At 46.1% G+C, this 57,671-nt stretch carries 32 protein-coding genes (1 of these 32 cut by a window edge); 14 read left to right on the top strand and 18 right to left on the bottom strand.

Annotated features, from left to right (window positions below; all coding sequences use genetic code 11):
* Positions 1–6, top strand: partial view of a HEAT repeat domain-containing protein gene (locus QUA99_RS05730; protein WP_333237368.1) — the 3' end only. 3,036 nt of this gene lie to the left of the window's left edge; 6 of the gene's 3,042 nt are visible here — the last part of the coding sequence; its start codon lies off the left edge, out of view; the stop codon is at positions 4–6.
* A gap of 159 nt (positions 7–165) precedes the next feature.
* Positions 166–642 carry a cyclic nucleotide-binding domain-containing protein gene (locus tag QUA99_RS05725; RefSeq protein ID WP_333237370.1) on the top strand — a complete coding sequence of 159 codons (477 nt, stop codon included), beginning with the start codon at positions 166–168 and terminating at the stop codon, positions 640–642.
* A gap of 222 nt (positions 643–864) precedes the next feature.
* On the opposite strand, the gene QUA99_RS05720 is transcribed toward QUA99_RS05725, so the two are convergent.
* Positions 865–1,209 carry a DUF4870 domain-containing protein gene (locus QUA99_RS05720; protein ID WP_333237373.1) on the bottom strand — a complete coding sequence of 115 codons (345 nt, stop codon included), beginning with the start codon at positions 1,207–1,209 and terminating at the stop codon, positions 865–867.
* A gap of 102 nt (positions 1,210–1,311) precedes the next feature.
* Between QUA99_RS05720 and prfC the strand changes: the two genes are divergently transcribed.
* The 3 genes from prfC to QUA99_RS05705 all read left to right on the top strand — a co-directional run bounded on the left by prfC (position 1,312) and on the right by QUA99_RS05705 (position 3,843).
* Positions 1,312–2,940, top strand: coding sequence for a peptide chain release factor 3 (gene prfC / locus QUA99_RS05715; RefSeq protein WP_333237374.1), 1,629 nt, complete (start codon positions 1,312–1,314; stop codon positions 2,938–2,940).
* 223 nt (positions 2,941–3,163) lie between these two features.
* On the top strand, positions 3,164–3,352 hold the full coding sequence (locus QUA99_RS05710; protein WP_333237376.1) for a hypothetical protein: 189 nt from the start codon (positions 3,164–3,166) through the stop codon (positions 3,350–3,352).
* Between the two features lie 35 nt (positions 3,353–3,387).
* Positions 3,388–3,843, top strand: a complete 456-nt coding sequence (locus tag QUA99_RS05705) for a hypothetical protein (protein WP_333237378.1) — start codon at positions 3,388–3,390, stop codon at positions 3,841–3,843.
* 384 nt (positions 3,844–4,227) lie between these two features.
* On the opposite strand, the gene QUA99_RS05700 is transcribed toward QUA99_RS05705, so the two are convergent.
* Positions 4,228–7,140, bottom strand: coding sequence for a hypothetical protein (locus QUA99_RS05700; RefSeq protein ID WP_333237380.1), 2,913 nt, complete (start codon positions 7,138–7,140; stop codon positions 4,228–4,230).
* Between the two features lie 364 nt (positions 7,141–7,504).
* On the opposite strand from QUA99_RS05700, the gene QUA99_RS05695 reads away from it, so the two are divergent.
* Both QUA99_RS05695 and QUA99_RS05690 read left to right on the top strand, forming a co-directional pair.
* Complete coding sequence (locus tag QUA99_RS05695) at positions 7,505–10,003, top strand: zinc metalloprotease HtpX (protein ID WP_333237382.1); 2,499 nt, start codon at positions 7,505–7,507, stop codon at positions 10,001–10,003.
* A gap of 1,080 nt (positions 10,004–11,083) precedes the next feature.
* Positions 11,084–11,644, top strand: coding sequence for an RNA-binding protein (locus tag QUA99_RS05690; RefSeq protein WP_333237384.1), 561 nt, complete (start codon positions 11,084–11,086; stop codon positions 11,642–11,644).
* Positions 11,645–12,243: 599 nt separating this feature from the next.
* On the opposite strand, the gene QUA99_RS05685 is transcribed toward QUA99_RS05690, so the two are convergent.
* The 6 genes from QUA99_RS05685 to QUA99_RS05660 all read right to left on the bottom strand — a co-directional run bounded on the left by QUA99_RS05685 (position 12,244) and on the right by QUA99_RS05660 (position 25,696).
* Positions 12,244–13,251, bottom strand: coding sequence for a tellurite resistance TerB family protein (locus QUA99_RS05685; protein ID WP_333237386.1), 1,008 nt, complete (start codon positions 13,249–13,251; stop codon positions 12,244–12,246).
* Positions 13,252–13,564: 313 nt separating this feature from the next.
* Positions 13,565–20,317, bottom strand: coding sequence for a CHAT domain-containing protein (locus QUA99_RS05680; RefSeq protein ID WP_333237388.1), 6,753 nt, complete (start codon positions 20,315–20,317; stop codon positions 13,565–13,567).
* 348 nt (positions 20,318–20,665) lie between these two features.
* The gene (locus tag QUA99_RS05675) at positions 20,666–21,772 is read right to left on the bottom strand and encodes a hypothetical protein (RefSeq protein ID WP_333237391.1); all 1,107 of its coding nucleotides are present in this window, start codon (positions 21,770–21,772) and stop codon (positions 20,666–20,668) included.
* The gene (locus QUA99_RS05670; protein WP_333237393.1) at positions 21,769–23,709 is read right to left on the bottom strand and encodes a CHAT domain-containing protein; all 1,941 of its coding nucleotides are present in this window, start codon (positions 23,707–23,709) and stop codon (positions 21,769–21,771) included. Before QUA99_RS05670 ends, QUA99_RS05675 begins: the two co-directional genes overlap by 4 nt.
* A gap of 31 nt (positions 23,710–23,740) precedes the next feature.
* Positions 23,741–24,934 carry a DUF1822 family protein gene (locus QUA99_RS05665; RefSeq protein ID WP_333237395.1) on the bottom strand — a complete coding sequence of 398 codons (1,194 nt, stop codon included), beginning with the start codon at positions 24,932–24,934 and terminating at the stop codon, positions 23,741–23,743.
* Positions 24,935–24,952: 18 nt separating this feature from the next.
* Entirely contained in the window at positions 24,953–25,696 is a 744-nt protein-coding gene (locus QUA99_RS05660; RefSeq protein WP_333237397.1) for a hypothetical protein, read from the bottom strand.
* Between the two features lie 1,078 nt (positions 25,697–26,774).
* Here QUA99_RS05660 and QUA99_RS05655 point away from each other — a divergent pair.
* Entirely contained in the window at positions 26,775–34,217 is a 7,443-nt protein-coding gene (locus tag QUA99_RS05655) for a hypothetical protein (RefSeq protein WP_333460313.1), read from the top strand.
* A 263-nt stretch (positions 34,218–34,480) separates the two neighbouring features.
* Here the strand turns inward: QUA99_RS05655 and QUA99_RS05650 are convergent, their stop codons facing one another.
* The 3 genes from QUA99_RS05650 to QUA99_RS05640 all read right to left on the bottom strand — a co-directional run bounded on the left by QUA99_RS05650 (position 34,481) and on the right by QUA99_RS05640 (position 38,512).
* Positions 34,481–36,880 carry a hypothetical protein gene (locus tag QUA99_RS05650; RefSeq protein WP_333237404.1) on the bottom strand — a complete coding sequence of 800 codons (2,400 nt, stop codon included), beginning with the start codon at positions 36,878–36,880 and terminating at the stop codon, positions 34,481–34,483.
* Between the two features lie 429 nt (positions 36,881–37,309).
* Positions 37,310–37,888, bottom strand: coding sequence for a Uma2 family endonuclease (locus tag QUA99_RS05645; protein ID WP_333237406.1), 579 nt, complete (start codon positions 37,886–37,888; stop codon positions 37,310–37,312).
* Between the two features lie 441 nt (positions 37,889–38,329).
* Positions 38,330–38,512 carry a hypothetical protein gene (locus tag QUA99_RS05640; RefSeq protein WP_333237408.1) on the bottom strand — a complete coding sequence of 61 codons (183 nt, stop codon included), beginning with the start codon at positions 38,510–38,512 and terminating at the stop codon, positions 38,330–38,332.
* 324 nt (positions 38,513–38,836) lie between these two features.
* Between QUA99_RS05640 and QUA99_RS05635 the strand changes: the two genes are divergently transcribed.
* Entirely contained in the window at positions 38,837–39,946 is a 1,110-nt protein-coding gene (locus QUA99_RS05635) for a hypothetical protein (protein ID WP_333237410.1), read from the top strand.
* A gap of 204 nt (positions 39,947–40,150) precedes the next feature.
* Here QUA99_RS05635 and QUA99_RS05630 read toward each other — a convergent pair whose 3' ends face one another.
* Positions 40,151–40,924, bottom strand: a complete 774-nt coding sequence (locus tag QUA99_RS05630; RefSeq protein ID WP_333237411.1) for a hypothetical protein — start codon at positions 40,922–40,924, stop codon at positions 40,151–40,153.
* Positions 40,891–42,714, bottom strand: a complete 1,824-nt coding sequence (locus tag QUA99_RS05625) for a DEAD/DEAH box helicase family protein (protein ID WP_333237413.1) — start codon at positions 42,712–42,714, stop codon at positions 40,891–40,893. Before QUA99_RS05625 ends, QUA99_RS05630 begins: the two co-directional genes overlap by 34 nt.
* Positions 42,715–43,304: 590 nt before the next feature.
* Here QUA99_RS05625 and QUA99_RS05620 point away from each other — a divergent pair.
* The 3 genes from QUA99_RS05620 to QUA99_RS05610 are packed head-to-tail and all read left to right on the top strand — an operon-like array spanning position 43,305 to position 44,130.
* On the top strand, positions 43,305–43,481 hold the full coding sequence (locus tag QUA99_RS05620) for a hypothetical protein (protein WP_333343121.1): 177 nt from the start codon (positions 43,305–43,307) through the stop codon (positions 43,479–43,481).
* A gap of 50 nt (positions 43,482–43,531) precedes the next feature.
* The gene (locus QUA99_RS05615) at positions 43,532–43,738 is read left to right on the top strand and encodes a hypothetical protein (RefSeq protein ID WP_190663068.1); all 207 of its coding nucleotides are present in this window, start codon (positions 43,532–43,534) and stop codon (positions 43,736–43,738) included.
* Positions 43,735–44,130 carry a hypothetical protein gene (locus QUA99_RS05610; protein ID WP_333237417.1) on the top strand — a complete coding sequence of 132 codons (396 nt, stop codon included), beginning with the start codon at positions 43,735–43,737 and terminating at the stop codon, positions 44,128–44,130. The genes QUA99_RS05615 and QUA99_RS05610 overlap by 4 nt, the downstream gene beginning before the upstream one ends.
* 208 nt (positions 44,131–44,338) lie before the next feature.
* Here the strand turns inward: QUA99_RS05610 and QUA99_RS05605 are convergent, their stop codons facing one another.
* From QUA99_RS05605 to cobU, 3 genes are all read right to left on the bottom strand, one after another.
* Positions 44,339–46,408, bottom strand: a complete 2,070-nt coding sequence (locus QUA99_RS05605; RefSeq protein ID WP_333237419.1) for an AarF/ABC1/UbiB kinase family protein — start codon at positions 46,406–46,408, stop codon at positions 44,339–44,341.
* Between the two features lie 77 nt (positions 46,409–46,485).
* On the bottom strand, positions 46,486–46,908 hold the full coding sequence (locus tag QUA99_RS05600; RefSeq protein WP_333237421.1) for a hypothetical protein: 423 nt from the start codon (positions 46,906–46,908) through the stop codon (positions 46,486–46,488).
* Between the two features lie 277 nt (positions 46,909–47,185).
* The gene (gene cobU, locus QUA99_RS05595) at positions 47,186–47,758 is read right to left on the bottom strand and encodes a bifunctional adenosylcobinamide kinase/adenosylcobinamide-phosphate guanylyltransferase (RefSeq protein ID WP_333237423.1); all 573 of its coding nucleotides are present in this window, start codon (positions 47,756–47,758) and stop codon (positions 47,186–47,188) included.
* A 309-nt stretch (positions 47,759–48,067) separates the two neighbouring features.
* On the opposite strand from cobU, the gene QUA99_RS05590 reads away from it, so the two are divergent.
* Positions 48,068–49,039, top strand: coding sequence for a glycosyltransferase family 2 protein (locus QUA99_RS05590; RefSeq protein ID WP_333237425.1), 972 nt, complete (start codon positions 48,068–48,070; stop codon positions 49,037–49,039).
* Position 49,040: 1 nt separating this feature from the next.
* Here the strand turns inward: QUA99_RS05590 and QUA99_RS05585 are convergent, their stop codons facing one another.
* The gene (locus QUA99_RS05585; protein WP_333094623.1) at positions 49,041–49,253 is read right to left on the bottom strand and encodes a hypothetical protein; all 213 of its coding nucleotides are present in this window, start codon (positions 49,251–49,253) and stop codon (positions 49,041–49,043) included.
* Between QUA99_RS05585 and QUA99_RS05580 the strand changes: the two genes are divergently transcribed.
* The gene (locus QUA99_RS05580) at positions 49,162–50,097 is read left to right on the top strand and encodes a glycosyltransferase family 2 protein (protein WP_333343125.1); all 936 of its coding nucleotides are present in this window, start codon (positions 49,162–49,164) and stop codon (positions 50,095–50,097) included. The genes QUA99_RS05585 and QUA99_RS05580 overlap by 92 nt on opposite strands.
* Positions 50,098–50,219: 122 nt before the next feature.
* Here QUA99_RS05580 and QUA99_RS05575 read toward each other — a convergent pair whose 3' ends face one another.
* Positions 50,220–57,629: a hypothetical protein gene (locus QUA99_RS05575; RefSeq protein WP_333460311.1), complete on the bottom strand. Its 7,410-nt coding sequence runs from the start codon at positions 57,627–57,629 to the stop codon at positions 50,220–50,222.
* Positions 57,630–57,671: the final 42 nt, after the last annotated feature.

Genomic DNA, 57,671 nt, shown 5'->3' with positions numbered 1-57,671 from the left:
AGGTAAAGAAGGAAGAAGGAAGAAGGAAGAAGGAATAGGGAAAAGGAAGAAGGAACAAAAATAAACTATCCGCAATGCCCTGCGCCGGCCAATTCCCAATGCCCAATTCCCAATGCCCAATTCCTCTTCCTTTGTTTAAGTTTAAATTAATCACTGCATCGCATTATGTTAACCAGCGTCGAACGCCTATTGTTGGTCAGGGAGGTTCCGATTTTTAAGGAACTGCGGGATGATTTTCTCGTGCGTCTAGCATCGGTAATGGATGAACTTTCGTTTCCTGCCAAACACAGGATTTTTACGGAAGGACAAGAAGGTCGATCGCTCTATATTTTGGTATCGGGAACGGTGCGGGTTCATATAGGCGATCGGGATTTGGCACAGTTGAAAGGGGGAGCTTGTTTCGGGGAAATGTCGCTGTTTGATGCGGAACCTCGATCGGCTTCTATTTCTACTCTGGAACAATCGGAGTGTTTGATGCTGACTCAAATGCAGCTCTACGATGCTATTGATGAGACGCCGGGAATTGCTGTTAATATTATTCGCTTGCTGTCGCGCCGGATTCGCGAGTTGAATCAAAAGTTGAATGCTAAGGAGGCAATTATGCCGCCTACAGAGACTGCGAGAGTTGCTGAAATGCGATGAAATTTGGGAATTGGTTATTGTGTTTCAGGCGAGCTGTAATTCTGCAAAATTTATCTTCTCTAGGATGCCCAATGCGTACCTTAAGAATACGCAAAATTTCTATGGAGAGGGTGAGCGCAGCGCACATTACAATCACTTTTTGGTGAGTTATAAAACAATTAAAAACCCGGTTTCATTACGAAATCGGGTTTTTGTAATCGATGCTGAAGGGCGATTTATTGTCTAAACTATTCGGAAAATAAAAGGGTAGCGGTAAGGTGTGTTAGGCTCTTGCAAAACGTGGAGGATAGCCATTATTGTCAGTCCCCAGTGCAGCAGATAACCTATTGGCACTAGGATAAAGCCGGCCAGACCAAAAGTGACGACAGTTAACACCACAATCACGGTGCTGTACAGCCATACATTAAGGTGAAAATTGATCGCTTCTGTGGCGTTTTCTTTGACCACTGGGTCATCTGATACTAACAATACAGCGATCGGCGCTCCGATCGAGAACAGTAACGTACTGAAAAAAATCGCCCCGTGGCACACCAGTGATAGCAGCTTCCGTTTGTCGGAGTCGTACATATTACTTTTCTTCCTTGACTTTAGTGATAATTTTACCTTTAATAGCCACTCTAGCACAGGCTATAATGGCGATCGGGTGATGATTCCCCTACCTAATTTGTAATGACCACTGAACTCGAAACTGAACTGCTAACTGCTGTTGAGCGCCGGCGCAACTTTGCTATTATCTCGCACCCCGACGCGGGTAAAACTACTTTGACAGAAAAGCTGCTGCTTTACGGAGGTGCAATTCACGAAGCAGGTTCTGTGAAAGCGCGGCGGGCTCAGCGACACGCTACATCTGACTGGATGGCGATGGAACAGCAGCGGGGAATTTCTATTACTTCTACTGTTTTGCAGTTTGAGTATCAAAATTATCACATTAATCTGCTAGATACTCCCGGACACCAAGATTTTAGCGAAGATACTTATCGCACTCTGGCGGCGGCTGACAATGCGGTGATGCTGGAGGATGCTGCTAAGGGTTTGGAACCGCAAACTCGGAAGTTATTTGAAGTTTGTAAGCTGCGAAGTTTGCCTATTTTTACTTTCTTTAATAAGCTCGATCGCCCTAGCAGAGAACCTTTGGATTTGTTGGACGAAATTGAGAAAGAATTGGGGTTGCAGACTTATCCGGTAAATTGGCCGATAGGTACGGGCGATCGTTTTAAAGGTGTTTTCGATCGCAGAGGGCGCAAAATTCACTTATTCGAGCGCACTAAACACGGTTCTCGCGCTGCTGTTGATACCGTCATCGAATTGGGCGATCCGCGCATTGAAGAGTTGTTGGAACAAGACCTTTACTATCAGCTCAAAGAAGAGTTAGAACTGCTGGATGAGTTGGGAACTGAACTCGATTTAGACTTGGTTCGGGCTGGAAAAATGACGCCTGTTTTCTTTGGCAGCGCCATGAGCAATTTTGGGGTCGAACTGTTTTTAGATGCGTTTTTAGATTACGCTATGAAGCCGATCGCCCGCAAGAGCAGCGCCGGAGATTTGCCGCCAACTTATGAAGATTTTACCGGGTTTGTGTTTAAATTGCAAGCGAATATGGACCCGAGACACCGCGATCGGGTTGCCTTTATTCGGGTTTGTACGGGCAAATTTGAAAAGGACATGAACGTGACTCACGCTCGCACTGGTAAAACGGTGCGTTTGTCAAGGCCTCAAAAGTTATTTGCTCAGGATCGGGAGTCGATCGATGTTGCGTATCCGGGCGACGTGATCGGTTTGAACAATCCGGGGGTATTTGCGATCGGCGATACTATTTACACCGGTCAAAAACTGGAATATGAAGGGATTCCCTGTTTTTCTCCCGAACTTTTTGCTTTTTTGAGAAATCCCAATCCTTCTAAGTTTAAGCAGTTCCGGAAGGGCGTTTCTGAGTTGCAGGAAGAAGGCGCAGTGCAAATTATGTACTCGGTTGACGAGGCGAAACGCGAGCCAATTTTGGCGGCTGTCGGACAGTTGCAATTTGAGGTGGTGCAGTTCAGAATGCAGTCGGAATATAATGTCGAAACGACGATCGATATGTTGCCTTACAGTGTAGCTCGTTGGGTTGACGGCGGTTGGGATGCGCTGGAAAAAGTTGGGCGGCTGTTTAATACGGTGACGGTGAAAGATATTTGGGGAAGGCCGGTTTTGCTGTTTAGAAATGAGTGGAATTGCCGACAGGTGGAAGGGGAGCATCCTGTGTTGAAGTTAAATGCGATCGCCCCTGTGGTTTCTGGTTTGGCTGTTAGCGAGGAGTGACGGGGATAATTGGTTTGTAGGGAAAGGGCACGGTGGGGTGTCCTTTTTAGGGCTTACGCATTAACCAACAGTTAAAGGCTTGGAATAAAGAGGGTATGAAAGCCTGGTTTGTCTTATCATAAAATACATCAACTCTAAAGATGCGCCTTGACGCAGTGCCGCAAACACCGAGTCAAGACGACTTCTCCAATGTTGTAGAGCCAACACAGGAGCTATATCAATAATGACAAATAACGATCCAAATAGGTGGCTGCGCTACGATTCAGAGAAGGATATCTCCCGAAACAGCGCCACCAACCCGCAGAAATGCCGGGATATGCAAAAGAAGTATGGCTGGAAACTGATCGACATTGAGGAAATCGAAAATAAGTATATTTTTGAAGTTGATTGCGTTTTCAAAGGGAAAACATAATTTCCCAACTATCTCGAAGAAAAGGAGGAAGAGTGATGCACAAGTACATTATTTTTCAGGCTGAGTCAGGTGAGGATGAAGGCTGGAGACAGAGAAAACTACAACACAGCCAAGCTCTAACTTTTATCATTGCAGAAAACTGGGATTCTTCTGAGGAACCGATTCCTGAACCGGGATATCGCCCTGTAGAATTTGTGCGGGTGGAGTCAGAACACGATCCAAATGAACACGCACACAATACTCATTATCGGGTGAGTGATTGGGAAGTTGTGCGGGTGCAAACATATACGCCTGATATTCCAACTCCGATGAGCGACTATGACGTAATTGTGATGTGTTACTGTCGGTATAGCCCGATCGATGCTCCTCTGAAACCGATGCCGCAACGACAGGTATCGATCGATTCTTTTGGTGGCGATGAAGTGGCTTACAAGCAATACCTGGAATCGGAAAAGAACAAGAAATATGCGCCGTCAGGTATCAAGTCTTAGGGCTGACGCACGGGTGGCCAGAAACCGGGTTTTTTCCAGAATACTTGGTTGTGATTCGCAGATTCGGCCAAAAACCCGGTTTCTTTGAAGGCTGACGCACGGGTGGCCAGAAACCGGGTTTTTTCGATAATTCTTGGTTGTGATGCGTAGATTCGGCCAAAAACCCGGTTTCTTTGAAGGCTGACGGGCGAATGGCCAGAAACCGGGTTTTTCCCTTGAATACTTGGTTGTGATTCGCAGATTCGGCCAAAAACCCGGTTTCTTTGTCGGAGTGCGTAAATCCTGTGAACTTTCGGTGTAAGTTAACTGGACACGTCCTCCTCCTTAATGCCGGGTCTTTACTCATTTCGATCGAGCTAACTGCTGACAGTATCGTCACCCAAATTATCGAGAGATTCTTGCAGCGAGCGAATCGCGCCAATTGCGAACCCAATTGCGATTAGGGGCAATGGCTAAAGAGCGATCGAACATTTCCAGTGCCTCTTGCCAATTTTTGAGTGCTTCCTGTCTCTCAGATAATTTTTCTTGCAAATCACCCAGACATCGCAGCGCATTCCCTTTGTTGGTGAGAGCAGCGATATCATCCGGTGCAATAAGTAACACAGAATTATAGGCAGCCCTCGCCTCAAAGTAAGACTGTTTTGCAGCTTCAAATTCATTTAGCTGTGCTTGCAAATCACCCAGACATCGCAGCGCAATCCCTTTGTTGTTGAGAACACCGATATCATCCGGTGCAATAAGTAAAACAGAATTCAAGGCAGCGATTGCCTCAAAGTAAGACTGTTTTGCCCCATCAAATTCACTTAGCTTTGCTTGCAAATCACCCAGACTTAACAGCGCCTTCCCTTTGTTGTTGGGAGCACAGATATCATCCGGTGCAATAAGTAAAGAAGAATTACAGGCTGCGATCGCCTCAAAGTAAGAATGTTTTGCCGTCTCAAATTCACTTAGCTGTGCTTGCAATTCACCCAGACCTCGCAGCGCATTCCCTTTGTTGTTGAGAACACAGATAGCATCCGGTGCAATAAGTAAAGCAGAATTCAAGGCAGCAATCGCATCAAAGTAAGACTGTTTTGCAGCCTCAAATTCACTTAGCCGTGCTTGCCAATCACCCAGACCTCGCAGCGCATTACCTTTGTTGTTGAGAGCATTGATATAATCTGGTGCAATAAGTAAAGCAGAATTATAGGCTGCGATTGCCTCTGAGTAAGAAAGTTTTGCAGCCTCAAATTCACTTAGCTTTGCCTGTAAATTACCCAGACATTTCAGCGCGATCCCTTTGTTCTTGAAAACGTCGATATCATCTGGTACAATAAGTAAAGCAGAATTCAAGGCAACAATCGCATCAAAGTAAGACTGTTTTGCCGCCTCAAATTCACTTAACTTTGCTTGCAAATCACCCAGACTTTGTAGCGCATTCCCTTTGTTGTTGAGAGCATGGATATCATCCGGTGCAATAAGTAAAGCAGAATTATAGGCTGCAACTGCCTCTAAATATTCCTGTCTTGCCTCTACATATCGAGCCAACCAAGCATAGTAATTTCCCTCCGATCGCGAAACTCTACCAAGCCAATAATCACTTTTAATCCACAACTCATCTCTAACTTCCAGCAGCGCCTCGCATTCCTTATAGCGACTCTTTCTCAAAGCTTCATCAAACACCTCTTTCCATTCTTCTACACCCCGCTGCCAATCCAAGCGATTAGCATGAAAAATTGCCTCCGCCGCATTCCCCACTTCTCGATAATGCCCCTCTAAAACCTCATGAGCCCTGCGAGTTTTCGGATGATGCCGATCGGCATCCAAACGCCGCAATAAATCGTGAATCCGATACCAGTTATCCCCCCGCTTCTGCGATTTCCACACAAAGGAAAAACCCGTCAACATCTCAAAATTTGCACTGCTTGCCTGGAAGTGGCAACCAGATCCCAATTTTACGTACAAATCCTCATCAAAAGCGCGGCCAGCACTCAGCGAATGCACGGCCGATCGCACTTCGCGATCGACATAACTCAGCAACCGATCTGTTAATTCCGCAGTCTTGTTTTCCAACTTCGGAATCCGCGCAAAATCCGACGACAGCAACTCAATTCCCCGCCTTCTTTCTGCCAGCACCGCATCCGCGCACAAACCCAAATAAAACGGATGTACCTGCAAATTCTCCAAATTATCAGCGGGATTGACGCTGGCATATTTAATTACAGCATCTGCCAAATCTGCCTTGTCAATCTTCACTTTGTGCAAGTAATCCCTCGCATCATCCGGCGACAAATGCCACACCAATTGTGCATCTATATAATCTGCGGGAATCGGAAACCTTGACGCATTCGGCCACCGCAATTGCGTCACCGGACACTCTCGCCCCGCCACAACAACTACAATCCCCAATTTGTAATCCAATGCCCTCAACAACCGCCGAAACCACTCATCTTGATACCAAAAAGTTGCGCCTTGAGAATTGCGTTTTTCATCCCACATTTTCTCGTGAGTATCGAACAGCATCACGAGGCGATCGGGTTTATTTTTGCCAGCCATTGTCGCATTCAAATCCCCAGCAAACAATTTCGGAAAATAGTCGGTTAACTCAGTATCAATATCTAGACGGCGAATTTCCTCCGCCTTTTCATCGCTGACGCCCAAGCGATTTTGAATTAATTTCATCGCCCGCTTAATCCCGCCCAATTTATCTATCCCTTTGAGCACCGCTACAGCTTGCGCCACCACCGGAAAATCTGCAAAAGTTTCAATTATAGGTACCACCAATTCCGCCACATCATCGGGGAAAAGTTGGTTGAGAGTTGCCTGTGATTCGCCTTTGTTCAGCAAATACCAAAAGCAAGCAAAGTCATAATTGGGAAATTTAAATTTATATTTCTTAGTGGCTGCTGCAATATTGCGCCGCAGCATCAGCAAGCCGTAAAATCTATCTTGCGGTTTATCTTCTTTAATCGGTATCAATCCGAAATCGTGTCTGACTGCGGGTATGGGAGTGTAGGTCTTAGGTTCAGCATAGCGGACAAAATCAGCAACTTGGGCGGCTTGTGATTCTGGGATGTCGTGCAATTGTTTCCACACCTGCGGCGAAAATCTTTTGCAGCAGTGAAACTGCAAGTGTTGTAGCAGCAAAGACTTGCCGTTGCCTCCATCTCCGTAAAAATACAAAATTTGTTGGCGCGCGGGGTCTTCGTTTAAATAAAAGGCAAATCGGCGGGTAAATTCGTATCTATCGGTAAAAAGTTCCAGTTTGCGATCGCCGCTAATAGATTCGCTTTCAAAATCTTCGTCGTCAATTGGCATAAATGTAGGGGTGAGGTGTTAATTTAATTATAAGCAAAAATTAGATGGGTTCAGCAAGTGAAATCGCGTCTACACAAACTCTCGTTTCTCTCTAAGAGACTAAGAGATCGAGGAAATCTTTAACCCGGATTTAGCATAAATCTTCAGTCCTCATAGCGAAGACTTTAGCTTTGAGGGAGGGATTTCAACTCCTGCCCGATCGTTGCGATCGTCCGCTGGGAGTGGCCGAAAGTTTGACTGTTAAACGGTTTCAACCGCCGAAGAAACTGCAACAAATGGTGACAGAGAAATAGAGCTGTGTTAGAACAGCTATCGATCGACCAGCCAAGCTATCTTAATAAAGGACGCTAGCGAAAGCACAGTCATGGCACCTCCCACTAATCCAAATCCGGCGGATTCATCTGCAAAAAAGTCTCTAGAGGCTGGGCTGGCAGCTTTGAAACAGCAGGATTACCCCACCGCGATCGCCCTTTTAGAATCCGTTACCCAAACCGCTGCCAATGGGCCGTCGGGAATCCGCGCGCAGATGGGGTTGGTGGCTGCATACAAAGCAACCGGTAATGTGAAAGAGGCGATCGCCCTGTGCTCTTCCCTCGCCAAAAGTCCCAATTCTCAAGTCAAAACTTGGGCCGATCGCGCTTTAAGAGAATTAACCCCCCCTCGCCCCCCAAAACCACCGGAAAATAAACCAAAATCCGCAGAAACTCCCCCCGAAACAGGCTTTGTCGCCTTTGATGCCGGAATAAAATCGCCGAAAAAAACGATTGGGGGCGACCGACCGACCACCGATAAAAAAACAGGATTTTTACCTTTAGAGCAGGCTGTAGAGCCTGGAAACGCCAAATCGCAACCGATTTACCCGCCACCTCCACCCCCCACACCGCCGATTCGCTCGACATCAGAGGGCGGGCACGGGGGCACCGCCCCTACAGAAACCGTGCCAGATGCCGCAGAAATTAGCGGCGAAAATAGTTCCGCTTCCCCAACAGATATCCCCGGATTCGCCAGCCCAGATACTTACCAACTCACTTGGCGCGAAGCAGGGCGCGCCGCGAAAAGCCCGCGCCCGCTGAAACCGCTGAAGTTGCTGGGCTTTCGGGTAGAAGCCGTTGCAAGTGCGATCGCCCTATTTTTCCTAGCCCGGTTTGTCCTGCAATTCCTGCTGACAAACACTAATTCTCTGTTGGTTCAGCTTTACATATTCAGTAGGCTGCCTTTTTTCCGGCCGATTCAGCTTTTTTACCGCGATCCAACTCCTTTTGTTCAGATGGTTTTTGGATTGCTTTTGGCCTCGTCTCCCTGGCTGATAGACGCGCTGCTGAAACTGTTTTGCGGCATCGAAACCCTGCGCGGGTCGGTTTTATCGAAGCACAGCAAGGAAGCTAGTCGGGTGCTGCGAAGTTATTGTACCAAGCAAAATATGCCGGTGCCGGTGCTGCAACTCTTGCCGCTAAATGTTCCTGTAGCTTTCAGTTACGGCTGTTTGCCCCGTTTTGCTCGGATTGCGGTGAGTCGCGGGCTGTTGGAACAGTTGACGGATGATGAAATTGCCACTATTTTCGCGCGGGAGTTGGGCCATATTTCTCACTGGGATTTTGCGCCGATGTCGCTGGCGCTGCTGGTGATTCAGATTCCTTACTTGATTTATTGGCAGGTGGCGCACTGGGGTGAACGGTTGTGCGATTTAATGACGATCGAGTTTTTGCGTTCTGCTGTCAAAGTTGTGGCGGCTGCAATTTCTGCTACCAGTTACGGGATTTATAAGTTGTTCAGGTGGCCGATGTTGTGGGTGTCGCGCCGCAGAGTATATTTTAGCGATCGCACGGCTGCGGAAATTACGGGCAATCCTAACGGTTTGACGCGGGCACTGGCTAAAATTGCGATCGGCATTGCTGGTAATATCGAGCAGCAAAAACAAACTAGCTTTTTCTTGGAAAGTTTCGATCTATTGTTACCCGTAGGCGTCGGACAAGCTGTAACCCTTGGTTCTGCTGCATTACACGCGCCGCTGGAACAGATTTTGCTGTGGGATGTCAGCAATCGCGAGCGCAACTGGTTGACGGTTAACAGCGCGCATCCTTTGCTGGGAGAGCGTTTGAAGCTGTTGGCCCTTTACGCTCAATTCTGGAAACTGGAGACTGAGTTAGATTTGGTAAACGCGGGAGTGCCAGAACAACCCAGCAAAGGAAAATTGTCTCTGTTTAAGTCAATACTCGAATTTAAAGACTCAAAACTATTTTTACAGGGCGCGCCGTTTTTTGGAGTTCCGATGAGTTTGGGGATAGTCGGGGTGCTGTGGCTGATTGGGGGGATTTTTTCGAGGACGAGTATCTGGCAGTTGGATTGGCTTTGGGGCGATCGATCGATTATTTGGGGCTGTTTGCCGATCGGGTTTTCTATCGGTACTTTGATGCGGATCAATTATTTCTTCCCGGACATTATACCGCGAGAAACCGCTTCGCCGAGTTTGCCGGAAATTTTGTCAAATCCCGAGAGTTTGCCGCTGGATGCTGAACCGGTGCGACTGGAAGGGCAACTTTTGGGTCGATCGGGTATAGATAATTGGCTGGGACAAGATTTGATTTTGCAGACGGCGACGGGTTTGGTGAGGCTGCATTATGTTTCGAGGTTTGGCTACCTTGGCTGCTTGTGGCCCAAACCTACTCGCCCCAGCGATTTGATGGGAACATCTGTTGTGGCGACTGGTTGGCTGCGCCGCGGTGCTACTGTGGCGATCGATCTCGAAAGTCTCCGCAGTCAAGGAGGGAGGGTTAGTGACAGCGGACATCCGATTTGGTCGGCGGTTTTGGCTTTTGCTGCTGCTTTTTGGGGCGCATACATCATTATCCAGGGCCCAAGGTGAGACGATTTTGGATTTTAGATTTGGGATTTTAGATTGAAGAATGGGAAATGACTTACTGCATAAGGGTTTCGAGGTTGCCTGCAATTGCATTTTTTACAGGTATGAGGAATAGTTATCAGATTGCCGCACTCGATCGCGCACAACGCGCAGCCCCAGATGAGTTTTGAGTTAAACGGGGGATGGGCGATCGATCTTCTCGTTGCGCCGTGTACACCCTACCCGATTTTCTCGGTGCGCGGTCAGAACCCTACACTCTTGTTGCTTGTTCATTCGTAAAGAAAAGTTGCTTTTTTGCCCGCAGTCTGTTACATTAGTTTACATAAATTGGATTGAACCAAACAGCGCGATAACTTCAGTTGGCTAAAATCGCTAAGGCATTGCGTAAAAATTGTCAACCTCCCAACACAGCAAGTACAGTCAGCCGCTTGTCGGCTGTTTTTTTTCGATCGCTATTTTTGCTGTGCGGGATGAATTCTCAAAAGTGATTCAGATGTGGTTTCCGTTAAATTCAGACTGAAATCTTCCTAAATAACTAGCTCTGTTACCAAGGCTGTGATACCTTTAAAGAATGCTCGGACTCTGCCGGGCCGGATTTAAGGGATAGCGGGTAAGTGAGTAGTTCTCAGCATTAGGAGCGAGATTAGGAACGAGGTAAGATTACTGGCTGAAAAAATGTTAGCCATTTTATCCATCACTGTATTAAACTGAATACTGGCATTCCGATCGCTTGCAATTGACATCCTTGGACATAAATTTCTAGACGGCGCTGGCTATAAACATTCTGAATCAAAACCGGAAGCAAGTAATACAGAATAGCCAATAGCCTAAACATTTGAGTGATGACTAAAAGTTTACACAACAACCTGAGATTTAAAAGCTCTCTGCATCGGCGGTTAAGTTCCGGCCTTATCAGAGTAAATCATCTTTTTGTTCTAAAAGGTGGGGGGAGCTGTCAAGGTTGGTGGGAGGAATGCGCCAATTCTCGGGTTATGTGGTGTTTGCCTGAAGTCAATATTCAGTTGACTTCAGATAATTCTGTTCGAGCAAATTAATTAAAATCCAAGTCGGGAGGAATTTTTCATGTCTATTCGTCTTTATGTTGGCAATCTACCGAAAGAACTCGATCGCCAAGAATTGCAAGAAGTTTTTGCACCGGAGGGCGAATCTGTTACCACCAAGGTAATTACAGACCGCAAAACTGGAAAATGCAGAGGATTCGGTTTTGTGACGGTGCTAACCGACGAACAAGCCGACCAAGTTATTGAGAAATACAACGGCTTGATGTTCAAAGAAAACCCGCTGAAAATAGAGAAGGCACTGCCCCGATCTAAGGGTAAATCTGAGAAGGGCGAAGACGATCAGCAGCAGTCGTCGCCGCAGTCACCGCAGTTGGTTTCCGCGTCGTCGTCAGTGCCAGCACCTGTGCCGCAGCAACAGCAGCGCTCGGCTCCTCCTACCCAAGGTGGAGGCGGTTCCAGCAAAAGCAATCGCCGTCGGGGTGACAACAACAAGTCTCGCCGCAATCAGTCAGCAGCAACGGTGTCGAGCGCTGATTCCGGCTCGGTGCAGCCAGATCCGCGCTGGGCGAGTGCTCTGGAAGAACTCAAGCAAAGATTGGTGGAAGCTCAGACTACTAATTAGTCGTAAATGGCGGCTAATTGCTGCTGTCTCTCGACTGCGGTTGACTGAATGTATCTGGAAGTGCGATCGATCGCGGGTCAAAAAACCCTGTTGTCGATCGCACTCTTGTATGGTAAAAAACCTCTAATATCATGTCCGATCGAGTTACCGCGATTAAAAGGGCGGGTTTTTGAGATTGTCAATTATTGGCAGATATTTTTCGTGAGGGGAGCCCCTACCGTATTAGGGGTAATCGACCGGACATAAATATAATATCTAGCAGTGCGGTAAAATAACCGCGATCGGGGAAGTAATGAAAACTCCAGTCCTGACTACCAACGAGTTGGATTTTGGTCGATCGACCGGAAACGATATAATATCAATTCCGCTCTTCATCGGAATGATATAAACGGAGGACACGGCAGTGCCGTGTCCCTACCACGATCGATTGTAGGGACACGGCACTGCCGTGTCCTCGCCGATCATTCCGGTGCAGCCGGAAACGATATAATATCCTGAGAATTTTTGGCAAAAAAACCCGGTTTCTCTGAAAATATAGAGTTAAGCAGCGAAACAGTTAGAAAGAAACCCGGTTTTTAGCCCCCCTAAATAATTCCTGCTTATTCGATCGGCCCGAATTCGATTGTCTCAATAAACTCAAAAATCTTGTTCATAATTCCCTCAACTTCAGACTCCAGGGAACCCAATTCATTCCCCTCCTGATAAATTCGCTGACAGCTTACCGTGTAGCAAAAATCGTCAGCAATAAAAGCCATAAGTCCCCGGTAAGCATCCAACCGAGTCAGAGGGCCATCGTTTTCTTGCACGCTGATAGTTGCACCAGCAGGCAAATCTAAAACCACGAAATAAGCTTCTTCATCCTCTAAATATTCTGCGTGGAGTAACTTAGAATTGGCAACATTAGCAAGAATTGCCTGAGAAACAAAATTGTCGAGAAAAGACTTGAGATAAGCTTCCTCGCCAACCGACTCGATTGTTTCTTCCACTTCACCAGCAACAGGGAAATAATCAATTTTCAGCAAAACGCCAAAGTCGTCAGAAAATGCGACACAGCTTTCTTGCTCATCAATTTTACCGCCTCGTTGCTCGTCAACTGGAATGGGAACGCTAAAATTGCCTTCAGGAGATACGTACCATGCCGTATCGAAATCAGACTCTTCGCCCTCTACTTCCGAGTAAGCAGCAATTACATCCTCAATAATTTCCGCAGCTTCCTCGTCTTCCACACCTAATGCTTGCTGGAATTCCTGAAGAAAAGCCTCGTGCTTCTGAGATATTTCGCCATCTGCGACAAACATTGCTGTAGTTATTGCAAAAGTATCCAAAACTAACTCATCTGGCATAGATTCCCAAGCAGTATTAAATAATGCTCCTAAACCGTCTTGGGCGACAATACCGGCGAGTCTTTGAAACATTGCTGACATATCATCTTCCGAGTATTCAGCAAATATTTCTGATTCCCAAAGTATGCTTTCTAAGATATCAGCATTCGTGTCAGGGGAATTTGCCTCCGCTGCGACAAGTGCTATGGCTGCTACGGATTCTTCTAAAGTCAAGCTTGCTTCGGATTGGTCTTCTGAATTGAATATTTTATCAAACTTTGCCACAGGTTTTGCCCCGCTAGTGTTTAGTTTTGCTATTCATAGCAAATTTATGACATAAAAAGATAGTAGTCAATCGATTTTAGATTTTAGATTTTAGATTTTAGATTAAAGAATTGAAGCATTGACCCCACGGATAAATTCGGGGGATCCTTTATCGGATACAGGTTTTTTATTTCTGGACGGATGAATCCGGGGGCTTGTATCCTGGATGCTTTGGGTCAGGGATACTCTGGGCGCCGGACACGACGCCGTGCTGTTTCCCTACAGATATCGCACCCGACACGGCACTGTGCCGTTTCCCTGCCGATATCGCCTATTACCAAGGACTGCCAATTATTGTGAATCCGGCCCAAAACTTCGGGTGAGATAAATCTGCATTTGCTGCTTGTGTGGCTTGATTAATGTCGATCGCGCCTTGAGTTCCCCGCAATTGACCGTCTTTTACTACAATTTGTTTGCGGATCATTGCCAGTTGCGCTTTTCTGAGGGCTTCAGCTTTAATGTTTTCCGATCGCAAATTTCCATAAAACTCGGTCATTAACCCCAAAGTTCCAATATCATTAACTTTCCACAAACTAGCCAAAGCTGATTTTACACCGCTGCGGACGGCCAGTCCAGCAAATCCCATTTCTGCTGTATTGTCCCCGATCGCAGTTTGGCAGGCACTCAGCACTAATAACTCTACTTGTCGGGGATGGTACCACTTCGCCGACCTAAATTCATCCAGCGCCAAAGAACGGTTCCACAAATGAATCTCAGCTTCCTTGCGTCCGTTTTGATTTTGCGGAAAGCTAGCGTGAGTAGCAAAGTGAACAATGTCAAATGCCTGTTGCTGTCGCTGTTTGCTGAGATTTTCTAGGGTAAAGTTTTCGTTGAGAAAAGACCGTCCCCGCCACAACGGCAATTCGGCAGCAGCATTGAGAAAACTTTCATTTCTGCTGAATCCCGGTTGATTTTTCCTGTCGCTTCTGGTACCGGCGATCGCAGATAATTCGATCGGCACTGCCGGCAAAGCAGGTTTATCAGTGTGGGGAAATTTGGAAGCACCCATCGCTAAAACTTGAGCGTTTTGCAAACTTTGATAATTGGTGTTAGTCAAACTGACACTGGGAATTGAGCCGAGGCTGTACTTTTCTACTAAAAATTGCTTGCCGTCGTGCAAAGCGGATAGTGGCAGTTGGCGCAAACCTGCATCGAATGAAAAAATTAGCGTATCGATATTTAACGAATCCAATTCTTTAGATATTGGTGAAATCAACCATTGGTAAAGTTGCTGCGCGTTTTCCAAATATCCTGTATCTTCGGAATTTTGTGTTTGCGCCAAATGGCCCTGAAAAATATTGACAGTTTTTAGCAGTGTTTTGCTGTTAACTGGCGCTTGTTTGAGAATAGGAGGCCCGTCGGGAACTACTAACACTAGCGACACTTCTTTGAGCCGGACGATCGCGTAAACAATTACAGCTTGCTTCCCGGTTTCCTCCTTAATTTTTTTCAGGGTTTCTCTTAGATATTGAACGTTGATTTTTTTATCCGTGAAATTTTCCCCATAATAATTTTCGTAGTCTTGTTCAAAGAGTTGGTCAATTAGAGCGACAGCATCATTAGCATTGCCTTGGTCTAAAGTTTGTTCGACGAGCGATCGGCTAAATTCTGAGGGAAAAAGATTTGGGATATCTGCGGGTGCGGGATTTTCTGCGATCGGAGGGGGAGTGGGAGTTGGTGCGGTGGCTGGAGTTGGCGCGGGCGCTGGAGTTGGTGCCTGGGCGGGAGTTGGTGCGGGGGCTGGAGTTGGTGCGGGAATTGGTGCGGGCGCTGGAGTGGGTACTGGTGAATCTTGAACTTGCTCTGGATTTATTGCAGCTATTCGATTCCATATATCTGAAAGATTGACATCAAATGGTTCAGAATTAGCAATCGGTAAACTAGGAGTTTGAACAATTATTTCCGGCGGAGTTTCTGCCACTGAAACAGTTAAATTGTCAGTAGATGTCTGTGTAAAAATCTGCCTCTCTGCTTCGGCTCCGGCAATGGTGTTAACTGACGGGGTGTAAGGAAGTTCTAGGGAGATAATTGTTTCGTTGTTACGCTTCCAATCTAATTCGGTATTTCCCGTTTCAGGATTTTGCTCGAAAGAAGTTTCAGCACCCAATAAATCGCCAATTAAAAAAGCTAACTGCCGTTGGGGAGTTTGGCTTGGGCTGACAGCGGGCGCGGGTACGATCGCACTTGCAGGCGCGGGTACGATCGCACTTGCAGGCGCGGGTACGATCGAGCTTGCAGGTGCTGGCTGAATCTGAGTTACAGGCTGGGTTACAGAGGCAAGAGGGGTTGCGGGCGCGGGATTTGGCGCGTTTGAAGGTTGGGGGGCGATCGCAGGTTGAGAGGCGAGGGAGGAGGTGATTTGGGAAACCGAGGGAAGGGTAGGTGTCGAAGCTATGCGGGCAGCAGCGTTTGGGGTTGTGGGGGTCGAGGGCTGTGTGGGGCGCGCGCGGGGCGGCAGTACGAATGAACCGGGCAATTCAGGTAGTCGGATGTTGAGGGGAAAACCAGGTATCGGATCGGGTGTTGCCGAAGGTGCGATCGAAGTTTGGGGAATTGGGGCAGGTTCGATAAATATTTGGGGAATTGGCAAAGGTGCGATCGAGCTTTCGGGTGTTGCCGAAGGTGCGATCGAGCTTTCGGGAGTTGGGGATGGTGCGACGGGTAAACGCGGTGGGAGTTGCCGTGAGGGTGTGCTTGCGGGCGCTGGAGTCGTTGTTGGGGAAGGCGCGGGAGTCGCTGCGGGTGTGGGTGCGGGCGCGGGAGTCGCTGCGGGTGTCGGTGCAGGCGCGGGAGTCGCTGCGGGTGTCGGTGCAGGCGTTGGAGTCGCTGCGGGTGTCGGTGCGGGCGCGGGAGTAGCTGCTGGTGTCGGTGCGGGTGTTGGAGTAGCTGCAGGCGTGGGAGTAGCTGCTGGTGTGGGTGCAACTATTGGCGGCGGTACGGAAATAATTTGAATGCGATCGCGATTTTGCGCGAGATTGCGATCTTGTGTGTGAGTATGGGGATATTCGCGATCGGGCAAAATTGTTTGTATGGAATCGCTATTGCCCCTAGTAAGTGCACCCGCCGTTCCATTTGTCTCGGAATTGCCGACAATAAAAGGCGTGATTCCCTTGCCTCCGTGGCGGATAATTATTGTACCGCCGTTAGCATCTCCAGGACTTCCAGCCGTAGAAATGCTAGCATTGATGCCGTTTCTGTCTGTGAAGGAATTGAGCGATCGAAAAAAGCTTTCAGTCACAATCGAAACATTTCCGCCCGTACCTGTGTCCTGACTCTGAGCATCAATTTGACTGACAACAATATTGCCGGTCGTGCTGCGGTTAATCGCGGTAACATCGCCCGCATTCCCCTTAGCAGAAGAGTCAACTTTTCCAACAGTAATACTTCCGGTAGCGTCGAGCAAGATACTGCCACCATTACCAGCAGACGAGGTATTGATATCGCCCGCAGTAATATTAGTTCCAGCGCTCAAAGCGATATTACCGCCATTGTTAGGGGAAGTCGCATCGAGATTTTTTGTTGTGATTTCTCCGTTCTCACTAAACAAAGAAATTCCGGCGGGTGAGGTGATTTTGTGAGCTGTAATATTATTCGTAGTAATAATGTTAATTGCAGCGGAATTTTTGGGAATATCATCTTGAATACTGACGCTGTTGAGGGCAGTCCCTTTGCCAACAGCATCGCCAAAATCAACACTTCCGGCATCGGGTTGAACAGTCAGACTGTAAGGCCCGTCAACAGTAGACTTAAAAGTAATATCGCCTGTCTCTAAAATTTTGACCGACAGGTCATTACCTAATGTTACCGGAGCGTTAAAAGTAATGTTATTGCGGTTAGTTTCGATCTTGCCACTGGCAGTAATAGAGTCATTTGCCTTAACATCAATATTGCCGCCAGTCACAGTAATACTGGGAGCGAAAGTGCGGGAATTAATGTCCGAGGTCGAAATAGTTCCTTGAGCGTTTATGGTGATATCTCCGCCTTTACCATTCGCTGCGGCGGTAATAATTGGGCCTGCTGTTGTGTTGATATTACCGCCACTTTTAATGCTAAGATTGCCGCTATTGGCATTGAATCCGCTTAATAATAGGGCGCTACCAATTCCTGCCGTACTGATGTTGGTTCCAGCTTCGAGGGAAATATTGCCGCCGCTGTTACCGCCGATCGCATTTATGATTCCGCCAGTAGTATCGATCGCCCCGCCGCTTTTAAACGTGATTGAGCCGCCGTCTTGATTGCCGATCGCCTGGATGTCGCTGGTAGTAATATTTCCCCCAGCATTTAGATTAACATTGCCGCCTATATTAGTTTTAAGATCGGGAGATGAACCGTCATAGCTTGTCAATAGCTGACCTGTAGTAATATTTCCATTGCTGTTAGTAAATTTAAGATTTCCGCCCTGTATTCCCGATACTAATACATCGCCTATATTAATGTCACCGTTAGTAGTAGATAAATTAATATTGCTACCGTTGCCCTTCTCAGAAAGACCTGTAATTGTAATTCCTACAGTCGATGTTTTGATGCCGCTTTCAGCTTGAAGCGTGACATTTCCAGCAGTGCGATCGCCCCTGACATCGATCGCTCCGACATCTATAGTACCGCCACTCGTAAGTGCGATCGGACCGCCATCTAAACTCGCTAGTGCATTGAGATTGCCAGTCGTAATATTGCTGCCAGCATTTAAAGTAATTGAGCCACCATTTTCCGGGCGAAAAATATCCGCTCCAGACTGAAGAGTGCTACTTGAATTTAAGTTGCCTGTAGTGATACTGCCATTAGTGCTAGTAAAGTTAATTATCCCCCCCTGTCCGCCCCGCAATGTGCCGTAGTTAGACACGTTACCTGTTGTAATATCCCCCTTAGCAGACATGAGGATATTGCCACCTCTATTACCGCTTTCAGACGTAGCATTTAGCTCCCTAATATTAATAGTGCCATTTACGCTCGTAATATTTATACTTGCACCATCTGCTGTAGATTCATCTAGACTATCTGCACCTATATAACCTACGTTAACGTTACCATTTGCCTGTAACGTTACAGAACCAGGACTACTCGATAAAGCGCTATTTCCAGTAGTTATATGTACTCCGCTTGGAGGAAAAATAATAGCTCCCTGTTCGCTGATGATGGTAACATTACCACTACTGCCAGTAGGTACTGTATTAGGAACTCCTCCTGCAAAACTCTCTATGCAAAAACTAGGGGAGGTACAGTCTAAAGTGATATCGTTTTTTGCTTGGAGAGTAATATCACCCGATCCACTGGACGCGAAAGAAGCTATACTTTCTGTAAGAGTAAAGCTGCCACCTGCATTAACAGTAATATCACCGCCCTTGCCATTCACAGCGGTGGCTATAGCACGAAGTGCTCCTGTTGAAATATTTCCTCCTGCAGTCAAAGATATAGAACCAGCATCGCCCCCAAAATTATCTGCGTTAATGTTTCCTGTTTGAATGCTGCCTGCCGCTTGCAAAGTTATAGGGCCAGTTTTACCAGTTCTTGGGAACAAATTCGGATCGGGAAACGTATCAATTTTTCCTACTACTTGAATGTCACCGCCCGATCGCAAAATTACCGATCGCGAACTGCCTAATATAAATTCATCACCCGTAGTAGCACCACCATAATTTGCATCTGGACTCGTAATTATGATATCTCCATTAAAAGTAATATTTCCAGTACCCGAAGTCGTATCTACCTTAATAGATGCACCCGTGTAACCCCCAGAAGTATAATCACCAGATTGTTCAAATGGAGGATCGTACAGACTCATAAAATTCGCAGGCTGACCGGATAAATCAACAATCGATGTGTTATTTCCGCTCTTAAAGTGAGCATCTGTAGATATGATGCCATCACTCACTAACGTCAGATTCCCACCGCTTACAAAAGGCGTTTGCGAAAGATGATTCAGCGCCAAAATATCGATACTTTGATTTCCCTGGATGTAGAGATTTCCGCCAGCATTAGCCACAAACGGATTTGCCACACTGTCGCGCACCCGCACTGTATTGTTAGCCAGCAAATTAAAATCGCCCGTTGTACGCAATTGACTTTCAACTAATGTCAAATTGCGATTAGCTGACAGCGTTGCAGTGTCCGCATTTACACCTTTAGCAGCGACATCTCCATTCTCTACCTGCAAACCAGAACCCGTTAATTCTATTTGCCCTCCAGCGTTGACTGTCACCCCCGTGGCACTTCCCCCGCCACCCGCCAACAACTGTGGCAAAGATGCAACTGGCAACACCCAATTTTGAGGCAAACTCCCCGCGACAGATTGCGGCTGAATCTCCAAACTCAACAGATTTCCCGGTTGACTAATTCTGACTAAACTCTCGCCGGGAACCGCCGCAACAATAATATTTCCTCCCGGTGCAGAAAGTTGTCCCGTACTCAAAACCGTGCCGCCCAATAAAGTTAAATTTTGCCCTTGTCCCACCGCCAAATTGCCTAAATTGACAATTCCTCCCGGTTGCGTATTTGTAAAAGCAAAACTATTAGGATTTCCGCCTAATAAAGCATAATTATTCGTACCAGCCGCACTAAACCAATTATTGCCAAAACCGATGCCCGTCGCAGTAGTCGCAGTGAAAGCAGCAGGCACGTTCAAACTAGAATTTGCACCGAAAACAATCCCCGCCGGATTCATTAAAAATAAGTTGGAATTGCCGCCAGTTATTTGAATTAATCCGTTAATTAGCGAAGCATCGCCGCCGACAACTCGCCCTAAAATATTGCGGATATTGGGATTTGATATAAAATTAGCAATTTGTCCTTGAGTTAAACCAAATTCTTGGAAACTGTGAAATAGATTTGCACCGTCGCCGGATTGTTGGCCGCCTTGGATGTTGAATTGGTTGCCGCTGGGACTAATTTGAGTATTCGTGCCGTCGGTTGCGGGGGTGATTTGGGCTGTGGCTGTTTGGGATGGGGCGAAAAGTCCTATTTCCCAAATTGCTAAGGTGGTGAATGAGAGGAAGGTGAGGAAAAAGCGAGTTTTTGTGTGTGTTGATTTCATGTTTTTTTTAGTAGATGATATATCGTACATTCTGATAATTGCGAAAGTCCGCCAGCGCCCTCTGACAGTCCCAAAGTCCGCCAGGGAATGAATTCCCTGGCTAATAGCGAAAGTCCTCTGAAGAGGACTGTAGAAAGAAAAAAGTTTGATACAGTCTTGGACGCATGGTAACGGTGTGGCAAAGGTCTGAGATTCTTCGTTTCACTCAGAATGACAGAATTACGTTGCAGTGTGTCCAGGACTATGATATCAGTCTACTTGAGTGGACTTTTACTTTGAGGCAGGGAATGAATTCCCTGCCGGAATTAAGGTTACAAATCCTGCCGGAATTAACGTCATAGCCCGTGACTATTTCCTCTGTTCCCTTCTTTGCAAATCTCGCAATTGCTTCTCTACCTTTTCCGCCATTGGCAAATCCCCCAAAGTTTTAAATCCATCTTTTGCCATTCGCAAATATTTCATAGCTTCCAGATTATTTCTCATCGCTGAATGAACTTGCCCCAATCCGTAGCGAGCGGCGGTCAACTCCTCAATATCGTCAGGTTTCGCCGTATTAATCGCCTTGGAATAGTAGACTTCAGCCTGGGGAACCAGTTGTAGCTTTTCCAAATACAGATCGCCCAACGTGCGATAAATTGGCGGTGTTTCCACGCCTGTTTCTTGTAAATTTTCTAAAATTTCTCTTGCTTCGGCAATCAAGTTTGTGTTAAGATAAACGCTAGAAATTGCTAATTTTTTAGCGTTTTCGTCCGCTACTTGTTTGTCGATCGCCCCAACCGCATCCTTAACAGCATCAACTTGCTTTTCATCCAGCAACCCAAACTCTGTATCTCCTTCTCCCACGGCACTTTCTGAAGAAACGCCCGTATTGGCCTCGACAATTAATCGGTATCTAACACCCGGTTTCAGCGCCGGTTCCCCCGGATACACAGCCTCAGTACCGCTAACAGTCATTTCCCAGTTTAATTTCGCTCCATTTTCGCGGAGGCTCAACTTATAGCTAGTCGCACCAGCAACCGGATTCCACCGCAAAATAGGCTTGCTGTCGAGCAATTTTGTGCGCCGCGGACTGATAATATAAGGAATTGGCGCGCTATTCCAGCTAATTTTATCGTCGCCGCGATCGGGACATTTAATCAAGTCCTCGCTGCAATCAGATTTCGACTCTTGTTTGGCTAACAAACAGCTATTCAATTGATTTTCACCCGGTGCGATCGACTTTATTCCCAAATCTGCACATTGCAGCATAACTTGTCCGTTTTGTGCTGTTCGCAATTTGTCTCCCGGATAAATCGGCGTACCGCTAGCAGGGCGGACAATTAGCCCGTTTTGGCGCTCGATCGCAACTTCTCCGCTAGTATGGATAATCAGTCCGTTGGATATTCTGTTACTGGCTGCTAGTGCGGTAGTTGCGATCGAACTTAATGCTATAAAAACTGCAATCCTGGTTTTCATTTGATATTTCCTTTTGCTTGTAAACGTTGCTGGGCAATCTGGATACATTCATCTTGTTTCGGCACGCGGTAATCTGAATATTTAAGCGCCTGCTTCCAGGCTTCTAAGGCTGCTTGCGACTTACCTTTAATTTCGAGAACCTCTGCTAAAAGACATTGAGCTTCCGGGCTGTCGCCTCTGAATCCGATTGCTATTCTTAAATCTGCTTCAGCAGCGTCATATTGCTTTTGTTTAAACCGCGCCCAGCCCCGATTTTTAAAACAAGCGGATTTTACTCCGTCGTGTTGAGTGTTTGCCAAACAAAGAGCGATCGCTTTTAAAGCTTCTTCGTGTTTATTATCGAGCAGGAGCGATCGCGATCTTTGAGCGTAAGCATCAGGAAGTCCCCGCCACACTGCGTTTTGCATGGCGTTAGACGCACATTCATCCTCATTTAATTGATCGCACAATATAGATAAATTATAATAAGGCTGTGCATAATTTAGGTTAATTAAAGTTGCTAATCTGTAGTATGCTTTAGCGATTAAAGGTTTATTATGACGGTGGTTTTCCATGCCAATTTGATTGGCAACTGGGGCAAGTATCGGGCCCATTAACATATAACTGCTAGCGGTAATAGCTAAACCGATTCCGAAGCGCCGCATCAAATTAGATATAAAAATAGAGATAAAAGAAAACGATGTCCAGCGGTCAAAAAAGGTAAAAAGCCTCAAAAAAGACAGACTACTGCTTAAATTAGCATAGTTATTTATAATTGATGGATTTTGCTTCGCGCTATGCGGTCGCGAAGTATACTTCCTTGTACCCAAAATCCAAGGTAAAGTCAATCCCTCAAAAGTCGGCTGCTGACACAGCACCGGTATCGCGCTAGCGCCGGGAAAGTCAGACTCCCATCGGCGCAAATCATCCTTAGCTTTTCGCACTGCTAAAAACAAAGGATCTTCTTCGCCTAAATATCTGAACAAAGACTTGACAAAATAGTGAGCGATCGCATCTGGTATGGGCGCGCGCATCACGATAGTTGACGGTAAAGGCAGACCTCCAGCCACTAAATCTGCTGCCAATCCCAGGCTGGAACACGAATTTAAAATTAGCAACTCCAAGCCTTTAAAAATCGATTTTTCCAAGCCCTTTTTTAAATAGTCTACTGTTACAGTATTGTCGATATCCGTCTGATTGATGTGCAGCCACCCGTGGGTAGCATTCCTGTTGCTGTGTCCCCCGTAATATAAAATTTGCCAGTTTTTTTCATCCTCAAGATGCGCGCGCAACTCTTCAGGTTTTGGATGTCCGAGAAATTTTAACTTCTTACAGCGATCGCCCACCGACTTTTTGATACTTTTCTTATCTTTTTTAATATCAATTCCCTGGCTGTTACCCCACACGCATAAAATTCTACCTCTGGAAGACAGAGGAATTCCTGCTGAGGTGGCCTTTTTGGGAAATTTTCTATACTGGGACGTACTTTGAATTATTTCAGAATTGCTGTAATATTCGCGAAATTTCCACGCATCCCAAGGCAACTCCCAAATATCCGCATCCTTACTTTCTATAAATACTTCAAATGATGCAGAGCTGCCGCCGCTTTCGCGAAGCTCTTTTCTCAGATTTCGCTCAATTCCCGTGTAAAAATCCTCACTAGCCAGCCATCGGCTCATGGCTTCATTCAAACCTCGATATATAGCACCAGGGTTGTCTTCAGAAATATTTGTTATTCCTGTTTGCTTGATTTTAATCCCAGAAGCGGTTCGGGTAGATATCACCGCACCGCAAATAATTTTCCACCTTGCGTGCAGCTTCTCAACTTCGGGTGCTGGCGGCAAACTTCCTTCAAATTTATAAACTGTTATTCCGCTTTGTTTAATCTCCGCTACGATGTGAGGAAAGCCGTCTTTTAAACTGCCGAACCCTAAAGCCAAGATAATTCTTAAGCTCATAAATTAGATACGGGTAAAGTTAATAACAAAATCATACCACAAAAGTTTCTGTGATGCTTAAATCATCTAAAGTTACTCGAATACTAAAGCTCTCGTCTGGATCTACGTGAAAATCGTTCAGCAAAATGCACAAGTTCTGAACCGTTGATTCTACCTCGTGTAGATTTTCTCCGGTGTCGGATATTAACGACAGTTTAATATTGACTGGCAGGTAAGGTTCTCCGATCGCCGGATGGAGTTGGACGTGAACTCTGAGAGTGCGATCGTCCTCTTCAGCAATAGCAACCAACAAAGCAACACTCGTCCTTCCGAAACGCATTCCCAAGTCAATCAACTTAGCCCGCGTCACATCAGCTTCGGGAAACCTATTGATGCTGCTTTGACGCCCCTGCAAGGCAGATTCTCTTCTCAAATTTCCACCTCCTCGCAATGCAAAATTGGGGTTTTCTTCAGGAAAAATTAGGTTTTCTAAATTGTCTTTACCTTGCTCAATTTTCTGCCAACCTTTTTCGGCAATATTTTTCAACCAATTGCCTAAATTAGTTTTAACCGGATTTTCAATTTCCACAGGGGAAGTCGAAGGCAGCAGATTGAAGATTGATTCAACAGACTCCCAATTAGATGTAAATACATTCTCCAACCACTGACGCAGATTGACTTGAGATTCAGATATATGTTCGAGGTGGATCAAGAAGTCATCCAGGGAATGCAACTCGCTCAATACTAATTCCCCCGTCCCCGCAGTTGGGGAAAATCCCAGCAATCTTGCTTCCTTTTCATCCTCATCAATATCTACTACCAGATAACCGATGCGTTCCTCCCTTGCTTCCGGGGGAACGTGACAAGTATCCGATAGGTTTTGCGGCGAATCGATGCGATTATTTTTTTCATATTTAGGCAAATTTATTAACGGACGGCATTCAATTTTTCCTAAAGTTTTGATATATAAATCAGCCACATTTTCCAACAAGCGAACAACTGGATTCCAGCTATCGCAGTTAGTTAAATCAGTTTCAATACCTAAAAGTGTCAAGTAATCGCGGACGACCAACACAGCCAAAGTGTTGAGATAAACTTGTTCTTTTTTGTGCGGATGGCGCTGTTCGGAAGCAAATTGCCGTGCTGAACGAATTGCCTTTTGGGTAATTGGCATTGGCAAGGATTGGTTTCCGATACTGCTACTCTGTGCCAATGATTGGTTTTCGATGCTGTTACTCTGTGTCATTGTTAACTCCTTTGATGATTAAGATTCGTAATTTTCGCGAAATGTTTGCAAGTGAGGGCGACATTGAACTCGGTGAAAGGCATACAGGGTAGAATACGAGCAGGAAAGTTCTGCTGCTAATACAGTGAAACTTTTGCCCGCTGATAAGCCTTTTAATACAACTTGACAAGTTATATCGGGCCGCCCTCTAACGTGTTTGCTCAACACCCGATCGGGATCGGTATCAATCCAGGCTTGAAGTTCTGTAAAAAGCTGAGCTGTTTCGAGAAGGTGAGTGCGATCGCGATCGGGTAAGTCTTCGATTTTTTCGATTTGTTTTCCATCTTTGAAGATTTTTTTGCTACTGGATATCCTGTTATTTTCTCTATCTACCTTCAAAGCCCAATTTTGCAGCCGCCGCTTGAAATAATAATTGAACCAAGTAATGACATTGCCGCGAGTGCGATCGTACTGAGTTCCAGTGCGGGATTCGCACAAATTGCTAGAGAAAAAATCCCACTGTTCTTGCAAAGCATCTTCATAGTAAGGTAGATTTTCCTTCCAGATCAGGCCCGAGTTTTTCATCTTAGTCAGAAGCTGGTGCAACAAACGGCTGCGCTTCAAACCGGGCGGATGCTGGCAAATTTCGCTAACAAGCCGATCGAGCTCTTGATATAGAAGTTGTCTGTGGGATAATTTCGATTCTCCCTCACCCTCAACAGCATCGGTTTGGTTCTCGGATGGGTGGTCTTCCCCCTCGGAGGGGATGTACTCATCATTCATAGTTCAGTGCGGCCGCAACTTTGTTCCTACATTTACTTATCAGAGTAAGTTGGAGGAATTTATGCGAAATTCTGAAAGTTTTTTGCAGCGGATGCTTGAAAGTCTTGCTGTGCGGTGGATTTGGCTGTGAAATTAAATGTAAATTTTTGTTAGGACTTACGCATCAAAACCAAAGAAACCGGGTTTTTGCGATTTATGCGGTTTGTAACGAAGTATTCTGCGAAAAACCCGGTTTCTGACCACCCGTGCGTAACACCGATCGCCCTTAAATCCCGAAAACACCCGTTGTTCCGTACTTTCACCAGTGTTTGCAAAACTTGATCGACAAAACTTGAGAGTTCTGCATAAAACTACTGAGCTCACCCCGATAAGTAAATAGGAACAACAAAAACGCTTGAGGGGCGATCGATCTTTGGTGTTCACAACCAGATCGATCGCGCAATCGGGCTATCTCGTAATTCCGCAGTCCGGCAGGGGTTGAAACCCCTGCCTCAAAGCGAAAGTCGTCTGAAGACGACTGAAGAATTTACCAGTCCTCTTTCAGAGGACTTTGGCTATGAGGCGGGGAATTCATTCCCCGCCGGATTGTGGGGAAGCGCGTGATTCGATCGCCCTGAAATCCCGAAAACACCCGTTGTTCCGTACTTTCACCAGTGTTTGCAAAACTTTATCAAAAAAAACTTGAGAGTTTTGCATAAAACCACTGAGTTCACCCTGATAGATATACAGAAGGGAAATTACGAAGTTCGATCGCACTTGTTGAGAGTTATTCAAAAGTCGCATCGCCCGTAACTTCCCGATCGAATTCCGAACCAAATTCCCAACGGATAGGGGAAAGGGGTTCTTCGGATGTTGGTTTAATCTATTTCCACGGTTGCATTTATTGAGTTGATTTGAACCGGTAATTGCGACAACTGAGTTGAAGTGCGATCGCACTTCGCGAGGCTTCAGTTTGGGTAAATGACGGATCTACGACAGCTAGAGAGTGCAGAAGTGCAGAAGTGCGATCGGGCTTGTCGATAGAGTCGCTTTGTCAATTTTCAGAACACATTGTATCTACCACGCGAGGACAAAAATCATGGCTACTAATTCTAACTTTAATTTTGATCCTGTTTGGAAAGAACTCCTTGAAACTTCTGACAAGACTCGTGTTGTTTTTATTAATGGAATCTTTGTCGATGCAGGTGGATTCGAGGGTCAGTCACAAGCTATTCAAAAAGCTGTTAAGCTTCTTTCTGAAAATGGTGATTCTTCTTTAAATCTTCTCCAAGACTACAAAGGGTCTACTCAGTATTCTCCACAGCATAATGACTCTGTAATCGATGATTTGCCTAAAAGCATTGCCATTTTTCTAGGCAATATTGTTGGGGAAATTTTTGAGAAGCTGTTACTAGGTTCTACCCTTGTTGAATTAATAGATACACTTGGTGACACGATTAATTTAGTTTGGCAATTTGCTCAAAATCCAAGTCCGAGCATTTTCAGCGACGATCAATTTACAGCGGACTTAACCAACTTCATTATAAGTCAACTACCAATCGTAGGTGACATCCAAACAATTATTGATGCACTGCCTGATAACTTTGATTTAAAAGAAGCTTTGCGACAATATTGGTTCCAATCTCCAAGCATGAGTGAGAGTATCAATGACTTATGGATACCAGGAGGAAATGGTGCAAGTGCATGGCTAAATGATCCTAATCATTCCTTGATTATGATAGGACATTCTCAAGGAAATTTCTTTCTTGAGGATGGCATCATTACTTTGGGAAGTCAACTGAACCAATCCAATAGTAAAGTTATTACTCTTGGTTCACCAACAGCCTATGCTACTGCTGGTCTTTCCCTTATTTCAGGAGAAAACTATCTCAACAATTCTAGCTTGGGAGACGGTCTCAATGTCAGAAACTCAAATGATTTAGTAACTAAGTTACAACTCTCATCTAGCGAAATCTCAAATCCTATAGCTAAAGTCCTACACATCATAGAAGCAGGAAAAACAGGATTTCAGCAATTGGTTCAGCATGGAAACCCCATATACGATCACGATCTTAACGGAGATCCAGATATCGCTTATGTCTGGAAATGGCGGAATCAAATTCAAAACTACTTCAAGAATTCTTTTTATCATGTCAATTCAACTGGTTACTACTTTCCAGATAGTAACCAATCCCTGCGACCCGGCACAGAAAATGATGACTGGATTAAAGGAGATGGCGACATTCAAGGAGGAGAACGCAACGATGTTCTACAAGGTGGAAATGGCAGCGACAACTTAACAGGCGGTTCTGGCTTCGACTTTTTAGATGGTGGTGGAGAAACTGATACTGCTAGTTACTCCGGCAGTCCAATTGGAATTAAAGTTTGGGCAGACAAAGTTGGTAATTCCGATGTTTACAAAGTTGAAGATGGCTTTGTTGTCAAAGGTGAAAAAACTGTAGACACTCTTGGAAATATCGAAATCATCAGCGGCTCAAATTTTGCCGATGAAATGACTGGCGGTGACTACAGCGATATCTTCTACGGTCAAGGCGGAAACGACATTTTTTGGGGACAAAAAGGAGACGATACATTCTACGGTGGCACTGGTAATGACAAAGCTTACGGCGGCGATGACAATGACGACCTCCGAGGTGATGAAGGCAGCGACGATTTAAGAGGAGAAAATGGCAACGACTCTCTCTACGGCGGTCAAGATAACGACTTCCTCTACGGTGGCGATGGTGAAGACGAACTTCGTGGCGAACAAGGTGCGGATGACCTCCGAGGAGAAAACGGCAACGACTCTCTCTACGGTGGCACCGAAAATGATTCCTTATACGGAGGCAAAGGTGAAGACAAACTTTATGGCGAAGAAGGAGACGATGACTTAAAAGGAGAAGAAAACAACGATTCTCTTTACGGCGGAACTGGCAAAGATACCCTCAATGGCGGCACTGGAAATGACCATTTACGAGGCGAACAAGGCGATGATTTGTTACAAGGAGAAGCCGGAAACGACTCTTTATACGGTGGCGATGACCAAGACCAACTTTACGGTGGATTAAATGCCGATTTACTCTACGGCGAAGCTGGTAGCGACAAACTTTACGGTGAAGATGGCGACGACATCCTCGACGGTGGCAGCCAAAACGATATCCTTCTCGGAGGCAGTGGCGATGACAAACTCTACGGCCGCGCAGACAACGACATCATCCAAGGCAACACGGGCGAAGACTACGCCGAAGGTGGCAGCGGCCGCGACTTCATCCAAGGCAACGAAGGCAACGACATCCTCTACGGACAAGACGGCAGCGACACCGTAGAAGGCAACGCCGACGACGATTTCATCGATGGCGGCAGCGGCCAAGACTCGCTTCTGGGCAATACCGGAGATGACAGAATTTACGGACAAGCCGGCAACGATGTCATCCAAGGCAACGAAAATAATGACTGGCTGGAAGGCGGCGACGGCCAAGACATTATTGATGGGGGAACTGACGATGATGATATTTACGGACAAGCAGGGGAAGACAACCTTTTCGGCAGTCAAGGCCAAGACTATATCGATGGTGGCGACGCCAAAGATACCCTGTTTGGTGGCTTTGATGACGACGTACTTTTAGGCCAAGCAGGCGATGACACTCTCAACGGCAACGCTGGCAATGACGAATTATTTGGCGGTACTGGCAATGACTCGTTAATCGGAGAAATCGGCGATGATTTAATTGATGGGGGAGAAGGAGTCGATCTCGTTAATTACATCAATTCTCCCAGTGGGGTTATCGTTAATATTGACGAAAATAGCGACTACGACAACAACACCAATCAACGCTTCAAAGAATTCGTCACCGCAGTTAATCCCAAGGAATACTACACCGAACTCGAACGGGATTTTGAAATTGCCGCTGGTACTGGTAAAGACGGTTTTGGCACTATCGATGCTTTGAAAAACTTAGAAGATATCATCGGTACTCGCTTTGAAGACATCTTAATTGGCAACGAAAAAGATAACCGAATTTGGGCATTAGAAGGCAACGATTTATTAATTGGCAATGCCGGCAATGACTCATTTTACGGCGGAGAAGGCATCGACATTCTCAGCTACCGCCGCGACCCGAACGGCGTTACTGTGAATTTACAAACAGGCGATGCTACCGACGGTTGGGGAGACCAAGACAAAATTGCCGGCATTGAAAACGTCGCCGGTTCTCGGCATGACGATAATATTACCGGCGACGATACCGTTAACGTTATCACTGGCGATGCTGGGCGCGATCGCATCTACGGACTCGGTGGCGACGACAAACTCTACGGCGAATTCGGCAACGACCTAATCTACGGCGGCGAAGGCGGCGACAGCATCTACGGCAATCAAGACAGAGACACTCTTTACGGTGAAGCCGGTCAAGACTACATCCGAGGTGGGGATGCCGACGACTTAATCTACGCCGGTAGCGATGACGACACCGTTGCCGGAGACGCTGGTTACGGCAACGACACAATTTTTGGCGAAACAGGCAAAGACTTACTCTACGGCGGCGCTGGCGACGACAACATCTACGGCGGCGCAGACAAAGACACCATCTACGGCGAAGGCGAAAACGACAAACTCTACGGAGAAGGCGACACCGACTTAATCTACGGCGGCACCGGCGACGACGAACTCTCCGGCGGCGACGAACAAGACACCCTCATCGGTGAAGCCGGCAACGACACTCTCGCAGGCGATGCAGGCGACGACACCCTAGACGCCGGAACTGGCAACGACCAACTCTACGGTGGCACCGGCAAAGACACCCTAAATGCCGGCCTCGGCAACGACCAACTCTACGGCGGCGACGATGCCGACATCCTCCTAGGCAAAGAAGGCGACGACAACCTCTACGGCGAAGCGGGCGACGACAGCCTCGATGCAGCCGAAGGCAACGACAACCTCTACGGTGGCGACGGCAAAGATATTCTCGATGCCGGAATCGGCAACGACCAACTTTGGGGAGGTCAAGACGACGATACTTTATCCGCCCAAGCTGGCGACGACAAACTGTTTGGCGAAGCGGGCAACGACTCACTCAACGCAGCCGAAGGAAACGACAGTCTCTACGGCGGCGACGGCAAAGACTTTCTCAATGCCGGAGTTGGCAATGACTACCTCTGGGGTGGTCAAGACGACGATACTTTATCCGCCCAAGCTGGCGATGACTACCTGTTTGGGGAAAACGGCGATGACATCCTCGATGCAGCAGAAGGCAACGATTCCCTCTACGGTGGCGACGGCAAAGACTTTCTCAATGCCGGAAGTGACAACGATTATCTGTGGGGAGGTCAAGATGATGACACTTTATCCGCCCAAGCTGGCGATGACTACCTGTTTGGGGAAAACGGCGATGACATCCTCGATGCAGCAGAAGGCAACGATTCCCTCTACGGTGGCGACGGCAAAGACTTTCTCAATGCCGGAAGTGACAACGATTATCTGTGGGGAGGTCAAGATGATGACACTTTATCCGCCCAAGCTGGCGATGACTACCTGTTTGGCGAAGCGGGCAATGACATCCTCGATGCTGGCGAAGGCAACGACAGCCTCTACGGTGGCGATAACAAAGATACGCTGTTGGGTCAAGCTGGCAACGACTTATTGCAAGGCGGTTTCGGCGACGACTCACTTTTAGCAGGCGACGGCAACGATACCCTTCTCGGTCAAGCTGACAGCGACACTCTCTACGGCTTCGGTGGCGATGACATCCTCGAAGGCAACTCAGGAACAGACCGACTTTTCGGGGAACTCGGCAACGATTCCCTCGACGGCGGTACGGAAAATGACACCCTCGAAGGCGGCGACGGTAACGACATTCTCGACGGTGGTGATAATAACGACAGTTTGTTAGGACAAGTCGGTGATGATACGGTTATCGGCAACCGCGGCGATGACATTGTTGACGGCGGTACGGGCAACGATTTGCTTCAGGGGAATCAAGGGCGCGATCGAATTTACGGTCAATCCGGCCTCGATACCCTGTTCGGCGGCGACGATAGCGACACTCTGTGGGGAGGAGACGACGCTGACCACTTGCTGGGAGAATCCGGCAGGGATACCCTGTTCGGCGGTTTCGGCAACGACCAACTCGACGGCGGCGAAAATAGCGACAGTCTCTACGGGGAAGGTGGCGATGATACCCTAGCTGGCGGAACAGGCGACGATTTTGTAGATGGCGGTACCGAAAACGACACCCTCTCCGGCAATGACGGCAGTGACAAATTATACGGCCGCCAAGGCAACGACTTGTTAGAAGGCAATGCCGATAACGACCAACTGTGGGGTGGCGATAACGACGATACGCTGTTAGGACAAACCGGAGACGACCAACTGTGGGGGGAATCGGGCAATGACAGCCTTGATGGTGGCGAAGGGGCCGATCGACTTTTCGGTCAAATCGGCAAAGATACCCTCTCCGGTAACATTGGCGACGACTACTTAGAAGGTGGCGCAGACGATGATAGCTTAACTGGCGGCGCAGGGCGCGATCGCATTTTCGGAAACGACGGCAACGACTTCGCCGACGGCAACAGCGGCGACGACTACATCGACGGCGGGGCGAACAACGATACTTTAGCAGGGGGAGAAGGGGGCGATCGCATCTTCGGTCAAGCTGGCAACGACAGCCTCGAAGGCAACGACGACAACGACTTCCTCGATGCTGGGACAGGCAGCGACACCCTGTGGGGCAACGACGGCGACGACGAACTCTACGGCCGAGAAGACCTCGATTTCATCGACGGCGGCCGCGGCAGCGACCAAATCTACGGCGGAGATGCAGCCGACACCCTCCTCGGACAAGTCGGCAACGACAACATCGACGGCGGTTCCGGGGCAGACTCGATTTTGGGTAGCGACGGCAACGACAACATTTGGGCACAAGCCGGCAACGACTCGATTTACGGTGGCGCTGGCAACGACAACATTTGGGGCAACGAAGACGACGACCTGATTTTGGGAGAAGCAGGCGAAGACAAAATCGACGGCGGTTCCGGCTACGACAGCATCGACGGCGGCGCCGGCAACGACCAACTGTTCGGCGGTACGGGCAACGACCAATTATTAGGAGGCGCGGGCAACGACAAAATTGACGGCAGCATCGACGACGACAAACTCTTCGGAGGTAGTGGCAACGACTTGATGTTTGGCAGTCAAGGGCAAGACACGATGTTGGGCGAAGTCGGCGAAGACACTCTCTACGGCGGCGACGAAATTGACCTGATGGACGGCGGCGCGAGTAACGACTTGGTTGTCGGCGACTCCGGCGACGACATCCTCACAGGCGATTCCGGCGACGACACCCTCGCAGGCGGCAGCGGCAACGACTTGATGGGAGGAGGTAACGGCGATGACTTGCTGTTCGGCGAATGCGAGGACGACACCATGCTGGGAGGTGCCGGTAACGACACCCTCGACGGCGGTTGCGGCAACGACTTGCTAACCGGGGAAGCCGGCAGCGACAACCTCTTGGGCAACGAAGGCGACGACAGTCTCGACGGCGGCAGCAGCAACGATACCCTCGATGGCGGTAATGGCAACGACTTCTTAAATGGTGACAGCGGCAACGACAGCCTGAACGGCAACGATGGCGATGACAGTCTCTACGGCGGCGAAGGAAACAACGTGCTCAAAGGCGGCAACGGCCAAGATTCGCTGATTGGAGGTAGCAGTTCCGACATATTTGTGCTATCACCAAGTTCGGGACTTGATAACATTTTCTACTTCCAGGCCGATCGCGATTACTTCGGACTCGCACAAGACCTCACTTATGACCAATTGCAAATCGTTCAAGGCGGCGAAAATTATACTAACGATGCCTTGATTAGCATCGCCAGCACCGGCGAACATTTAGCTTGGGTGAAAGATACTCAATTTAGTGCGATCGACAGTTCTCGGTTTATCCCCATCACTCCCGGAGACCCGCTGCCTGGAGTTTTCAATACTCCTTCCCCTGTCGATTCTTTAACTGGCGAACCAGTTGATAGTGAGGATGATGAGTTGATTGATAACAGTTCTACCGCTGGCTTATCAAACACGACTGCAACAGTAATGAGTCAGCCAAACAGCACGACTACTGCATCAATTAGCCAGTCAAACAGCACGACTACTGCATCAATTAGCCAGTCAAACAGCACGACTACTGCACCAGCAGCCATAAGTTTCGCACCGCTAACAACAGCTACTAATCCAGGTAGTTTGACAGTAACTTCTGTCACAACTACTACCGATGACATCTTGCTGAATGGCGGTTCAATTCCAACGATGAACAGCTTTAGCGGCATTGATGATGACATTCTCATCTACGACTCTAACAGCTTGTTAACATCTCTAACCAGCGCTCAAACTCAGCCAAGTCTACCTTTGCAAGCCGCGAGTGTTGGTAGTGCGATCGATCTTACTGCTAAGCCTTCTGGTAATGAAGCTAACCTTTTAGTTAGTGCGAATCCGAGTCCGATTCAGCTACCAAAAAGTAGCGATTTAATTGGCACTTCTACGTTGAAGTAATTGTAGAGTTGGTTGAGGGCGATCGACACATAAAAACCCGGCTTCTTGAAGAAACCGGGTTTTTTGCAGTACCTTCACAAACCTGCATCAGTTGTGCCTCACGATTAACCTCCGGGTTAAGTCCACACAGGTAATTTTTGCGGTCTAACGTTCCGCTTCACCCGCCGTAAACGACCTCTCGAACTCAACGAAGAGACTGTAAACGGTCGGGTGCAAGCGGATTGTTATATTGCAGCATACACGTTGCACTTTGTGACTAACTTTTAAGAAGAGATTTCCTGTGATTGTGATTCTGGTAAACTATTGTGTTTTTCTCGATGGATCTTGTACGCTGTTTTCAAAACTTCAATTGGAATCCCAACCCAAGGATTGAAAGCCTTCGCTGCTTCTACACCTCCTGAAAATAAGACTTGAAGAACATTCATCCAACTTGCCCACTTTTCAGGTTCATTAACTCTGACATCTTCAAATTCAGCATCAATGATATCGACGTACTCATCGTCTGAGACAGAAGCATTATTCTGCCTCAAGTTCTCAAGAGACTTTTTAATATCATCTAATGCTTGAACAAATTTTGGATCTTGAGCATATTCGTTGTAGGTGTAGTTTAGTTCTTTGACTTTTCCTCCTGTGGTTACAGGGCCATGAATCGGAGCGTTAAAATTATACTGGTTGCTGGGCTTTGAAGAATCTGACATCTGATCTAACTTCCCATCTAGTTTATTCATGAATTCCAACAAGAGTTTAGCATTATCATTATCTTGACAACTTTGATGTTCAGATTTATTTAAGTATCTTGCAAAGTCAGAGTCTTCATCTTGTTTGAGATATTTTTGAATTTCAGAATAAAAATTTCTTACTGACTTAGGATAGCCAAAGCATTTTTTTGAATTTCGGACTAAAGAACAAGCCAAAAAGTATTCATGAAAAACTTTGAATACAAAAGTAACTCTTTCTCGTGAGCTTCTGTAGTGAGATCGCGACAAATTTGCTTGAGACGTAAGTGCCGAGTTTAATAGGATATCTATGAGGGAAGCTGATTTAATATTAAATATTTCTAATATTCTATTTTCAATATCTGAAAATTCGAGATATTCTTTAAGCTCATAGCCCTCATCAATTTCCGCTATCATCTTACTGGCTACATATTCCATCAATCTGAGCATTTTATCGATGTAGTATTCAAATTCATGAACTTCTTTTTTCACCATAAAAGATCGAGATTTAACCATTAAATCTCTGCGAATCTTACTTCTCACCCAATGATGTATAAGAGAGATTCTGTTTGATTCTCGAATTCCAGAAATAATGACTTCCTCAAGAATAAACTGTAAAAATAATGGATTACATGGAAGATGATTGTATAATAAGTAATAATCTCCGTTTACAAGAATACATCGAAATTGCGAAATTCTCTCTAACTCTTCCTGTGTAAGATTTTCTGTATCATTTAAGATGTCATCTACAAGCTGAACGACTTGATCAATTTGCCATCCTGACAATTCCAACAAACGAGAATTTTTGCGATGATGCGATGGCTGAGGAGAATTTACAAGTGACTGACTAAACCTCTCAAATGAAGCTTTAAAATGAGAAGTTCTTGTTGTTAAAATTACAGGGCAATCAAAATCCTCTAACCTTGAACTGAGTCGTTCTAGCCCTCCAGCATTAGGATCACTATAAAATCTATTCTCATCTAACCCATCAAATATCAATGCATGATCTTCTGAATGCTCTAGGATATTAGCAAGAGTTGAACCTGAAAATTTTAGAATAATTTCTTTGTCTTCATCACTAAAGTAATCATCTAATAAGCCTAGTACGTTAACTATTTGGTTAAGTAGAATACTTGTTCCTTTCTGAAGATCATAAAATTCAAATAATTCACAAGGAACAAATAAAACAGTTTTTCCTTTTTGAGTTGCAGCTTGCAATGCGGTGGTTGTTTTTCCGGTTCCAGGTTCACCATGCAGAAGTGTCCATCTTATCTTGCAGGAACTACTCAGTACCACCTCATGTGCAGTAGTATCCTTGCTAAGAAGATTTTTAGGGGTTCCTAAATTTGGTAGGTCAAAGCTTCTAAATTGTATTTGGCTCTCAAAGAGAGGTACACCAGGAATGTAGTATTTGCTAAATCGCAAACGAGACTGGATGTCACATTTAATTTCTTCTGATTTCTTCCTAACGCTTTCTTCAAGAATATTCTCTAATCGCTGACTGACTTCTTTAATAAAAACTGAACGATCGAGAAGCCTCACTTCTCTTGCTCTATGTAGATCAAGAAGTCTCTGAAGACAATCGTTCACTAAATTATTAAACTCATTAAACTGCTGTCCGCCGAAGCCAGACAAACCGTTATGGATTACGTAGTATCTCTCACAACAAAAACCTAATTGTATAAATTGATTAATTTGCTCTTCAACTAGCTTTGCCTGCTCAATGCCAAGAGTTAAATTGTCAAATCCTTGACATTGAATTGCATATGGAGTTATATCACTATCACTCCAAACAGTTAAATGTGTTCCAGAAATATTATTAGATTGCAAATTAGGGTGAAACAACCTAATTAATGGGCTAATTTCAGCTATAAAATCTTCTCCTTTTAACTTTGAGAGACGTTTGCTTCCCCACTCTTTCCAAACAGTTCTTCCACTCGCAGGCATATTAACTCCGGCTAATTTAACAAAAAACTTATCTCAAACTACGGCAATCAGCCCTGAAAATTTCATTTTTAAGTTAGCAATATAACTTATAATTGTACCGCAGATGCGGTACAATTAAATTTCTAGTTGGCTTATCTCGCATATCTGCGGTTTAAACTCCGAACATTCTCAACAGCTTGTTGTCTACCTTAACTCAAAGAATTCACCATCCCGATCGCCCTGCTAGTGAGAAAAAGTGACACGATCTTGTAAACTTACATAAATTACCTCGATTGATTTAAGCTTTGAGATTTGAGATTTTGGAATTAACCTCACCGATCGCCAAATTATCACATAATTTCATCAAAAATTACCTCCTCTGAAAAATTTTATTGCTCGAATGGCTCTACCAGAATTGCCTCTAAAATATAACGTGTAAGGATCGTATATCTAGGGCTGTCGATCGAAAATAATTTCCTCATATAATTGCTCGATCGGCAAACTTAGATTGATACTTTGAAACTCAACCCGATCGCCCTCCCGATAGCTCAAAATCACCCATTCACCAGCATCATTTTTATGATAAATATCGACCGCCATTTCATCCGAACTGACTAAAACATAATCAACTAGATTTGGATTGCGGCGATACTTCTCAAACTTCTTGCCTCGATCGTAAGCTTCGGTGCTATCCGATAAAACCTCCACAATTAAGCAGGGATAGGTAATATAAAGAGGATGCTCCCTATCTCGATCGTCACAAGTCACGCTTAGATCGGGATAGGTATAGTTGGGTGTATTGAGAATGTTAATCTTTAAATCTGAATTAAAGACAGTGCATCGACCGCCCCGCAGATGAGAGCGAATTAACAACAAGAAATTAATTGCGATCGCACTATGATTTTTAGTGCCACCACTCATCGCATAAACTCGACCATCGATTAGCTCGTGCTTTTCCAGTTGTTGATCCTCCCAACTAAAATACTCTTCAGGTGTAAAGTGCCGATCGTTATCTCGTGCTGCTATCATCACAATACTCCATTAATCAAAAGTTAATAATACCAACTCACAACTCGATAAAAAGTGACACTATCTGGTAAACTTACGTAAGTTACCTCGATTTGAGCTTGGAGATGTGAGATTTACGATCCTCTTTCATTTTCCGAGCAATTGTCGAACTTGTGCCAAGCCAACATCGCCTGGAATGGATTGGACTGTGCTACTATCAATCTCGGCAATGCGGTCTTGAGCTTTCTGTACGCCCTCGTTCAAAACATCTCGATCTGTTCTGTCATGCTTTCTAGGATCTTGTCGAGGAGGATAGCCTTGGCGGTATCGGGTAGGGCAGTTGCTTCGGAAATAAGCTGGTCTAGGGTTAGCATTGGATGATTTTGCTCCGAGGAAACGATCTGAATTCTCGATCGTCTAGATTAGCGTGAGACATAAAGCACCATCCATCACCGACGTGTTTTAGAACAAACGGACTTTTATTTTACACCAATCCATCACGCCACCAAGAGAAGCTGCTACGTTGTAAGCAATGCGAATTCCAAATAATCGAGCAGTTGGATGTCTTTCATTGACACTATTTGATGCGTGCAAGCCATTTTTGTCAATTTCGCAATCACCAGTCTCAATATCGATGATTACCATCTTACCAATATTGTCTCATGAGTGCCCAGAAACCGAGTTTTTTGCGAATAGTGGTAGGGTGCGTCAGTTGCGAAATTATGAATCATCACCAAAAATATAATTCTGACGCACCTTGAGTTTTGTGTGGTGCGTCAGCTATTAGATTTTTAGTTTCAACCGAAAATAATCATAGCTGACACACCCTACTAATAACTTTTGTGGAACGGGCATCTTGCCCGTTTCTGAAAAATGTAAAATGTTGTTACAAGTAACTTGACACCAGTGACTAAATCCATTTCCCACTGACTATAATTGGGTAAAAAATAAATTTGTAGGGGAAATTCCATGCAAAAACTAACTCGAATTTTATTCACTACAGCTTTAACCCTCAGTATTTTGTGTTCCCCCACAGCAGCTTTCGCCAAAGCCAAAATTCAGATAGCCATCCTTTTAGATTCTAGTAATAGCATGGATGGATTGATTGACCAGACTCGTACTCAACTTTGGCAAATTGTTAATTTTTTAACCAAAGTAACCAAAGATGGCGAAGTGCCAGAGTTAGAAGTTGCCCTTTACCATTATGGTAATGACACTTTACCTTCTTCGGAAGGTTTTGTCAGATTATTAACTGGATTTACGCCGGAATTAGATTTAGTTTCCGAAAAGCTATTTAGTATCAAAACCAACGGCGGTCAAGAATATGCTGGCTGGGTAATTCGTTCGGCAATGCAAGAATTAAACTGGAGTAAAAATCCGGCAGATTTTCGCGTGATTTTTATTGCGGGTAATGAACCCTTCGATCAAGGCCCAATAGTTTGGAATCAATCAGTCAATCTAGCTGTCAAAGGAGATACCCTCGTTAATACAATCTACTGTGGTTCAGCCGAAAGTCAGGAGCGACAACTTTGGGCATCAGGAGCCGAGTTAGCAAAAGGCAGTAGCTTCAACATTAATCAAAACCAACAAATTGCGGTAATTAAGTCTCCTTACGACGACGAAATTTCTACTTGGAATACTAAACTAAATCAAACCTACCTTCCCTACGGTAGAGAAGGAAGAGTAGGACAACAACGTCAAGCTGTTGAAGATAGTAATGCTGGCACAAGTTTTGCTTCGCGTAGTGCCTCCAAAGCTTCTGAATACTATGATAATGCTTCTTGGGACTTGCTGGATGCCCTCGAAAACGGAACAGTTAAACTAGAGGCAATATCAGATGATAATTTACCAGAAATCATGCGAGGGATGACACTAGCAGAAAAAAGAGCATATGTAGCTGGAAAGAAAACCGAAAGAGAGGCGATTAAAAAAACGATCCGCGACTTATCTCAAAAGCGTGCAGCATATATTGAACAACAGCGCCAATCTAGTACCAATAGCGGTGAAAATACTCTCGATCGCGTAATAATTCAAAGTCTCCGCCAGCAATTAGCCGCTAAAGGATTCAAGCTTAATTAAAAAAACGCAGACGAAATTTCATCTGCGTTCATCTGTGTTTATCTACGGTTAAAAAATCAGGAATTATGCAAGTGTCAGAATTAGTAAGGTACTCTACTATCCCAAGCCCTCGATAATCCGTCGATCGTGAAAGTAGTAGAGCACCCTACAAGTGATTGTCTTGATGCCCATTGCATAAGTGCTGTTGAAAAAACCGGGTTTTTATTATGGGTTGTTTTCAAGCGCAAGTGATTCTCCGATTAGACTGTAAATTTCTCTGAGTTGCTCAGAGTCCAAATCTTTAATTAGCGCCTCTCCAGCTCTCTTGGAATTATGCCGAGGAATCTTTAGATATGAAGAGGTATTTAGGCTAGTAGATGGAACTTTTTCTAACCAATTTTTCACCTGTTTCCGCCCCCGATCGGTGATTTGGTAATAACCACGTTTATTACCGGATAATGGTTCAATCCATCCCAAGTCTAGCCACCATTTCCTCCAACGGTGTGCGTTACTTAAACAAGTCCGCAATACTCGTTTAATCTTAACTGCATTTATAGGCTGCTGGTCTGGACAAGCTTGAACCAGCTTAGAAAATTTTTCCAAATATTTTGACGAACTTCCCTGCTCTTGAAATTGATCTTCTTCAGGCTCAAAGGTCTTTGCATTAGGTGATGCTAGTTCCTGAATAATTTTGTCAATATATGACGGCTCGTAACCCAAACCAAATGGTGGTTTAGCCTTGCAGAGTTCCTCATAAGTCTTGAATGGCTGTCCACGATCGTCAACAAGCTGATGATAGCCAGAGAATTGCTTCATCAGATCGCGCCATGCTTTCAACTGTTGAGCATTGAATGCAGCATCATGTAAGGCTGATTGCAGTTCCAGCCTTACAGCGATCGCCCAAGGGCGCGAGCCCGGAGGTGCATTCAGTTCGCCTGCATTGCCCAGAGTTTCTATGTGAGCTTTCAATCGTTCATTGGATATTTGCTTTGTAGCCATGCCCACACCCGCCTCAATTCTTCAAGTGCCATTGCTTTGCGTGACTTGCGAAATTCTTTGACAATTTCCCCATTAATGGTTTTGAACTCCATACCATTCTTGGCTGTATAGCGACGGACATAATTTTCAATTTGGTCTCGTATAATGGACAGCTCTTCACTTGGGGTTAACGATTCTTGCTTTGATGAGTCTGCATAAACTTCAGTGCTAATTCGCCGTGTATTATACGACTCCATAAAACGTTTCAGATTTATAGTGCTGCCACTAATTCCAAACTCCTGTGCGGTTGATTGAAGTATAGCGGTTTCAGCATAATCAACAGTTTCCCCGTTACTTAAATCAGATGCTCTTGAGCGTGTCAAACTTGAATTTAATGCGATAATACTATTATATCCCTGTTCTTTGTTTTTAGCATCATTCTCCCCATTACCACCCTTGCCATTGTCACGCCTGTTTAATTCTCTTTCCCTCAGAATAGGCTCTTGTTCGGCCATGATTTTTTGTACGCAATCCCCGGCTAATTGGTCATCCGGAAGATAAATCAATCCTGTTTTTTTCAAACTTCCAGCTTCTCGATCGACCCTCGCAGCCCTTGCCCATGATTGTTCCAGCCAAGGCTTACTTCTGATATTAGTTAAACAGGCAACATGGGTAATTGCCGGAACATCAAGCCCTTCATACGCCATTGCCACTGTTACTAAAGCATCAACTGCTTTTGCATCGCCGTAATTGTAGTGTTTCTTAAATCTTTTAATTGCTGTTTGCGCTTCTTTCGATTCATCACTTGTGGCTCTTAAGGCTTTTATTCCTAACTTTTGCAGCCACCCCAAATATTGATTAGCTGTTGCTATTGATGGCGCGAGTACCAATAGCTTAGCTCTATGATTATCTTTTTTATGTGACTTCCAATTATCAACACACTTTGTGAGTAACTGCTCGGCGTATCCGGTACTAAGCGCTGTGCGAAGTGCTATGCCCCTATAGTCTCCAGCCTCTGCTAGGCTTTCCACTGAATTTTTCTGCCCTTTTTCGTCTATCCATTCAGCCTGTCCATCACCCCATTCAAAATGGAGAGGAACAATAGCGCCCTCTCTGAGTGCTTGTCCTCGCGTATATTCAATAACTACAGTACCTTTACTACTTAATATATCTGGAGTAAGACCGCTAGGAGTTGCTTTATAGGGCATAAAAGCAATTGGCTGCCGATCTCCACGCTCACCGGTTCCTGTTACTAAGATGACTAATACAGCACGATCTACCAATGGCTGCAACGCTCCATGCCATGCTCCATCTTGCTCAACATGATGAAACTCATCCAGCACTAGAATATAACGCTTGCGTCGAAGTTCTTGAGCATGAAGATCGGGACTTGCTATAATAGCCTGGTATGTAGCTACATAGCCATTCATTCCCTTGCATGGATTAGGCTCATTATTATTTGCCATAATTCTATGCTGATGCCCTAGCAGATTTCTGAAATACCAATCTTCAAAATTTTCTTCTGCTTGCTTTTGGAGATTTAGTCGGGGAACAACCCAACAGATTGCATCAGCTATGGTTCCATGAAAGCTGTTGCCCGAATTACGATTTGGAATTAAGTTTGCAGCAGCAATTACTGGGATAAGACTCTTACCGCCTCCAGGCGTAACCAGCATGAGAATTTTTTTAATTTGTTCGCCTGCCTTTATGCGTTTACAGATTTGTAAAAATTCATCTTGATGTCTTCTTAAATTAAGAGGTTCTTTAGGAGATTGTGAAGAAAAAAGGTCTAATTGGATTGCATCTGTCATGTTTCTGTTCTCCTCAGCAGTTTTTTGATGATGACATTTGGGACATAATGCCTGCATTTCGTGGACATTGGTTCTGTGAGTTTCTGCCCATCGCTCAATGTGGTCTGCGTGCCAGTCTGAAGGCAAATCGCATCTGCAATGCTGGCACTTGCCGTTGGCGGCATACCAAAGGGCAGCGCGTAGCCGTTTCGATCGAAGGAAGCGACTCTGATTCTGCATCTGAAAGAGCTATAAGGCTTACGCAGCAAGTAAAAAGATCTACTGTAGAAATTTTATCTATTTTTGAAGTTTTAGTCAACATAAAGATTTTATGAGCTAGCTGTCTTTACTTGTGTGAAGAGGATGACCACGAAGCCGACAGCGACATCTTGCTGGAAGAATCCGGTAGCGATACCTGGTTCGGCGTTTCGGGCAACAACATTTCTGAATGCGGTGGGGTTGCTGTTTTTTGGCTATGTAGGTATGATAACGTATATCGCGCAAACGCGCAATACGTAGTCAAGTCGCCACGTAGTAAACCGCCCCCTCGCCAGATGCGAGAATACAGGTATGCGCGTATGAGAGACATGGCTAAAAAAATTCCACCTGAAATGGCTGAACTAAGCGTTTACGTAGATAAAAGGCTAAAGCTACGATTCAAACTAGCTTGCACAGCTCAAGAAAAGCCAATGAGCGAAGTCATCGGTTTACTGATGAAGCAATGGCTAGAGACAGCAGAAACCCCGCCCGATCCTAAAACTAAAGCGGGGCAAAACGTTCAAGACTGAGGAGACATTAAGTAAATGACCTCTAGCGCAGACAGATTCCCGAGGGACAAATGTTGAGAGACGCAGACAACCCAGAAAAGTCTTGGGAAGACTTGGAAGCCGAACTCGCTGAACACCCGGACAGACCTTTTTATGCTCGGAGTGATGCAGAAGCTGCTAAGCGATGCGAACAGCAGAACCGCGAAGCAACAAGACACCCCGACGCAACCGGAAGAACCTATTACACCTGTGATGAGAAAAAAAGGAAAAACCGATGACCGAATATCAATTAACACCCGCAAAGTACCACCACGTACAAGTAGTTGTTTCCCTGAACCGCGTTCACTTAGACAGCTATAAAAACCCTGATGAAGCATTGACAAAACTGCTAGAACTTGGTTACACTCCTGAATTGCGTTATCAATGGAATCCAGAGCGAAACGAATTTGATTTATACGCCCTAATTCACGACCTGCCGTTAGATGAATCGCTAATGACCGATGAAAAATGTCAGGAGTTTTTCAAGCATTTCAAACACAGCCAAATATATTCGATCGGGTGCGGTAACGCTGACCCCGATTGGCTATTTGCTTGGGGTTTTGATGACCCACGCCGTCACGCCCAGCCCGAAGAAATTGAACCTTTAGCAGCAGCTAAAGCATTAGCTTAATTAAAAGAACGCAGACAAAATTTCATCTGCGTTCATCTGCGTTTATCTGCTAATATCTGCGGTCAAAAAATCCCAATCTAATATCATGTGCGGTCGATAGACCGCGCTCAACAGCCGGGGCGGGTTTATAGAATCTCTCGTTTCTATTGTAGATATTGGTGAACCAGCCCCTACAGAAATTACGGTCAATTCACCTGACACGATATAACTACTTTGCCGCAGGTAAAGACAACTGAGGCGAAGTTTTAGCATAGCTTCCATTCTGGGGAATTGCTGCCGGTTCCTGCGAAAGCAAAAACTCGCGAATTACCCTAGCAACTGCTCTTTGAGCTAAACCGCCGACTACTTTCTGGCCCATGTTATGCACTTCGGGTTTCACCAACAATTGCGGAAGAAGCTGCAATACTTTCATCGTGTCAAAACCGGGAGTTGATTGCAAAATATCCCAAATCCGCTTGATGTGTTCGAGGTTTTTTTGTTCAGTTGGTGAAACCACAGGTTGATTTGCCTTGACTCCAAACCATTCGCCGACAACTGCTTTGGCGTTAGCAAAGGCGTTGCTGGAAAGTGTGTCGAGACTTTTGACTAATTCCAGGACAATACGATCGCGAATGAAATCTCCTCTTTCGGAAAATAAATATTCTAATGCTTGGTTCAAGAGTTTGCTCACATCGTAATCTTCGCTCTCGCGGGCATTTTTGAGCAAGTTTTCTAAGCGGTTCCAGCGGAATTCGCCTTGTTTGAACAGCAAATCTTGCAGGGATGCTCTCAATTCCGGTGCGGGGTCGCTCAACAGCCGTTTTGCAACGTAAGGATAAGCTTTGCTGAGCACTTTGAATTCGGGGTCAACGTTGATGGCAATCCCTTCTAAGGTGACGAGCGATCGAATAATCAAAGCATAGTAAGCTGGAACTCGGAAAGGATATTCGTACATTACCGCCGAAAGCTCGTCAGTAATGCTTTTGAAATTGAGTTCGGCAACGCTAGCACCCAAAGCATTGTTAAATACGCCCGCCAAAGCTGGAATAATTGGCGTTAAATCGGTGTCGGGAGTTAAAAACTCCAACTTCACATAATCTTTTGCTAAACCTTCAAAGTCGCGGTTCACCAAATGCACCACAGCTTCCAACAAGCCGTACCGCTGATAAGGTTTAACTTCGCTCATCATCCCGAAATCGAGATAAGCTAATTGACCGTCAGGAGTTGCCAAAAGATTGCCGGGATGCGGGTCGGCGTGAAAGAAACCGTGTTCTAGGAGTTGTCTGAGAGAACACTGCACCCCCACTTCAATTAAGTAAGGAGCGTCGATTCCTTGAGCTTTAACGGCTTCTAAATTCGTCAGTTTGATGCCGGTGATCCACTCCATTGTTAAGACGCGGCGGCGGGTATATTCCCAGTAGATGCTGGGAACGTAAATGTCTTTGATGTGGCCGTAGAGTTTGGCAAACCGTTCGGCATTGTGACCTTCGTGGGTGTAGTCCATTTCTTCGTAAATGCGCTCGCCCAATTCGTCCATAATGCCTGCGAGGTCGCTGCGAATTATTTTGAAGTTGTTTTGCGCCCAAACTGCAAGGCGCCGCAGGATGTAGATATCTAAGCCGATGTTTTCGGCTAAACCCGGTCGCTGGACTTTGATTGCGACTGTTTCTCCGGTTTTGAGTTTGCCTTTGTAGACTTGTCCGAGAGATGCTGCTGCGATCGGATCTGGGCTGATTTCTGCGTAGATGTCTTTCGGGTGGGCACCCAATTCTTCTTGGATAAATTGATATGCTACTTCGTTCGGAAATGCTGGCAATTGGTCTTGCAGCGTTGTTAGTTCTTCTAAATATACTGGCGGTACTAAGTCGGGGCGTGTTGAGAGTGCTTGTCCGATTTTGATGAAAGCTGGGCCGAGTTGGCCGAGAATTTCCCGCAGTCGGACGGCGCGACGCTTTTGGTTGGTGGCGGTACGACCTGTTTTGCCGTCGAACCACACACTGAAGGCAAAGCTAAAAAATGTCCAAACAACGCTCGACAGCCTTCCCCAGACTTGTAGAGGTCGATTTCGGTACAGGGCTGCGATCGCCACTGGATCGTACCGAACAGCATCTCCGGCCAACTCGAAAGCTATGTCTCTGGCTGATTTGAGCCGATCGTCCGTTACTATATCCGTCTCTAGTGATACTGGTACTGCTTGCAGGGGAATTGTATTTGCATCTTGGAGATTGCCGAGTACAGCCTGAGTCCCTGAATTTGTATAAGTTTGCGGGGAGGCTGGCGATACTGTCTTGACATTCATAAATCAGACCTAGTGTGAAGCATTGTAAATATATTGTAACAATTTAAGGAAGAATACCCTTCTTCCTTCTTATATACTTACTCCCCGCTGGATCTTTTGAGTCGATCGCGAATTCCTGACAGTTGAAATTGGTTGCTGACGGGCGATCGAGGTTGGGGCATTTCGGTATCGGGCCAGTTCGGTAAGTCGTTACAGGGACAGAACTCCGGGGGCATTCCGGTTTGTTGGAACACTACGGGCATAGCGCAGCGCGCGCAGGGACTGATTTCCCAAGCTGGTGTCAGCAGTTGGGCAATTGTTTCGTTTGTGCCTTCGAGGTAACAGTCTCCGCTGTCGCGGGAGATGATTTTTTGCCAGCAGTCTTCAAATTCCTGGCTGTAGCGATCGCCGGCATTTACCGATTTGGGCAGCAGCGCTTCGGAACCGTTGCGAATTAATACTTTTTTGCCTAACTGAAACCAGTAAGCAATATATTTTCTTACTTCACGATCTGATGCCATAACTTTTAGTCTACCCTTCAACTAATTGATTATTTTAGACTTTTCATTTGAAATTAGCACTCTTTCTTAAGAGACATTTTAGCTTTTACCTAATTTCAAAATTTGGCTATTACTCATGTCAAATTGTTGGGCTATTTCCCCTAGGAATTAGGTTTTTTGACTAATTTATATGACTCTTGAGTTTTCAATCTAAATTAAAATTATACCTAATTTTTAGTAAAAATTGTCGTTCGGGAAACCGATATTTTTTCTCCCTTGTCGATCGCGACTCCGGCTGTTAACTGTTCAAGGGCGGCAGCGGCGTACCCAAAGCGGTGAGATTCAAGGCGTAACCTCCGGTGGCGAGATAAACATTATCGGCGATCGCCCCGATGTGGCGGACGAGAGTACCGAGGCGATCGCGAAACAGCCGCCCCGCCGGATAAGCAGGCACAACGCCCCATCCGGTTTCTTCCCCTACCAAAATTACATCAGCCGCCGCCGACTTCAAACTAGCTAGCAAATCTTGCTGCGCCGTCGCCCAAACAGCAGCTTCTTGTTCCAAAAGATTTGCCGTCCAAGTTCCCAGGGAATCAATCAACAAGCAATCTGAGGGCTTGCCGGCTTGCACAACTGGCGATAATTCGATCGGCACTTCTAGAGTTGCCCAATCAACTGGACGGCGATTTCGGTGCCGGTCGAGGCGACGAATCCACTCCAAATCGGCTTCATCAACCCGACCTGTAGCCACATAGATTACTTGTTTTCCAGAACCCGCCGCCAGAGTTTCGGCCCATTCACTTTTGCCGCTTCTGACCGGCCCAGTTACTAAGATTAATTGTCTTGATGCAGTCAGTTCTGAGTTAGTCATTAGTCAGTCGATTTTAGATTTTAGATTTTAGATTTTAGATTTACTCCACAACAAATGATTTTGGGAGATTGAAGTTTGGTTAAAATTTTTGAGCTGCTGGCGACTAATGTCGCGGGCTTGTCTCCCTTCTTTGGGCGGGGTCACATACAAAGGATTAAACATAATTCCCAATTGCCAATTCCCAATTACCAATTACCAATTATGATTTAAACGGCCAACTACCAAATGCTTTTTAAGCGATAATAGCATTGTTGAGACAATATCAGAGTCAGTCGATCGAGAACCCCCGTATTTCCCAAGCTGTTATTTATGCCCGATCGTCCTCAGATATCAGCGATTATTTGCACCCACAATCGCGCCGCCTATTTAGGTGGGGCGATCGACAGCTTGCTGGTACAGGATTTTCCCGACAACTTTGAAGTAGTAGTAGTGGATAACGCTTCTAGCGATTATGCCAGTCCCGAAAGTTCCACTTCCCGCACCCGCGAGGTGGTAGAAGCAAGGCTGGGCGATCGCCGCCTCAAGTACGTCTGGGAACCCGAAATCGGTCTGTCAGTAGCCCGGAACACCGGCGCTAAGCAAGCCCGCAGCGAAATATTAGCTTATCTCGACGACGACGCTATGGCCGATCCGAATTGGCTCAGGGTGCTGCACAGCGCTTATCAAAGCAATCAAAAACTCGCCGTAGCCGGCGGCAAAGTAAATTTGCTCTGGCCTTCGGGAGTCCGCCCGCCCGAATGGCTGTCACCGGGATTGGCCCTGAACTTGGGCTCATACGATTTAGGCGATACTTGTCTGTACGTGACTGCTGCCGGTTTGACTCCCAGGGGTGTAAACTACTCAATCCGGCGCGCTTTTCTCGAACAAATTGGCGGCTTCGATGTCACACTCGGTAGAGTCGGCACAAAATTGCTGTCAAATGAAGAGTTGCGGGCCACAGAATTAGCTTTAGAGTTAGGTTGGCAAGTAGTTTATCTACCGGAGGCCCTGGTACTTCACCATGTCGCGACAGAAAGGCTCAACAAAGCTTGGTTTCTACAGCGCGGGTGGTGGCAAGGCATCAGCGAGTGTTATCGCGAACAATTGTCCGATCGAGCCGGTATTGCTCAGCTTGGGCGAGGGGGTGAAAGAATATTGAGGGGTGTCTGGAAGTCTTTTAAATATATTAGAGATCCAGGGCTGCGTTTTGAAAATTTCGTTTTTGCCTGGGGTCAAATCGGTTATTTGAGTGCAGCCGTCCGCAGCCTAATTTTTGCACCGAAATCGACCAGCAGGCATTAGGCTATAGGCAATATCCCTCGCTGCTCAACTCGTTGGCGCGGCTGTGCCGATCGCATTTCATCCACCAAAACTCGACCGCATTCAGGTTCAAGCACTCGATTATGACATCTAGTTCATCCAAGATTCCGGTTTCAGTTCTCATTCCGGCAAAAGACGAAGAACTTAATCTACCTGCGTGTCTGGCCAGCATTGCCAGGGCGGATGAAGTTTTCATGGTTGATTCCCAAAGCAGCGATCGCACGGTAGAAATTGCCATCAGCACCGGTGCAAAAGTAGTGCAATTCTACTTCGACAACCGCTGGCCGAAAAAGAAAAATTGGTCTTTGGACAATCTACCCTTTCGCAACGAATGGGTATTAATTGTCGATTGCGACGAGCGCATTCCCCCGGAACTTTGGGACGAAATCGCGCGGGCGATCGAAGACCCCAATTTTGACGGCTATTACCTCAACCGCAAAGTCTTATTTTTAGGTCAGTGGCTGCGTTACGGCGGCCGATATCCCGACTGGAATTTGCGTTTGTTCAAGCATCAAAAAGGACGTTACGAAAATCTCGGCACTGAATCCGTCCCGAATACTGGCGACAACGAAGTTCACGAACACGTCATTTTAGCCGGTCAAGTCGGCTACTTAAAAAATGACATGATCCACGAGGATTACCGCGATTTATTTCACTGGATAGAACGGCACAACCGCTATTCTAATTGGGAAGCTCGCGTTTATTACAATATTATTGAAGGGCGCGACGACAGCGGCACAATTGGTGCTAACTTATTTGGAGATGCGGTTCAGCGAAAGCGATTTCTCAAAAAAGTTTGGGTGTGGCTGCCTTTTAAACCAACGCTCAGATTTATTTTATTTTACTTTATTCAGTTAGGCTTTTTGGATGGAAAAGCTGGCTATATTTATGCAAGGTTATTGAGTCAATATGAGTATCAAATTAATGCAAAACTTTACGAGTTGCGCTGTTGTGGCGGTCAGTTGAATGTGGCAGAATCTCAACCGCCTCTGTCGCCACCAGTAGTTATCAGTCAAGAGACAGAAGTGAAATTGCCGTAATAGTAGGTATGAAATTTTAACCGCAGATGGCAGCGGATTGACGCCGATGAACGCAGATAAATGTTGATTTGGGTTAAGTGCGATCGCTTTTATTTTACCGATCGCACTTTTCCTTCCTTTCCTTAAACCAGCATGAAATTAGCAGATGTTATCGCATTGGCACTCACTCCAATCATCACACCTAACTGCTCCCCTGTCAAGAGGTTTTTGATGATAGTTCCCTGAGTATTTTGAGTTATTTCTAACTGTCCAAAACTCAAACCACCGCTTAATCCAATCAAATCTTGACCGACGGTAAAATCAGCGATTATATCAAATCCTTGACCGGCTTTTAAGGCAAAGATATCGTTGCCGCTACCGCCAATCAAACTATCATTGCCCATGCCTCCGTCAAGGAGATCGGATCCTTTGCCACCAGTGAGAGTATCGTTATCTAGGCCTCCGAACAGAGTATCATTTCCGGCACACCCTCCCAGGATATCTGCTCCTTCGTCACCGTTGATTAAATCATTACCTTCACCGCCGCAGATGGTATCAGTTCCATCCTGTCCAAACAGATTGTCATCACCTTGACTGCCAAGCATGGTGTCATTACCTTTGCCTCCATATAAGGTGTCATTATCCTTGCCACCATCGATGAAGTCATCATCTTTGTTGCCATAAAGGATGTCATTACCTTCGCGACCATGTAAGAAGTCATTGCCTTTGCCTCCATACACTAAATCGTTACCAGATTCGCCAAGGATGATGTCGCTTCCTTCATCTCCATACAGAGTATCTTCATCTTTGCCTCCGGCGATGAAGTCATTGCCTTGGTTGCCATTAATAATGTCATTATCGGCACCACCGTATAAGTTGTCATCCCCGGATTTGCCCTCGAATATATTGGCAGCATTGTTACCTAGTAATTCATCGTTTTGGGGAGTGCCTATCTGAATGCCGGCTGTGCCGAGTATGGTGTTGTCAACCGAGTTCGGTCGGTTTAAGTTGGGATAGGTAATTTGGTCGCAGATGCAGTCATCATCAGGCATTTCAGCGCTGGTAGCGATTTCAGCGCTGGTAGCGATTTCAGTGCTGGTAGCGATTTCAGTGCTGGTAGCGATTTCAGTGCTGGTAGCGATTTCAGCGCTATCAGGCGTTGATAGACGCCTGGGAACAGGTGCAACGCTAGTATCATTGCCGGTGTCGGTGTCCTCGGAGGAGGGAAGCAGAAGGGTTTCGGTGTCGGTGCCAGTGCCGGGGGCGATGCCAGTATCAAGCGTTGTACTATTTCCCCCATTGGTGGGATCATTACTTACAACTGGACGAACTGTGGGGTCATTTACCTTCACCTTCGCCACCCGATCGAGAATCGCCTCTTTGGTGTTTTGAGCGAGGAAATCTTCAATTTTTATAGTACCCGCTGCCAGTTCCGGCAGTCCCAACGCAATTTGACCGACTGACACCGCCTGCAATTTGGTGATGTCAAGGGCAATATCTTTGATGGGGCGACCACTCGCCACCAGATCCTTGACCATTTGATTGCCCAGAGCCATGATTTGAGCCGCAGCAGCCGCAGCAGCAGCTAGTTGTGTCGGGTTGATTTTGGGGTCAGACTTTGCTGCTGCCGTAATGGCTCCTTCGAGGATAGCTTGAATTGTCTCTGCTTTGCCTAAATCGATCGCACTACCAGCACCCATCATGCCAGCGATCGCACCAATCGCACTAAATGCCAGTTGTGCAACTTCTGTTTCCGAAACCCCCTCAATGAATTTCGCCGTCTGGACGATCGTATTCTGCACCATAATCATCGACCCAAACACCGATACACCATTCGCGTCCCCATTGGCGATCGCCTCCAGGGGGTCGTAGCTGCCCACATCAACACCTGCTGGCAATCCTAACGCCGCTTTCACCTTTGTTTCCGCTGTTGCCGGGTCAGCGCCTTGCTTTACCAGATCGGCGATCGCCGTCGTTAAAGGTGTCACGACCTTTGACTGTAGCGTAGAAGTCAGTGGCGTAGCCATCGGCAAACCAGTGGCAGCATCCACCCCTCCGATAATGTCCATCCCTCCCATCAGAACAAACTGGCCTTCAGTGTAGTCAATTTCACCATTTTTGTTGGTATCAAACTTTTCGACATCCACGTTCAGATCGAAGCCACCATCCGCCGTGGTAATCGTAAAGGGTTCATCATTATCCAACACCCCGTTTAAGTTGGCATCGAAGAACACCTTACCGCTACCAATGTAACCGTCGATGATTTTATTATTGCTGTAGTATTTCCTGACTTTATCTGTGTCAAGCGTTGTAGTTGATAAAACACCTGTAGCTCCGAACACTCCCAGCAAATTATCAGCGGTGGAACCAGTGGTTTTGGTGACGGTAATGCTTTGGAGCGTTTTTGCTGAGTTGGGCTCGAATCTAAACCCGAATATGGCAGGATCGTTGGCATCTTGATAATTTGTTCCACTTGTATCAAGGCTGCGATCCATGCCGTCGATTAGATAGTAGCTGGAAGATGATTGAGTGGGAATTTCGTCAAACCAGTCGGGAACAGTTACGCGGCTGCTTGCCCCAGTGGTGCCATCACTATAGTTAAATTGCACATTCATCCCCGCCGTGCCATTTGTACTGGTGGCAAACAGTTGGATTTCTGAATAATTTTTGGGCGTGACTTGGAAAGTAAAGGATGTGTTGTTAGTCGTGATGACTTTGGCGTTGTTGCCGTTATTGGTGTTGTTGTAGCCTAGCTGAACGTCTTGATGGTAGGTATTCGCAGGGAAAAAGCCGTCGTCAGGCAAACCGTTGCCATTCGCACCGTTTTTCAACGTTGCAAAGGACTGAGTAATGAAGGTTTCACCCGAAGGAGTAAGTCCGTCTTGTGTGGAGTCTGTGCCTCCCCCCGTGCCGTTGACAATGACATCGCGATCGAAGACTGAGCTCAGGTTGAAATTTTCAACTGTAGTGTCAGGCTTAAACGCAAAATTCTCAACCCCACTCACGATTTTGACATCGCCATTCGGAGCAACAATTCGCCATCCAGTCGGTGTCTCGGTGAACTTATAGTCTTCCTCCTTGCCGGTCAAGAGCAAGATATCGTTACCAGCCCCTCCGTCAATGGTATCGTTACCAGTCCCAGGATCGAGATAATCATCGCCAACACCACCGAAGAGAGAGTCATCCCCAGCACCACCGCTCAGGGTGTCATTGCTACTCGTACCAGAGGGCGACCCGTTACCTTCGCCATAAAGAGCGTCATTGCCGTCTCCACCGTCAATATAGTCATTACCTTGCTGACCGTAGAGAGTGTCATTGCCCGTTCCACCTTCTAGGGTATCATTGTCCTCCCATCCGTGGAGTTCGTCATTGCCTTCATCACCCTTCAACAGATCCTTGCCACTGCCACCTAAGAGCTTATCGTTTCCAGCTTGACCAGAGAGGGTGTTATTTTGAGCATCGCCCGTGAGTATGTCGTTATTAGCCGAACCAATGATATTTTCAATCGAAATTAATTTATCTGCGTTGCCCCCGAAAGTGGCTTTGCTCTCGAGGAAATTAACTTCAACATCAACACGAGAAAATCTGTAGTCGGCAACATCGTTACCGTCACCTCCATCAAGGACATTACTGCCATTGCCACCAGAGAGCGTATCGTTATCTCCCTCACCGTAGAGGGAGTCATTTCCCTCCCCACCATTGAGGAGATCGTTACCAGTCGAACCGGCGAGGTGGTCGTTTCCTGCTTCTCCTTTCAGGATGTCATCGCCCTCATGACTGTAGAGCTTATCGTCGTCATCACCCCCATAGAGGTAGTCTTTACCCCCAAAACCCTCAAGGAAGTCATCGCCCCCTCGACCAAACAGCGTGTCAGTACCTGTATCACCGTCTAGAGAGTCATTCCCGTCAGCACCATCGAGGTAGTCATCGCCCGAAGCGCCTTTGAGTTGGTCATTGCCATCCCCACCATTGAGAACATCATTGTCATCCCCACCATTGAGAACATCGTTGCCCTTTCCACCAAAGAGATAATCCTTGCCCTTTCCACCTTCAAGGGTGTCATTGTCCCGGCTACGGTCATAGCTTTGTCCCAACAAATTCGCCACAAAGTCGGCCTCATTGTCCCAGCCGTTATAGCCTAGTCCCTGTTTTCCGTTGTCTTCGCCATAGAGAACATCGTCCCCATCTCCACCTCGGAGATAATCGTTATTTTGCTGACCATAGAGAACGTCGTTGCCATTTCCGCCATCAAGGGTGTCATTACCCTGATATCCGTGCAGTTCGTCATTGTCATCCTTACCATTGAGGTTATCATTGCCACTGGAACCATAGAGACGGTCATTACCAGGCCCGCCATCTAATTCGTCATTGCCCTCCCCGCCATCAAGAAGGTCGCTGCCGTCACCACCGTACAGGTAATCGTGATCCTGGTCACCATACAGCAAGTCATTTCCCTCGTCGCCATAAAGTGTGTCTTTGTCGAATCCACCTTGGAGTTTGTCATTTCCCCTCCCACCGAACAGGCTATCAATATCTTCATCTCCCTTGAGGATATCCTCACCATCCCCACCATAGAGATTGTCCCTGCCCCAACCACCATATAACAGGTCATTTCCCTCGTCGCCAGACAATTTGTCGTCGTTATCGTTACCTTCGATTTTGTCATTGCCAGACCAACCTTCTCCTGTGTCATTCCCCGACCCCAATACGAGCCAGTCATCTCCTCCTCTACCTCGAACATAGTCATTACCTTTCTTTGCGTCAAAGAAGTCGTTCGCATTAAAGCCAAAGATGCTCGTATCATTCAGCCATACGTCATTGGAATTATCCAACGGGTCGTCACCTCCCAATCCGAAGAACTTAAGCGCACTGTTAAACGTACTTCCAAAAAATTCACCAACTGTATTGAAGGTATCGAGTACACCTGAGGAAACACTATTAAATCCATTAACCACACCATCAACGGCAGCATTTACAGCCTGAGTGACTGCACCCAGGGCACCGCCTGCCGCCCGTTCAAACACATCTTCGATACTTCTCAGAGGAGCTAGGTCTAGTTGATATTTCAGCCCGCCCAGCGTTCCACCATTCAAAGATACGTCTAACTTGGAACCACTAGGTGTACCATCCGAGGTAATCGTAAGACTTGCACCCACATTGCCAACCAAGGGGAGATCGACACCTATGTTACCTGTAACGTTTAGCTTTTTATCCTTGATGCTGATGTTGGCATTGGCGAGAGCTAGACCGAAAATTTTGGCTTTCCCTCCGATTTTTATATCGTTTTCATTTTTGATCTCAATTATCGCGTCCTCGATTGAGAAGGCTCCGAATAAATCAAGATTTCCTTGAACTTTTAGCCCATTACTATCAGCATTAATCTTAGCTCCAGCAATTTCTCGCCCGAGAATCTTCACCGAACCCGATCCACTGACCGTCTTTTCCTTAATATCAACTGAAAAATCGTTAATGTCTAGTGCTACGACTCCTAAATTTAAATCAAAATCTTTGATTTTGGCACTCGTTTTGGTGAATTCAACGTTGGCTTTAGCAACGGTCTGGCCAAAAAACTCAAGTTTTCCATCTGCTTTAAGGTATTGTTCAGTAGGACTGACCTTGACTGCAAAATCCAAAGTCTTATCCTCAGAACCATCCGCACCTGTCAGCTTCAAAAATCCCAAGTCAATTTCAGGAATCTGTAAAACTCCTTCTAAACTTGGGTTGCTTGTATCGTAGGGATTCGCGTTCAGACTGAGAGTGGCTTCTTTCTCCCAAGCAGTTAACTTGCCATTGATACCAAGACCTTGTGTTAATTCCTTGCCAGCAATTTTTGTGGGAAAAGGTACCATCTTGACGAGTGGATCTAATTCTGTATCTGCATCAGGCCCATCGATAGATACAATCTTTACATCTAAAGTATCCTTCAAAAAAGTTTCTGCTTTTTGGAAAAACTCGCTTTTCTTACCCAATTGCTTAAGGGCGTAAGAGCCAATTGGTCCACCAGCCCAAAGTGTAACCAAGCTGACTGGTTCCTTCGCCGTTAATTCCAAAGCAAATTTATCAGGATTATTGACATCTACTAAGAAAGCGGTATTCAGAGCTAAATCACCAAATTTTAGATCTCCCCGGAATCCAACATTATCAACCCAGGGTATTACATAAGTCCCACCCAGTTGAAAACCTAGACTACTAATTTTTGCATCAGGTATGCCAAAGGGATTTTTCCAGCTATTGCTTGCATCGAGTGCAAACGATCCTGTGAGAGAGGTGGGATCTAACGCAATGTTTCCCGAAAGTGTTAAGTCAGGTTCGTTGTTTTGGAAAGGATCGTACCCTTTAAGAATTAGATTCCCTCCAATCCCAAAACTCGGTTGCCCCTTTTGTAGACCCCCGTTCAGGTTCAAGCCTTTAAGGATTCCACTGAAATCACCTGTCTTGAATAGTGTGATATCAGTCCCTAAATCTGCTTGGACACTCGCTCCAGATGAATTGACTTCAGCATTAAGGGTAACATTCTTAATGCCCAGTTTTGTGTTGATGAAATCAAAGAAATTATTTTTGCCATCATCAACTCCAAAGTCCAATGCCCCAGAAGCTATGTATTTAGTAGAGCCACTAGACTTGTCAATAGTAAAACTGGGACTGCTCAGAGGTGGGGTGATTTCATCTGCAAGGGTTTTAATGGCATCAACAGGAATTTTTTTGACGAGATCCTTTAAAGAGGCATTCTTCGGATACCCAAATTTAATCGTGTTTTTAGAGAGACTAAAACTTACGCTCTGTCCGTCCATCTCTCCAGCAAACTCATAAACAGCAGTGGGCTTGCTGGTATCAATTTTTATGCTGGGGTTCTTTACCGAGCTCTTTAATATGTCATCCGGTATGAGAGCACTGCTAATGTCAGCCTTGCTTAGCAGGTTTGCCAGAGAAACATCCCCCAGATAAGTGACTGTAACAGCTTGACCTTTTTGATACCCCAAGGTGACTGTTTGACCGCTGATGGTGCCGGTGAACTCATAAGCAGAAGGGGACTTGCTGGTATCAATTTTTAAGCTGGGATTGGTGAGAGAGCCGGTTAAGATCGCACTGCCTGAGGTGTCGGTAACTCCCACAGTTTTCAGCAGGTCAGCTAGAGATACATCCCCTTGATAACTAGCGGTAACAGCTTGATCTTTTTGATATCCAAATGTGACTGTTTTGCCATTGATGTTGCCCGTGAACTTATAAGCAGGAGAGGACTTGCTGGTATCAATTGATAAGCTGGGATTGGTGATGGAGCCAGTTAATATGGAACTTCCATCAGTCGCGCTCACTCCAACTTTTTTGAGCAGGTCAGCTAGAGACACATCCCCTGTATATTTAGCGGTAACAGCTTGACCTTTTTGATATCCAAAGGTGACAGTTTGACCGCTGATGTTGCCGGTGAACTCATAAGCAGAAGGGGACTTACTGGTATCAATTTTTAAGCTGGGAGCGGTGATAGAGCCGGTCAAGATCGCACTGCCTGCGGTGTCAGTAACTCCAACTTTTTTGAGCAGGTCAGCTAGAGACACATCCCCTGTATATTTAGCGGTAACAGCTTGACCTTTTTGATA

The organism is Microcoleus sp. F10-B2 (assembly GCF_036704965.1).
Lineage (GTDB): Bacteria > Cyanobacteriota > Cyanobacteriia > Cyanobacteriales > Microcoleaceae > Microcoleus.
Note: the sequence above shows the minus strand (reverse complement) of the source record. Positions and strands in the feature narration are given on the sequence as shown.

Coding starts and splice junctions, on each gene's coding strand:
- QUA99_RS05725 (WP_333237370.1), top strand. CDS start 166: ATGTTAACCAGCGTCGAACGCCTATTGTTGGTCAGGGAGGTTCCGATT.
- QUA99_RS05720 (WP_333237373.1), bottom strand. CDS start 1,209: ATGTACGACTCCGACAAACGGAAGCTGCTATCACTGGTGTGCCACGGG.
- prfC (WP_333237374.1), top strand. CDS start 1,312: ATGACCACTGAACTCGAAACTGAACTGCTAACTGCTGTTGAGCGCCGG.
- QUA99_RS05710 (WP_333237376.1), top strand. CDS start 3,164: ATGACAAATAACGATCCAAATAGGTGGCTGCGCTACGATTCAGAGAAG.
- QUA99_RS05705 (WP_333237378.1), top strand. CDS start 3,388: ATGCACAAGTACATTATTTTTCAGGCTGAGTCAGGTGAGGATGAAGGC.
- QUA99_RS05700 (WP_333237380.1), bottom strand. CDS start 7,140: ATGCCAATTGACGACGAAGATTTTGAAAGCGAATCTATTAGCGGCGAT.
- QUA99_RS05695 (WP_333237382.1), top strand. CDS start 7,505: ATGGCACCTCCCACTAATCCAAATCCGGCGGATTCATCTGCAAAAAAG.
- QUA99_RS05690 (WP_333237384.1), top strand. CDS start 11,084: ATGTCTATTCGTCTTTATGTTGGCAATCTACCGAAAGAACTCGATCGC.
- QUA99_RS05680 (WP_333237388.1), bottom strand. CDS start 20,317: ATGAAATCAACACACACAAAAACTCGCTTTTTCCTCACCTTCCTCTCA.
- QUA99_RS05675 (WP_333237391.1), bottom strand. CDS start 21,772: ATGAAAACCAGGATTGCAGTTTTTATAGCATTAAGTTCGATCGCAACT.
- QUA99_RS05670 (WP_333237393.1), bottom strand. CDS start 23,709: ATGAGCTTAAGAATTATCTTGGCTTTAGGGTTCGGCAGTTTAAAAGAC.
- QUA99_RS05665 (WP_333237395.1), bottom strand. CDS start 24,934: ATGACACAGAGTAACAGCATCGAAAACCAATCATTGGCACAGAGTAGC.
- QUA99_RS05660 (WP_333237397.1), bottom strand. CDS start 25,696: ATGAATGATGAGTACATCCCCTCCGAGGGGGAAGACCACCCATCCGAG.
- QUA99_RS05655 (WP_333460313.1), top strand. CDS start 26,775: ATGGCTACTAATTCTAACTTTAATTTTGATCCTGTTTGGAAAGAACTC.
- QUA99_RS05650 (WP_333237404.1), bottom strand. CDS start 36,880: ATGCCTGCGAGTGGAAGAACTGTTTGGAAAGAGTGGGGAAGCAAACGT.
- QUA99_RS05645 (WP_333237406.1), bottom strand. CDS start 37,888: ATGATAGCAGCACGAGATAACGATCGGCACTTTACACCTGAAGAGTAT.
- QUA99_RS05640 (WP_333237408.1), bottom strand. CDS start 38,512: ATGGTAATCATCGATATTGAGACTGGTGATTGCGAAATTGACAAAAAT.
- QUA99_RS05635 (WP_333237410.1), top strand. CDS start 38,837: ATGCAAAAACTAACTCGAATTTTATTCACTACAGCTTTAACCCTCAGT.
- QUA99_RS05630 (WP_333237411.1), bottom strand. CDS start 40,924: ATGGCTACAAAGCAAATATCCAATGAACGATTGAAAGCTCACATAGAA.
- QUA99_RS05625 (WP_333237413.1), bottom strand. CDS start 42,714: ATGACAGATGCAATCCAATTAGACCTTTTTTCTTCACAATCTCCTAAA.
- QUA99_RS05620 (WP_333343121.1), top strand. CDS start 43,305: ATGGCTGAACTAAGCGTTTACGTAGATAAAAGGCTAAAGCTACGATTC.
- QUA99_RS05615 (WP_190663068.1), top strand. CDS start 43,532: ATGTTGAGAGACGCAGACAACCCAGAAAAGTCTTGGGAAGACTTGGAA.
- QUA99_RS05610 (WP_333237417.1), top strand. CDS start 43,735: ATGACCGAATATCAATTAACACCCGCAAAGTACCACCACGTACAAGTA.
- QUA99_RS05605 (WP_333237419.1), bottom strand. CDS start 46,408: ATGAATGTCAAGACAGTATCGCCAGCCTCCCCGCAAACTTATACAAAT.
- QUA99_RS05600 (WP_333237421.1), bottom strand. CDS start 46,908: ATGGCATCAGATCGTGAAGTAAGAAAATATATTGCTTACTGGTTTCAG.
- cobU (WP_333237423.1), bottom strand. CDS start 47,758: ATGACTAACTCAGAACTGACTGCATCAAGACAATTAATCTTAGTAACT.
- QUA99_RS05590 (WP_333237425.1), top strand. CDS start 48,068: ATGCCCGATCGTCCTCAGATATCAGCGATTATTTGCACCCACAATCGC.
- QUA99_RS05585 (WP_333094623.1), bottom strand. CDS start 49,253: ATGAAAACTTCATCCGCCCTGGCAATGCTGGCCAGACACGCAGGTAGA.